At 65.9% G+C, this 56,467-nt stretch carries 56 protein-coding genes (1 of these 56 only partly in view); 44 read left to right on the top strand and 12 right to left on the bottom strand.

Annotated elements, in window-relative coordinates; translation table 11 throughout:
* Positions 1-587, bottom strand: the 5' portion of a protein-coding gene (locus VVD47_RS05720; RefSeq protein WP_327602434.1) for a succinylglutamate desuccinylase/aspartoacylase domain-containing protein. Its footprint begins 439 nt before the window's first position; 587 of the gene's 1,026 nt are visible here — the first part of the coding sequence; the start codon lies at positions 585-587; the stop codon falls past the left edge of the window.
* 473 nt (positions 588-1,060) lie between these two features.
* Between VVD47_RS05720 and VVD47_RS05725 the strand changes: the two genes are divergently transcribed.
* The 15 genes from VVD47_RS05725 to VVD47_RS05795 all read left to right on the top strand — a co-directional run bounded on the left by VVD47_RS05725 (position 1,061) and on the right by VVD47_RS05795 (position 14,755).
* Positions 1,061-2,314 carry an ROK family transcriptional regulator gene (locus VVD47_RS05725; RefSeq protein ID WP_327602435.1) on the top strand — a complete coding sequence of 418 codons (1,254 nt, stop codon included), beginning with the start codon at positions 1,061-1,063 and terminating at the stop codon, positions 2,312-2,314.
* Positions 2,311-3,795 carry a sugar ABC transporter ATP-binding protein gene (locus VVD47_RS05730; RefSeq protein WP_327602436.1) on the top strand — a complete coding sequence of 495 codons (1,485 nt, stop codon included), beginning with the start codon at positions 2,311-2,313 and terminating at the stop codon, positions 3,793-3,795. Before VVD47_RS05725 ends, VVD47_RS05730 begins: the two co-directional genes overlap by 4 nt.
* 7 nt (positions 3,796-3,802) lie before the next feature.
* The gene (locus VVD47_RS05735) at positions 3,803-4,822 is read left to right on the top strand and encodes an ABC transporter permease (RefSeq protein WP_327602437.1); all 1,020 of its coding nucleotides are present in this window, start codon (positions 3,803-3,805) and stop codon (positions 4,820-4,822) included.
* Positions 4,823-4,955: 133 nt separating this feature from the next.
* Positions 4,956-5,933, top strand: a complete 978-nt coding sequence (locus VVD47_RS05740) for a substrate-binding domain-containing protein (RefSeq protein ID WP_327602438.1) — start codon at positions 4,956-4,958, stop codon at positions 5,931-5,933.
* A gap of 104 nt (positions 5,934-6,037) precedes the next feature.
* The gene (locus tag VVD47_RS05745; protein WP_327602439.1) at positions 6,038-7,039 is read left to right on the top strand and encodes a sugar phosphate isomerase/epimerase family protein; all 1,002 of its coding nucleotides are present in this window, start codon (positions 6,038-6,040) and stop codon (positions 7,037-7,039) included.
* Between the two features lie 29 nt (positions 7,040-7,068).
* On the top strand, positions 7,069-8,220 hold the full coding sequence (locus VVD47_RS05750; RefSeq protein WP_327602440.1) for a Gfo/Idh/MocA family protein: 1,152 nt from the start codon (positions 7,069-7,071) through the stop codon (positions 8,218-8,220).
* A gap of 68 nt (positions 8,221-8,288) precedes the next feature.
* Complete coding sequence (locus VVD47_RS05755) at positions 8,289-8,582, top strand: toxin (protein WP_327602441.1); 294 nt, start codon at positions 8,289-8,291, stop codon at positions 8,580-8,582.
* Entirely contained in the window at positions 8,569-8,877 is a 309-nt protein-coding gene (locus VVD47_RS05760; RefSeq protein WP_327602442.1) for a hypothetical protein, read from the top strand. The genes VVD47_RS05755 and VVD47_RS05760 overlap by 14 nt, the downstream gene beginning before the upstream one ends.
* Positions 8,878-8,955: 78 nt before the next feature.
* Positions 8,956-9,513 (top strand): shikimate kinase, encoded by a 558-nt coding sequence (locus tag VVD47_RS05765; RefSeq protein ID WP_327603193.1) that lies wholly within the window; start codon positions 8,956-8,958, stop codon positions 9,511-9,513.
* Entirely contained in the window at positions 9,510-9,920 is a 411-nt protein-coding gene (locus tag VVD47_RS05770; RefSeq protein ID WP_327602443.1) for a VOC family protein, read from the top strand. Before VVD47_RS05765 ends, VVD47_RS05770 begins: the two co-directional genes overlap by 4 nt.
* A gap of 221 nt (positions 9,921-10,141) precedes the next feature.
* The gene (locus tag VVD47_RS05775) at positions 10,142-11,140 is read left to right on the top strand and encodes an NAD(P)-dependent alcohol dehydrogenase (protein ID WP_327602444.1); all 999 of its coding nucleotides are present in this window, start codon (positions 10,142-10,144) and stop codon (positions 11,138-11,140) included.
* A 92-nt stretch (positions 11,141-11,232) separates the two neighbouring features.
* Positions 11,233-11,727 (top strand): DUF2127 domain-containing protein, encoded by a 495-nt coding sequence (locus tag VVD47_RS05780; RefSeq protein WP_327602445.1) that lies wholly within the window; start codon positions 11,233-11,235, stop codon positions 11,725-11,727.
* Positions 11,728-12,104: 377 nt separating this feature from the next.
* Positions 12,105-12,482: a hypothetical protein gene (locus VVD47_RS05785; RefSeq protein WP_327602446.1), complete on the top strand. Its 378-nt coding sequence runs from the start codon at positions 12,105-12,107 to the stop codon at positions 12,480-12,482.
* 264 nt (positions 12,483-12,746) lie between these two features.
* Positions 12,747-14,405, top strand: a complete 1,659-nt coding sequence (locus VVD47_RS05790) for an FAD-binding protein (protein WP_327602447.1) — start codon at positions 12,747-12,749, stop codon at positions 14,403-14,405.
* An 11-nt stretch (positions 14,406-14,416) separates the two neighbouring features.
* On the top strand, positions 14,417-14,755 hold the full coding sequence (locus tag VVD47_RS05795) for a ferredoxin family protein (RefSeq protein WP_327602448.1): 339 nt from the start codon (positions 14,417-14,419) through the stop codon (positions 14,753-14,755).
* Between the two features lie 40 nt (positions 14,756-14,795).
* On the opposite strand, the gene VVD47_RS05800 is transcribed toward VVD47_RS05795, so the two are convergent.
* Positions 14,796-15,329, bottom strand: coding sequence for a phospholipase D family nuclease (locus VVD47_RS05800; RefSeq protein WP_327602449.1), 534 nt, complete (start codon positions 15,327-15,329; stop codon positions 14,796-14,798).
* Between the two features lie 337 nt (positions 15,330-15,666).
* Here VVD47_RS05800 and VVD47_RS05805 point away from each other — a divergent pair, with 337 nt between their 5' ends.
* From VVD47_RS05805 to VVD47_RS05865, 13 genes are all read left to right on the top strand, one after another.
* Positions 15,667-16,644 carry an aliphatic sulfonate ABC transporter substrate-binding protein gene (locus tag VVD47_RS05805; RefSeq protein ID WP_327602450.1) on the top strand — a complete coding sequence of 326 codons (978 nt, stop codon included), beginning with the start codon at positions 15,667-15,669 and terminating at the stop codon, positions 16,642-16,644.
* A gap of 14 nt (positions 16,645-16,658) precedes the next feature.
* Positions 16,659-17,489 (top strand): ABC transporter permease, encoded by an 831-nt coding sequence (locus VVD47_RS05810; RefSeq protein ID WP_327602451.1) that lies wholly within the window; start codon positions 16,659-16,661, stop codon positions 17,487-17,489.
* Between the two features lie 10 nt (positions 17,490-17,499).
* The gene (locus tag VVD47_RS05815; protein WP_327602452.1) at positions 17,500-18,264 is read left to right on the top strand and encodes an ABC transporter ATP-binding protein; all 765 of its coding nucleotides are present in this window, start codon (positions 17,500-17,502) and stop codon (positions 18,262-18,264) included.
* Between the two features lie 69 nt (positions 18,265-18,333).
* Positions 18,334-19,434: an ABC transporter substrate-binding protein gene (locus tag VVD47_RS05820; protein ID WP_327602453.1), complete on the top strand. Its 1,101-nt coding sequence runs from the start codon at positions 18,334-18,336 to the stop codon at positions 19,432-19,434.
* 406 nt (positions 19,435-19,840) lie between these two features.
* Positions 19,841-20,929: an ABC transporter substrate-binding protein gene (locus tag VVD47_RS05825; protein ID WP_327602454.1), complete on the top strand. Its 1,089-nt coding sequence runs from the start codon at positions 19,841-19,843 to the stop codon at positions 20,927-20,929.
* A 229-nt stretch (positions 20,930-21,158) separates the two neighbouring features.
* Positions 21,159-22,190, top strand: coding sequence for a selenide, water dikinase SelD (gene selD / locus VVD47_RS05830; RefSeq protein WP_327602455.1), 1,032 nt, complete (start codon positions 21,159-21,161; stop codon positions 22,188-22,190).
* Entirely contained in the window at positions 22,181-23,086 is a 906-nt protein-coding gene (locus VVD47_RS05835; RefSeq protein ID WP_327602456.1) for a DNA adenine methylase, read from the top strand. Before selD ends, VVD47_RS05835 begins: the two co-directional genes overlap by 10 nt.
* Positions 23,079-23,993 carry an HTH domain-containing protein gene (locus tag VVD47_RS05840; RefSeq protein WP_327602457.1) on the top strand — a complete coding sequence of 305 codons (915 nt, stop codon included), beginning with the start codon at positions 23,079-23,081 and terminating at the stop codon, positions 23,991-23,993. The genes VVD47_RS05835 and VVD47_RS05840 overlap by 8 nt, the downstream gene beginning before the upstream one ends.
* A 162-nt stretch (positions 23,994-24,155) precedes the next feature.
* Positions 24,156-24,785, top strand: a complete 630-nt coding sequence (locus tag VVD47_RS05845; protein ID WP_327602458.1) for a hypothetical protein — start codon at positions 24,156-24,158, stop codon at positions 24,783-24,785.
* A complete protein-coding gene (locus tag VVD47_RS05850) occupies positions 24,778-25,356 on the top strand; it encodes a hypothetical protein (RefSeq protein WP_327602459.1) in 579 nt (192 codons plus the stop codon). The genes VVD47_RS05845 and VVD47_RS05850 overlap by 8 nt, the downstream gene beginning before the upstream one ends.
* A gap of 195 nt (positions 25,357-25,551) precedes the next feature.
* The gene (locus VVD47_RS05855; RefSeq protein ID WP_327602460.1) at positions 25,552-26,961 is read left to right on the top strand and encodes a DUF2130 domain-containing protein; all 1,410 of its coding nucleotides are present in this window, start codon (positions 25,552-25,554) and stop codon (positions 26,959-26,961) included.
* Between the two features lie 283 nt (positions 26,962-27,244).
* Positions 27,245-28,498: a DNA topoisomerase IB gene (locus VVD47_RS05860; RefSeq protein WP_327602461.1), complete on the top strand. Its 1,254-nt coding sequence runs from the start codon at positions 27,245-27,247 to the stop codon at positions 28,496-28,498.
* A gap of 102 nt (positions 28,499-28,600) precedes the next feature.
* Complete coding sequence (locus VVD47_RS05865) at positions 28,601-29,407, top strand: 2-keto-4-pentenoate hydratase (protein ID WP_327602462.1); 807 nt, start codon at positions 28,601-28,603, stop codon at positions 29,405-29,407.
* Positions 29,408-29,645: 238 nt separating this feature from the next.
* Here the strand turns inward: VVD47_RS05865 and VVD47_RS05870 are convergent, their stop codons facing one another.
* Complete coding sequence (locus VVD47_RS05870; protein WP_327602463.1) at positions 29,646-30,617, bottom strand: LysR family transcriptional regulator; 972 nt, start codon at positions 30,615-30,617, stop codon at positions 29,646-29,648.
* A gap of 144 nt (positions 30,618-30,761) precedes the next feature.
* Between VVD47_RS05870 and VVD47_RS05875 the strand changes: the two genes are divergently transcribed.
* The 4 genes from VVD47_RS05875 to VVD47_RS05890 all read left to right on the top strand — a co-directional run bounded on the left by VVD47_RS05875 (position 30,762) and on the right by VVD47_RS05890 (position 35,324).
* Positions 30,762-31,910 carry an iron-containing alcohol dehydrogenase gene (locus VVD47_RS05875; RefSeq protein ID WP_327602464.1) on the top strand — a complete coding sequence of 383 codons (1,149 nt, stop codon included), beginning with the start codon at positions 30,762-30,764 and terminating at the stop codon, positions 31,908-31,910.
* Between the two features lie 254 nt (positions 31,911-32,164).
* Positions 32,165-33,616 (top strand): MFS transporter, encoded by a 1,452-nt coding sequence (locus VVD47_RS05880; protein WP_327602465.1) that lies wholly within the window; start codon positions 32,165-32,167, stop codon positions 33,614-33,616.
* Positions 33,613-34,704, top strand: a complete 1,092-nt coding sequence (locus tag VVD47_RS05885; RefSeq protein WP_327602466.1) for an alpha/beta hydrolase — start codon at positions 33,613-33,615, stop codon at positions 34,702-34,704. The genes VVD47_RS05880 and VVD47_RS05885 overlap by 4 nt, the downstream gene beginning before the upstream one ends.
* Positions 34,705-34,727: 23 nt before the next feature.
* A complete protein-coding gene (locus tag VVD47_RS05890) occupies positions 34,728-35,324 on the top strand; it encodes a flavodoxin (RefSeq protein WP_327602467.1) in 597 nt (198 codons plus the stop codon).
* Between the two features lie 67 nt (positions 35,325-35,391).
* On the opposite strand, the gene VVD47_RS05895 is transcribed toward VVD47_RS05890, so the two are convergent.
* From VVD47_RS05895 to VVD47_RS05915, 5 genes are all read right to left on the bottom strand, one after another.
* Positions 35,392-37,410, bottom strand: coding sequence for a family 2A encapsulin nanocompartment cargo protein cysteine desulfurase (locus VVD47_RS05895; protein ID WP_327602468.1), 2,019 nt, complete (start codon positions 37,408-37,410; stop codon positions 35,392-35,394).
* A complete protein-coding gene (locus tag VVD47_RS05900) occupies positions 37,343-38,275 on the bottom strand; it encodes a family 2A encapsulin nanocompartment shell protein (RefSeq protein ID WP_327602469.1) in 933 nt (310 codons plus the stop codon). Before VVD47_RS05900 ends, VVD47_RS05895 begins: the two co-directional genes overlap by 68 nt.
* Before the next feature lie 154 nt (positions 38,276-38,429).
* Positions 38,430-38,660, bottom strand: a complete 231-nt coding sequence (locus tag VVD47_RS05905) for a helix-turn-helix domain-containing protein (protein WP_327602470.1) — start codon at positions 38,658-38,660, stop codon at positions 38,430-38,432.
* Positions 38,661-38,673: 13 nt separating this feature from the next.
* Positions 38,674-39,627: a serine O-acetyltransferase EpsC gene (gene epsC, locus VVD47_RS05910; RefSeq protein ID WP_327602471.1), complete on the bottom strand. Its 954-nt coding sequence runs from the start codon at positions 39,625-39,627 to the stop codon at positions 38,674-38,676.
* Positions 39,628-39,804: 177 nt separating this feature from the next.
* Positions 39,805-40,323, bottom strand: coding sequence for a rhodanese-like domain-containing protein (locus VVD47_RS05915; RefSeq protein WP_327602472.1), 519 nt, complete (start codon positions 40,321-40,323; stop codon positions 39,805-39,807).
* A 331-nt stretch (positions 40,324-40,654) separates the two neighbouring features.
* On the opposite strand from VVD47_RS05915, the gene VVD47_RS05920 reads away from it, so the two are divergent.
* From VVD47_RS05920 to VVD47_RS05950, 7 genes are all read left to right on the top strand, one after another.
* Complete coding sequence (locus VVD47_RS05920; protein WP_327602473.1) at positions 40,655-41,413, top strand: SDR family NAD(P)-dependent oxidoreductase; 759 nt, start codon at positions 40,655-40,657, stop codon at positions 41,411-41,413.
* A 44-nt stretch (positions 41,414-41,457) separates the two neighbouring features.
* On the top strand, positions 41,458-41,982 hold the full coding sequence (locus VVD47_RS05925; protein ID WP_327602474.1) for a glutathione peroxidase: 525 nt from the start codon (positions 41,458-41,460) through the stop codon (positions 41,980-41,982).
* An 84-nt stretch (positions 41,983-42,066) separates the two neighbouring features.
* Positions 42,067-43,065 carry an aldo/keto reductase gene (locus VVD47_RS05930; protein ID WP_327602475.1) on the top strand — a complete coding sequence of 333 codons (999 nt, stop codon included), beginning with the start codon at positions 42,067-42,069 and terminating at the stop codon, positions 43,063-43,065.
* A gap of 318 nt (positions 43,066-43,383) precedes the next feature.
* Complete coding sequence (gene tam / locus VVD47_RS05935; RefSeq protein WP_327602476.1) at positions 43,384-44,160, top strand: trans-aconitate 2-methyltransferase; 777 nt, start codon at positions 43,384-43,386, stop codon at positions 44,158-44,160.
* Positions 44,161-44,411: 251 nt separating this feature from the next.
* Entirely contained in the window at positions 44,412-45,539 is a 1,128-nt protein-coding gene (locus VVD47_RS05940; RefSeq protein ID WP_327602477.1) for a methionine ABC transporter ATP-binding protein, read from the top strand.
* Positions 45,529-46,182: a methionine ABC transporter permease gene (locus VVD47_RS05945; RefSeq protein ID WP_443080944.1), complete on the top strand. Its 654-nt coding sequence runs from the start codon at positions 45,529-45,531 to the stop codon at positions 46,180-46,182. Before VVD47_RS05940 ends, VVD47_RS05945 begins: the two co-directional genes overlap by 11 nt.
* A gap of 38 nt (positions 46,183-46,220) precedes the next feature.
* The gene (locus VVD47_RS05950) at positions 46,221-47,012 is read left to right on the top strand and encodes a MetQ/NlpA family ABC transporter substrate-binding protein (RefSeq protein WP_327602478.1); all 792 of its coding nucleotides are present in this window, start codon (positions 46,221-46,223) and stop codon (positions 47,010-47,012) included.
* A gap of 74 nt (positions 47,013-47,086) precedes the next feature.
* On the opposite strand, the gene VVD47_RS05955 is transcribed toward VVD47_RS05950, so the two are convergent.
* On the bottom strand, positions 47,087-48,010 hold the full coding sequence (locus VVD47_RS05955; RefSeq protein WP_327602479.1) for a DMT family transporter: 924 nt from the start codon (positions 48,008-48,010) through the stop codon (positions 47,087-47,089).
* Positions 48,011-48,093: 83 nt separating this feature from the next.
* Positions 48,094-48,816 (bottom strand): Crp/Fnr family transcriptional regulator, encoded by a 723-nt coding sequence (locus VVD47_RS05960; RefSeq protein ID WP_327602480.1) that lies wholly within the window; start codon positions 48,814-48,816, stop codon positions 48,094-48,096.
* A 131-nt stretch (positions 48,817-48,947) separates the two neighbouring features.
* Between VVD47_RS05960 and VVD47_RS05965 the strand changes: the two genes are divergently transcribed.
* Positions 48,948-49,748, top strand: a complete 801-nt coding sequence (locus tag VVD47_RS05965) for a MipA/OmpV family protein (protein WP_327602481.1) — start codon at positions 48,948-48,950, stop codon at positions 49,746-49,748.
* 7 nt (positions 49,749-49,755) lie between these two features.
* Positions 49,756-50,577, top strand: a complete 822-nt coding sequence (locus VVD47_RS05970) for a CPBP family intramembrane glutamic endopeptidase (RefSeq protein WP_327602482.1) — start codon at positions 49,756-49,758, stop codon at positions 50,575-50,577.
* On the opposite strand, the gene VVD47_RS05975 is transcribed toward VVD47_RS05970, so the two are convergent.
* On the bottom strand, positions 50,562-52,052 hold the full coding sequence (locus VVD47_RS05975) for an adenylate/guanylate cyclase domain-containing protein (RefSeq protein ID WP_327602483.1): 1,491 nt from the start codon (positions 52,050-52,052) through the stop codon (positions 50,562-50,564). The two genes, VVD47_RS05970 and VVD47_RS05975, sit on opposite strands and share 16 nt — an antisense overlap.
* Positions 52,053-52,338: 286 nt before the next feature.
* Here VVD47_RS05975 and VVD47_RS05980 point away from each other — a divergent pair, with 286 nt between their 5' ends.
* Genes VVD47_RS05980 through VVD47_RS05990 form a run of 3 tightly spaced genes read left to right on the top strand, consistent with a single transcriptional unit; the run spans position 52,339 to position 55,311 of the window.
* Positions 52,339-53,715, top strand: a complete 1,377-nt coding sequence (locus VVD47_RS05980; protein ID WP_327602484.1) for an LLM class flavin-dependent oxidoreductase — start codon at positions 52,339-52,341, stop codon at positions 53,713-53,715.
* Between the two features lie 15 nt (positions 53,716-53,730).
* Positions 53,731-54,396, top strand: coding sequence for an alpha/beta fold hydrolase (locus tag VVD47_RS05985; protein ID WP_327602485.1), 666 nt, complete (start codon positions 53,731-53,733; stop codon positions 54,394-54,396).
* 27 nt (positions 54,397-54,423) lie between these two features.
* Positions 54,424-55,311, top strand: coding sequence for an NAD(P)-dependent oxidoreductase (locus tag VVD47_RS05990; protein WP_327602486.1), 888 nt, complete (start codon positions 54,424-54,426; stop codon positions 55,309-55,311).
* Between the two features lie 412 nt (positions 55,312-55,723).
* On the opposite strand, the gene VVD47_RS05995 is transcribed toward VVD47_RS05990, so the two are convergent.
* A complete protein-coding gene (locus tag VVD47_RS05995) occupies positions 55,724-56,143 on the bottom strand; it encodes a hypothetical protein (RefSeq protein ID WP_327602487.1) in 420 nt (139 codons plus the stop codon).
* Positions 56,144-56,467: the final 324 nt, after the last annotated feature.

The following is a 56,467-nucleotide window of genomic DNA, read 5'->3' on the forward strand; positions in this document are numbered from 1 at the left end:
GCGGGGTTGTCTGCACTCGCGTTGTCGGCACCTGAGCCGGCGGCGTGGGTTTGAGCTTCGGCACGGGCGACGCGATGAGCGACGCCACGTGCGTAGGTGTCGAGCCAGCCTTCGACGATGCGGCGCACGCCGAGGCGCAGTGCGAAGGCTTCTTCCTGCGTGGCGCGGGCGAAGGGTTCCAGCGGGCCGTCGTTGTCCTGCGGGCCGAGCATGGCGAAGGCTTCGCCGGGCGTGTGGAAGGAGTGCAGGTCGAGCAGCACGTCGTGCGCGTCGAGCAAGGGGCATAGCCGGTTGGCGATGTGGTCCTCGAAGTCCTGCGGCGTGGCGGTGACGCGCAGGTTGCGGTTGAGGTTGCGGTCGCCGGCGCGGTGGCCGCTTGCGTAGGCGAGCGGATTGGTGACGGGCACGAAGCTGACGCTGCCGCGCACGATGGCCAGCTCGCCAGCGTCGATCTCGCGGGTGATGCGTTCGATGGCGCGGGTGCCGCAGGTTTCGTTGCCGTGCACGGCGCCGAGCACGATGAGTCGCACGCCGGGCTGCAGGCCGGCGTACTGCAGGACCTTGAGTTGCGAGGTTGGGTATTGCACGTCTTGGTCGTGGGCAGGTGCGTTCATGCTGGCAGGCGCGCCGTGGGGCGGCGGCGCAATGTAGCGGGACAAGAAGGGGATGCTGCAACAGCTGACCGGACTAGGCAATCGGCGGGCACGCCATCATGACGCTATGACATGCGGGCAGGCATACGAAGCGATGTCGACCGGTGTGCTGCGTCACCCTCCTCTGCACCCGTGGCCGGTGCACTGAAAACCGCCGCGCGAATGCACCGGGGGACGCGCCCAAAAACACACCGAACGCCCGCCAGGAACACGCCCAAAGCAGCGCGCCGGCACCACGGCACCTGCGCTGTCCAGTACAGGAATCTACCAACCCCTTCCGCCGGAACATGGCCGAAGTTCTGCCTTGTCTAACCAAAGTCGGCTTGCCTAGGATGAATCCATAACTCGTACGCCGACTTCGGCAGGCAATCCGTCACGCGGTTTGAAACGTTCTCGTTGCGCTACGCGTGACGAAGCTCGTAGCGAAACCCGCGACACATAGCGAGGGGACAAGACAGGTGGAGCGCTGGGACCATGTGTCACCGGCAGAGCTGGCCATCCTGGAGACCATCTTCTGGTCCGCCGGGGTGTCCCGCGCCGAGCTGGCACAGCACACGGAGTTTTCGCGCAGCAAGGCCAACAACGCGGTGGCCAGTTTGCTGGAGCGCGGCATGCTCGACGAGACGGGGCCGCAGGCGTCGTCCGGCGGGCGGCGGGCGGAGACGCTGTTGCTGTCGCGCAGCCTGGGCTATGTGGCGGCCATCGACCTGGGCGCGACCAGCCTGGACGTGGCGCTGATGACGCCTGACCTGACCGTGCTGGCCCACCATGCGGAGCCGGCCGACGTGGGCGCCGGGCCAGGTGTGATCCTGTCCCGCGTGCGGGAAATCCTGCGTGAGTTGCGCGAGCGCTGCAAGGTGCGGCGCGAGCAGATTTTTGCCATCGGCATGGGCGCACCGGGGCCGGTGGAGTTCGGCAGCGGCCTGCTGTTTGCGCCGCCGATCATGCCGGGCTGGGAGGGCTTCTCGATCCGCGAGTACCTGGGCGACGAGTACCGCGCGCCGGCCTACATCGACAACGACGTGAACGTGATGGCGATGGGCGAGCTGTGGCGCACGCACCGCCGCGTGCCGAACCTGATCGTGGTGAAAATCGGCACCGGCATCGGCTGCGGCATCGTGTGCAACGGCATGATCTACCGCGGCGCGGACGGATCGGCCGGCGACGTGGGGCACATCTGCGTGGACCCGAACGGCCTGCGCTGCCATTGCGGCAACCAGGGTTGCGTGGAGGTGATGGCCGCCGCGCCGGCCATTGCGCGCATGGGCACGGAGGCGGCGCGCGACGGGCAGAGCGCGATGCTGGCCGAGGTGCTGGCCAGCAAGGGCGTGATTACCCCGGAAGACGTGGGCAACGCCAGCCGTTCCGGCGACACGACGGCAAATGCCATCGTCAAGCTGGCCGGCACGCTGATCGGCCAGATGCTGGCCTCCGCGGTGAACTTCTTCAACCCGTCGCAGGTGTTGATATCCGGCGGTGTGTCGCGCATCGGCCCGCTGTTCCTCGCGGCGATCCGCCAGAGCATCTATCACCGCTCGCTGGCGCTCAGCACGCGTCACCTGGAAATCCAGTACGCGCCGCTGGGCGAGCGCGCGGGCATCATCGGCGCCGGCGCGCTGGCCCTGCACGAGACGTTGCGCCGGCGCGGGAGGATGCCATGAGCCTGGCCGTCGCCTTCCAGAAGCTGAGCAAGAACTTCGGCCCGGTGCGCGTGCTGCACGAGGTGAGCTTCGAGCTGGCGCCGGGGCGCGTCACCGGCCTGCTGGGCGAGAACGGCGCCGGCAAGTCGACGCTGATGAAGATCCTGTCCGGCTACGAGACGGCCACCGAGGGCGGCTTCGCCATCGACGGCCGGCCGCAACGCTTCACCAGCTCACGCGAGGCGGAGCGCGAAGGCGTGGTGCTGATCCACCAGGAGTTCAACCTGGCGGACGACCTGAGCATCGCGCAGAACATCTTCCTGGGGCACGAGCGGCGCAAGGGCTGGCTGCTGGACGACCGCGCGATGAACTGCGCCGCGCAGGACGTGCTGCGCCAGGTGGGCCTGGACGCGGCGCCGACCACCCGCGTGCGCGAGCTGATCGTCGCCGAGAAGCAGCTGGTGGAGATTGCCAAGGCGCTGTCGCGCAAGGCGCGCCTGCTGGTGATGGACGAGCCCACCGCGACGCTGACGCCGACCGAGACGGAGCGCCTGTTCGCGCTGATCGCGCAACTGCGCGCGCAGGGCGTGAGCATCATCTACATCTCGCACAAACTGGACGAGGTGGCGCGCATCACCGACGAGGTGGTGGTGATGCGCGACGGCCGCTTCATCACGCGCCGGCCGACCGCCGAGCTGAGCCGCCACGACATGGCCAACCTGATGGTGGGCCGCGAGCTGTCCGACCTCTTTCCGCCCAAGGCGCCGGCACCGGCCGCGCCGCCGCTACTGCAGGTGCGCGGCTTCACGGTGCCAGGCTGGGCGCAGGACGTGAGCTTCGAGGTGCGGCCCGGCGAGATCCTCGGCTTCGCGGGGCTGGTGGGCGCGGGCCGCACCGAACTGTTCGAGGGCCTGCTGGGCCTGCGCCCCGCGAGCGGTGGCGAGGTGGCGGTGGCCGGCCGCACGCTGCGCCTGCGCAACCCGCGCGACGCGGCGGACGAAGGCATCACCTACCTGAGCGAGGACCGCAAGGGCAAGGGGCTGCACGTGAACTTCGGCCTGCGGCAGAACCTGACGCTGATGAACCTGAAGCAGTACGCGCGGCCGGTGCTGTCGCCGACGCGCGAGCACGCCGCGCTGGTGCAGGCCGTGGAGGACTTCGGCATCCGCACCGGCAACCTGCAGCAGAAGGCCTCTGCCCTGTCCGGCGGCAACCAGCAGAAGCTGGCGCTGGCCCGGGTGCTGCAACCGCAGCCGCGCGTAGTGGTGCTGGACGAACCCACGCGCGGCGTGGACGTGGGCGCCAAGCGCGACATCTATTTCCTGATCCAGCGGCTGGTGCAGACCGGCCAGGCTGTGATCGTCATCTCGTCCGAGCTGGTGGAACTGATCGGCCTGTGTCACCGCGTGGCGGTGATGCGTGCCGGGCAGCTGACCGCCACGCTGGAGGACGACATGCTCACTGAAGAGAACCTCATCGCCCATGCCACAGGAACCCGTTGATACGTCCGTGCGCAGCGCTGCGGACCACGCCCCTGCCCCGCCCGCGAGTGGGAGCGCCAACCGTGCGGCGCAACTGTGGGGCAGGCTGCACGGCCTCGGTCCGGTGCTGGGCCTGGTGCTGCTGTGCGTGGCCGGCACGTTGCTGAACCCGGACTTCGCGACGCTGGACAACACGCTGAACGTACTTCAGCGCACGGCCTTCATCGGCATCATCGCGGTGGGCATGTGCTTCGTGATCATCAGCGGTGGCATCGACCTGTCGGTGGGATCGATGGCGGCGCTGATCGCGGGCTGCGTCATCATGGTGATGAACGCGGCCGGCGCGAGCATGGGCGCCGGCCCCGCCGTCGTGGCGCTGGGCATGCTGGTGGCGTTGCTGCTGGGCGCGCTGTTCGGGCTGGCGCACGGCCTGCTGATCACCAAGGGGCGCATCGAGCCCTTCATCGTCACGCTGGGCACGCTGGGCATCTTCCGCGCCTACCTGACCTACTTCGCCGATGGCGGCGCGCTGACGCTGGACAACGCGCTGGCCGACCTCTACAGCCCGGTGTACTACGGCAGCCTGCTGGGCATTCCCTTCCCGGTGTGGGTGCTGGCGGCGGTGGCGGTCGCCGGCGGCTTCATCCTCAACCGCACGGCCTACGGCCGCTACGTGCAGGCCATCGGCTCCAACGAGCAGGTGGCGCGCTACGCGGCGGTGGATGTGGACCGCGTGAAGATCACCACCTACATGCTGTTGGGATTGTGCGTGGGCATCGCCACGCTGCTCTACGTGCCGCGCCTGGGCTCTGCATCGCCCACCACCGGCCTGCTGTGGGAGCTGGAGGCGATTGCATCCGTGATCGTCGGCGGCACCGCGCTGAAGGGCGGCGCGGGCAGCATCTCCGGCACCGTGGTCGGCGCCATCCTGCTGTCGGTCATCAGCAACATCCTGAACCTCACCAGCATCATCAGCGTGTACCTGAACGCGGCGGTGCAGGGCTTCGTGATCATCATCGTCGCCTTCCTGCAGCGCGGGCGACGCTGAGCATTCACGCGAACGACTCAACTACGCATTCAGCACCCCTTTTATTCCCGCATTCATCCCTTCACCCACCGCGACCGCGAGGCCGCAACGCTGCCGGAAGGCCGCGACTTTTTCCAACGCCAAGGAGACGAAGATGATCACATTCAACCGCAGGCGGGCGCTGGGCGCCCTGTCATTGGCGGCCACGCTGGGCATGACATTCATGGCCGCGCCCGCATCGGCGCAGAAGAAGGAAGTGGTGGGCGTCGCCATCCCTGCCGCCACCCACAGCTTCACCGCCGGCATCGTGTTCTGGGCCAACGAGGCCAAGAAGGAACTGGAGAAGGCCAACCCGAATGTGCAGGTCATCGTGAAGACGGCGGCCAACGCGTCGGAGCAGGCCAACCAGTTGCAGGACCTGGTGACGGTGAACAAGATCACCACGCTGGTGGTGTTCCCCTTCGAATCCGCCGCGCTGACCAAGCCGGTGGCACAGGTGAAGGCCAAGGGCATCTACGTGACGGTGGTGGACCGCGGCCTGACCGACACCGCCGCGCAGGACGCCTACGTGTCCGGTGACAACACGGCCTTCGGGAAAATCCCGGCGGAATACATCGCCAAGACGCTGAACGGCAAGGGCAACATCGTGGCGCTGCGCGGCATTCCCACCACGCTGGACAACGAGCGCATGGACGCCTTCAACGCCGTGCTGAAGAACCATCCGGACATCAAGCTGCTGGACGCCAAGCACGCCAACTGGAACCGCGACGACGCCTTCAAGGTGACGCAGGACTTCCTGACCCGCTTCAAGCAGATCGACGCCATCTGGGCCGCCGACGACGACATGGCGGTGGGCGTGCTGAAGGCCATCGAGCAGGCCAAGCGCAAGGACATCAAGCTGGTGTTCGGCGGTGCCGGCGCCAAGGGTGCGATCAAGACCCTGATGGATGGCAGCGACCCGCTGATCCAGGCCAACGTGTCCTACTCGCCGAAGTTCATGTACGACGCGATCAAGCTGACCACCGAGGCACGCCTGAAGGGCCAGAAGCTGCCGGCGACGACGATCATCCCGTCGGTGCTGATCACGAAGCAGAACGCCAAGGAGTTCTACTTCCCGAACTCGCCGTTCTGACGGTAGCGCAGGGTGAGGGGAGCACGCGCGGCGCCCTCAACCCGACCCTCTCCCCAGCCCTCTCCCGCCTGCGGGAGAGGGAGTAACTACCCACAGGAGCCACCATGCCACGTCCCGTCACCCTCTTCACCGGCCAGTGGGCCGACCTGCCCCTGCGCGAGCTGGCACCGCTGGCGAAGCGCATGGGTTACGACGGGCTGGAACTGGCCTGCTGGGGCGACCACTTCAACGTGCAGGAGGCGCTCGCCAGCGACGCCTACTGCCGCGACAAGTGGGCCCTGCTCAAGCAGCACGGGCTCACCTCGCTGGCGATCGGCAATCACCTCGTGGGGCAAGCGGTGTGCGACCTGATCGACGCACGCCACAAGTCGATACTGCCCGCGCACGTATGGGGCGACGGCGAGCCGGAAGGCGTGCGCCAGCGCGCCGCGAAGGAGCTGGCGGACACCGCGCGCGCCGCGGCGAAGTTCGGCGTGAAGACGGTGACCGGCTTCACCGGCTCGTCCATCTGGCACGCGACCTACGCCTTCCCGCCCACCACGCAGGAATACTGGGACGCGGGCTTCGCGGATTTCGGCAAGCGCTTCACGCCCATCCTCGACACCTTCGAACAGCACAACATCAACTTCGCGCTGGAGGTGCACCCGACCGAGATCGCCTTCGACATCGCCTCCACGCAACGCGCCATCGATGCGGTGAAAGGCCACAGGCGCTTCGGCTTCAACTTCGACCCCAGCCACCTCGCCTACCAGGGCGTGGACTACGTGAAGTTCATCCGCACGTTTCCCGACCGCATCTACAACGCGCACATGAAGGACGTGTGGTGGGGCAAGGGCGACGGCACGGTGGGCGTGTTCGGCGGCCACACCAGCTTCGGCGACGCGCGCCGCTACTGGGACTTCCGCAGCGTCGGCCGCGGCATGGTGGACTTCGAATCCATCATCGTGGCGCTGAACGACATCCGCTACGCCGGCCCGCTGTCGGTGGAATGGGAAGACAGCCGCATGGACCGCGTGCACGGCGCCACCGAGAGCGCGGCCTTCTGCCGGCGCCTGGACTTCGAGCCCTCGGCACGCGCCTTCGACGCGTCCTTCGAAGAACGCTGAGCACTTAATCAAACACTGAGGAGAGCACCTTGCGCAAACTGCGATACGCCATGGTCGGCGGCGGCCGCGACGCGTTCATCGGCGTCGTGCATCGCCGCGCGATGGCGCTGGACGGCCAGATGGAACTGGTGGCCGGCGCGCTGTCATCCAACCCGGACAAGGCGCGCGCCTCCGGCCGCGACCTCGGCCTTGCCGACGCGCGCAACCACGGCGACTGGCAGACCCTGCTCGACGAAGAGCTGAAGCGCCCGGCCGAGGAGCGCATCGACTTCGTCAGCATCGTGACGCCCAACCATCTGCACTACCCGGTGGCGCTGGCCTTCGCGCAGGCCGGCATCAACGTGGTGTGCGACAAGCCGCTGGTGCACACCAGCGCGCAGGCCGACAAGCTCGCCCACGCCGTGAAGCAGAGCGGCGCGGTGTTCGCCGTCACCTACAACTACACTGGCTATCCGATGGTGCGGCAGGCGCGCCACATGGTGCGCAACGGCCAGCTCGGCGAGATCCGCAAGGTGCTGGTGGAGTACAACCAGGGCTGGCTCGCCACGCAGCTGGAAGGCAGCGCCAACAAACAGGCCGACTGGCGCACCGACCCCAGCCGCAGCGGCATCGCCGGCGCCATGGGTGACATCGGCTCCCACGCCGAAAACCTCATCGCCACCATCACCGGCCTGCAGATCGACGCCCTCTGCGCCGACCTCACCAGCTTCGTCCCCGGCCGCCGCCTCGACGACGACGGCAGCCTGCTGCTGCGCTTCACCAACGGCGCACGCGGCGTCCTCACCGCCAGCCAGATCGTCGCCGGCGTGGAGAACGACCTGCGCGTGCGCATCGTCGGCACACAAGGCACGATCACCTGGCACCAGGAAGACCCCAACCGCCTGATCCACACCTCGCTGGACGACGCCCCGCGCATCCTCACCCGCGGCTCCACCGGCCTCTGCCCCGCCTCCCTCAAAGCCACCCGCCTCCCCTCCGGCCACCCCGAGGGCTTCCACGAAGCCTTCGCCAACGTCTACCTCGGCGCCGCCGAAGCCATGCGCGCCCGCAGCGAGGGGCGCGCACTCGGCGAGCTGGAAGGCGACTACCCGACGCTGGCCGATGGCGCGCGCGGGGTGAGGTTCATCGAGCTGACGGTGGAGTCGGCGAAAAGTGAGGTGAAGTGGACGCGGTGGAGTTGAGCCGGACCACCTGAGCGACCGTCACTGCTTGTGGTGACAAAAGGCACACACACCGCTAGCATTCAGGGATGAAACCGTTCCGGTGGAATCCCGAGAAGAACGAGAGCCTGAACGCCGAGCGAGGCGTGTCCTTCGAGCAGATGGTCGTCGCCATCGAATCGGACGGGCTGCTCGACATCCTGGCGCATCCGAACCAGGCTCGATACCCGAGGCAGCGTGTGTTTGTCGTCTGTGCCGACCACTACGCCTACCTCGTCCCCTTTGTGGAAGAGGACGACTATTTTTTCCTCAAGACCATCATCCCGAGCCGCAAGGCCACGAGAGACTATTTGAACGCAGGTGAGCCCGATGCCGAAGATTGATGACTACGAGCAGGAGATTCTTGGCGCCTATGAAAAGGGAGCGCTAAAGTCCGTGGCGACAAAGGCCGAGCTCGCGAAGTTCAAGGCCGTCGCACGAGCGACTGCGATCAAGGACAAGCGGGTCAATATCCGTCTTTCTTCCGGTGACCTGAGCGATATACAGGTGCGTGCGCTCAAGGAAGGCATTCCCTACCAGACGCTGATCGCCAGCGTGCTGCACAAGTACGTGACCGGGCAACTGGCAGAGCAGACGCCGCCTCCCGCCAAGCAACGCGGCAAGGGGCGGACGCCGTAGTCCGTTCACGCAAAGTCGTGTCTCTTTGCCACATGGCGCGATGAACGGGGACATCAAATCACCGCGGAAAAACTGATCATCCATCTCGTCGGCCCCGGCGGGGCAGGCAAGACAACGATCGGGCCCCTGTTGGCTTCACGTGTCGGAGCCAGGTTCATGGACCTCGATGCGGCGTTTCCATGCGGTGCTGGCGCTATTCCGGGATTCATCGCCAGAAATGGTTACATGGCGTACGCGCGGAAGAATATCGAGCGCTACGGGTCACTCGTTTCGGGTATCGACCAACCGACCGTTTTCGCCTTGTCCTCGGGTTTCATGACCTACCCTGAAGACACGACTCCAGATTATTCAGCCATCCGCGCTCGTATCGCTGATGACGCACTCAGCATCCTGCTGTTGCCCTCGCTGGATGAAGAGGAGTGCGCACGGATCATCGTGGCGCGTCAGCTTCAGCGTACATACCTGGAAGCTGATGCCGCGCGCGAGGAGGCACGGTTACGCGAACGCTTTCCGCTTTTCATGGCGTTGCGATGCAAGCGCATCCTGAGCAAAGACGACCCTCGCCTGGTGGCCAGCCGGATAGTCCAGGCGCTAGGGTCGGCCTTCCACGCGCATCGCCGACAGCCGGAAACATGACCATGCTCCACCACATTTCCCTCGGCGTCCGCGATATCGAAGTCGCGGCGCGTTTCTACGACGCGGCACTCGCTGCGCTTGGCTATGTGCGCGTCTGGTCCGACATCCGTCCGGGCGAGCAGAACCAGGCTGTCGGCTACGGTGCGCCCGGTTCGGGAGACAAGCTGGCGATCAAGCAACGCGACGATGCGGTGCCGCCGGGGCCGGGTTTCCATCTGGCCTTCGCTGCACCCTCACGCGAGGCCGTCCATGCCTTCCACGAAGCGGCCCTGCGCAACGGCGGCCACGACAACGGCGCGCCGGGTCCGCGGCCGCACTATGGCAAGCACTACTACGCGGCCTTCGTGATCGACCCGGAGGGTCACCATTTGGAAGCCGTCATCAACGGTCCGCTAACCCCGGGCTGACCCCGGCTGACTTCGGACATCCCTACGTGTCCCGCCTTACTTAAATCCCGGTCTGCCCGGTAGTTTGCAGCCCGAGCGAGTAAGCTGGGCCAATGGTCGGCGTCTTCTTGCCGGCCCCTGCAGCGAATCTGATTCCTTGCCCTCGCGGCCAGCAGACATGAAGGTCTGCGCGCTGACGTGCGTACAGATTCTCTCCCCTGGGCAGGACGGAAGGAGGCTGCATGAAAGCAGTCGTTTTCAAGGCATACGGTTCGCTGGATGCCCTGGAATTCAAGGAAGTCGACAAACCGCGGGCGGGTGACGACGACGTGCTCGTGCGCATCCGCGCGGCAGGCATCAATCCGTCAGACTGGCAGGTGATGCGTGACGTCACGCCGGTGACGCGACGGATCTTCGGCTTGATCGGGCCGAAGATGAATGGCCTGGGTTCGGACCTGGCCGGCACGGTGGAGGCCGTTGGCAAGAACGTGACCCGCTTCCGCCCGGGCGACGAGGTTTTCGGGCAGGTCAGTGACGATGCCCCGGGCGACCCATACATGGAGCTCTCGCCCTTCGCCGAGTACGCGTGCGTCCCGCAGGACTTCCTCGAGGCCAAGCCTGTCAACCTGAGCTTCGAGCAGGCCGCAGCGGTGCCGATGGCTGGCTTCACCGCCCTGCAGGGCTTGCGGGACGCGGGCAGGATTGCAAGCGGGCAGAAGGTTTTGATCAACGGGGCGTCGGGTGGCGTCGGTACGTTTGCGGTGCAGATCGCAAAGACGTACGGAGCGGACGTGACGGCGGTGTGCAGCACGAGGAACGTGGAGATCGTGCGCGCGCTGGGTGCGGACCGCGTCATTGACTACACGCGGGAGGACTTCACGCGTACCGGCCAGCGCCACGACCTCATCCTCGACAACGTGGGCAACCGCTCTTTCCGGGAGTGCAGGCGGGCCCTCACCCGCAAAGGCATCTACGTTCCTTCCGGTGGCTCCGGGGGAAACTGGTCGGGGCCATTCCTGCATCTGCTCGCATCCTTCGTGAGCTCGTGGTTCGTCACGCAGAAAGTCAGGCCCCTGCTCGCGAAGCGGAGCCGGACCGACCTGGCCTTCCTGAAGGAGTTGCTGGAGTCCGGCAGGATCGCCCCGGTCATAGACAGGTTGTACCCGCTGACCGGAGTGCCCGATGCCATCCGGTATCTCGCGACCGGCCACGCCCAAGGGAAGGTCATCATCACCATCTGATCCGGCTGGTGGGGGTGATCTGCAGGGCCCTCCGGTCGCCGGCGGCGGCCACGACAACGGGCGCCGGGTGGCTTCCGGTAAAGTCCGGTCTCATGCGACATCGCCATACCCGCCGCACGCTCCGTGTCATCGCCGCCTTCGAGGCCGCGAAAGGCTCGCTGGCTTTGCTCGCCGCTTCCGGGCTGCTGTTGTTCGTGCACCATGACATGCATGCGCTGGCACACCAGCTGGCCGGTCATCTGCACCTGAATCCGGCAGTGCATACGCCGCACCTGCTGGCGCGCATCGGACAGGACATCGGCGTGCTGGACCCACGCTGGCTGCTCGCGGGCGCGGCGGTGTACGCGGGCTTCCGCTTCGTCGAAGCCTACGGCTTGTGGCAGCAACGTGCCTGGGCGGAATGGCTGGCGGCGTTCAGCGGTGGCGTGTATGTGCCGTTCGAAGTCGCCGAGGTGATCCGCCATGCCGGCTGGCTGAGCGTGGCGGCACTGGTGTTGAACCTGCTGGTGGTGGGCTTCATGGTGCAGGCCCTGCGTGCGCGGCATCGGGCAGCCACTATGCTGGCGACACGGGGACAAGGAAGCTGATGCCGCATACCCGACTGGACGTCGTTCCTGCGAAGGCCCAGTGCCGTCCAGAAAGAGTTTCGTCATTCCCGCGAAAGCGGGAATCCAGCGACGTTTGCGGCCGTCGAACGACACAGGGTTCCCGCATTGCGAGCTTTCTGCATTCACCGAAATGCCTGCTTACCCCTCTACGCGGGAACGACGAAGCTCTGGAATCCTGTCCGGAAACACGTTCCGGACAGCGGTGCGAGGACAGGGACCCGGTGTCTTTCAACGTGGCCGGGCTCCTGTCCGGGCAGCGCCCGGTTCATCCTGAGCCTGCCAAAGGGCAGGAGCGACGGGAATCGAAGCATGTCGCTGACTGAAAGGACTTACCCGCGAGGAGGCTTGTTGTGATCGTGACGAAACCCCGCGCCCGTCTGCTTGGCGTCATCGCCATCCTGGGCGTCATTGCGCTGCAGGGCTTCAACAGCTTTTTCTGCTACCAGCACGACCTGGCTGGCTTCACCATGGCGCTCGCCTGGTTCATTGCCATTCCACTCGTTCCCGCGTTCGTGTCGCTGGCGACCGCCAACCCGCTGCGCGCCGTGGGCGCGTGCGTGCTGTTCGCGCCCTGGCTGCTGCTGGCCTACTACACGGACTGCGTGCAGCCCTACCAGGGCGGCGGTGCGTCGATGATCTACGTCGCGGTGCTGTTGTGGGGCAGCCTGTCGTCGCTGGCGGGTGCGTTGCTCACCGGGCCGCTGATGCGCTTGCTCGGTATCCGCGTCGCGTAGCTGCGCCACACAAATCGGCAGCCACCGCTCGCCAGCAGCGGTCTGCTTGTTTTGCAGCACCCCCTTCCGCGCACTGGTGATAAATCACCACCCCTTCGCGCGAGCTGCTTCGTGCTCAACACACACCATCCTGCTGCGCGCCTGATGCCACGGGCCGGTCCGGGCTCGCCGGGGGCACTTGCGCCGCCGTGGCATACGTCCTGCTAAACGTTCTTCCATTTCCATCATCCGCGTGCTGCCCGGCGCGCGTGAAGAACGTCGCTCATGCCCGTCATCCACGATGCACCTTCCACCACCTACGCCAATGAATCCGGCGGGCTGGTCCTGCACGCCGACGTACTGGTGATCGGCGGCGGCCCCGCCGCGACATGGGCCGCGCTGTCGGCTGCGCGCAGTGGCGCGAAGGTGGTGCTGGCGGACAAGGGTTATTGCGGCACGTCCGGTGCAACGGCGCCGTCGAACACCGGAGCGTGGTACCTGCCTGCGGGCGCCGCGCGCGATGCAGAGGTGAACAAGCGCCTGGAGAAGTCTGCCGGCCTGGCGGACCGGCGCTGGATCATCCGCACGATGGAAGAGGCGCTGCGTGGCCTCGACGAGCTGGGCGGGGACGGCTATCCCTTTCCCTTCGACGAAGACGGCCGGCCGTATCGCGCCAACCTGCGCGGGCCGGACTACATGCATCACCAGCGCCGCCGCGTGAAGCGCGCAGGCGTGACGATCCTGGATCACCACCCTGCCCTCGAGCTGCTCTGGGCCGATGGCGTGGTGGCGGGCGCGGCCGGCGTGGAGCTGCGCAGTGGCGAACGCTGGCAGGTGCGCGCCGGCGCGGTGGTGATCGCCGCTGGCGGCTGCACCTTCCTGTCGCGCGCACTGGGTTGCGATGGCAACACCGGTGACAGTTACCTGCTGGCGGCGGAAGCCGGCGCGCGCCTGTCCGGCATGGAGTTCAGCGCGCAGTACGGACTGTCGGCGGAACACGCGACGGTGACCAAGGGCCTGACCTTCACCTTCGCCAGCTTCTACCTGGAAGACGGTAGCCCCCTGCCCAGCGAAGGTGGCGACCGCAGCACACGCATCGCACGCGCAATGATCGCCGGCCACAAGGTGTACGCGCTGATGAACAAGGGCGAAGCGCACGAGCATGACTGGCTGGTGCGCGGCCAGCCCAACTGCTTCCTGCCCTTCGAGCGCATCGGCATCGACCCGTTCAAGGAGCGCTTCCCGGTGACGCTGCGTTCCGAAGGCACGGTGCGCGGCACCGGTGGGCTGGACGTGGTGAGCGATGACTGCGCGAGCAACGTGCCCGGCCTGTACGTCGCGGGCGACGCGGCTTCGCGCGAGAAGCTGGTCGGCGCGATTTCCGGCGGAGGCAGCCCGAATGCGTCCTGGGCGATTGCCAGCGGCGTGTGGAGCGGCCGTGGCGCGGCGCAGTTCGCGGCACGACAGGCTGGCGCGCTGGGCGACAGGCTGCATACACGCGATGTCCGCGCACTCGGTGGCGCCGGCATACGGCCTAACAAGCAGCCCGCCAGCATCAACTTCACACGAGAACTGATCGCCGCCGTGCAGGACGAGACGCTGCCGCTGGACGTGAACTTCTTCCGCACCGGTGAGCGCATCGCGCTGTCCCGCGCGCAGCTCGACGGCATCTGGGCCGCCGCGCGCGACCACCTCGGCGGCAGCGGCCGCGAGCTGGTGCGCGCCCGCGAGGCCGCATCGATGGCCGCGACCGCGCGGCTCATCTGGGCCAGCGCCGCCGCACGCGACGAAAGCCGCGGCCTGCACCGGCGCGTGGACCGCGACGGCAGCGATCCGGCGCAGACGCAGCACATCCACAGCCGTGGCGTGGACGACCTCCACGTCACCAACGCGCCGACACCGCACACCGCGCGCGATCTGCCCGAAGAAGCCCTGATCTCCTGAACACCCACACCATGATCGAACTCGTCAGTGCCGACCGCTGCATCGAATGCAACCTGTGCGTGAAGACCTGCCCGCGCGATGTCTTCGACGCAGTGCCGGATTCCATTCCGGTGATCGCCCGCAAGGAAGACTGCCAGACCTGCTTCATGTGCGAGCTGTACTGTCCGGTGGACGCGCTGTTCGTCGCACCGCATGCGGACCTGGACGTGAAAGTGGACGAGGAGCACCTGTCCGAATCCGAACTGCTCGGTAGCTACGTGCGCAACATGGGTTGGCGCAAGGGCAAGGCCGGTGGCACCGACAAAGACCCGACACGCCTGCTGCGCATCCGCAATGCGAACGCGGGCTGATCACGACCGCAGCCCACGGTCGAACCGTGGTAGCCGCGCGTCAGCGTGCGGACTTCGGCGGGTACGGCTTGCCCAGGTCCCAGCGCGACTGCCAGTGCGCGACGTACTGTCGCGCAATTTCCGGCATGCCACGGATGACCACCACGTTCTCGGAATTGAGCGTCTCGGCGGACGGCGCGAAGTTGAAGGAGCCGGTTTCCACCGTTTCGCCATCGACGATGATCGTCTTGTCGTGGTGGATGTGGAAATGGTCGTTGGTGCGCAAGGCCACGCCGTTGCGCGTCACGAAGTCCATGGCCTTCCTGCTCGTCTTGCCGCGGTTGCGCTTCTTGTCGACCACGATGCGCACCTCCACGCCGCGCTTCTGCGCATCGACGAGCGCCTGGGCGATGTCCGGCGCCTGGAAGGCGTAGGCCAGCACCTGGATGCTGCGCTGCGCGCCACTGATCGTATCCAGCACCAGCTTGCGCGCCGAGCCCTCCGGCGAGAAACCGACCTGCACATCAGGTGCGGCCCACGCCAGGGGAGACATGCCGAGCAGCGCCACCAGCGCCATGCATCGGATCGCTTTCACTCTCATCTTCATGTTGCGGACCCTCGTGTCCGTTGGCCGGAGCCGTCCTGTCCGAATCTACGCCACACGGGCGTCGCGCAGTACGACCGGCCGCAGGCGCTCGCGAATTTGACCAGCCTCAAATCCGGTGCTGCGCAGATCTACGCAGCACCAGCCGCACCACGCCACCGACCGCACGCCGAAGCCTCGGCAGGCACTGGCGTACAAGCCAGAACCCCACCTAACCCCGTATGCATATTCAGCCCTGCTGGATAACCAAATCTGAAATGCATTGTTCCGCGCCCATCGTCCCCTGCCTAGATTGATGGGCGCAATCACTCCCTCTTCAGGAATCATCATGTTGAACAGAATCACTGCCGCAGTCTTCAGCTCCGCACTCGCTCTCTCGCTCGGTCTCGCCGCCTTCTCGGCGAGTGCCCAGCAGGAGATCCGCCTGGGCTACTCCTCCATCAACCCGGAAACGCGCATCGCCAAGGACAAGGGCTGGATCGAAGAAGCCCTGAAGCCAAAAGGCGTGACGGTCAAATGGGTGGAATCGCTCGGCAGCAACAAGAGTCTGGAGTTCCTGCGTGGCAAGGCGGTGGACATCGCCTCCACCAGCTCGGCCTCCGCCTTCCTGGCGCGCGCCAACGGCACGCCCATCAAGTTCGTCTACTGGACCGGCCGCAACGCACACGGCGCGCCGATCCTCGTGCGTCATGACGCACCCTACAAGAGCATCAACGACCTGCGTGGCAAGAAGATCGCCGCCACGCCGGGCACCGGCCCGTACATCTCGCTGATCGCAGCGCTGCACAAGCACGGTCTGACCGACAAGGACGTGGACATCGTGAGCCTGCAACACGCGCAAGGCCGCCTGGCACTGGCCGCCGGCCGCGTCGAAGCCTGGGCCGCGCTGGAACCGGACTGGACGATTGCCGAAGTGCAGACCAAGGCCCGTGTGCTGTTCGTGGACAAGAGCCTGGCCGGCGGTGGTGGCCTGAACGTGCGCGAGGAATACCTGAAGGCCAACCCGGAGATCGTGAAGATCGTGCTGGCGCAGTTCAACCGCGCACGCGTCTTCACCAAGCAGAACCCGGAACAGGCGATCAAGGATTTCGCCGAATCGTCCAAGATCGATATCGACGTGGCCCGCCGCGTCTTCGAGCGCCAGCTGCAGCAGGACGACAACCCCGAGATCGTCGCCAAGGACGCAGCCGACCTGGCCTACTGGGGCGAGCTGTACAAGAAGCTGGGCTCGGTGCCGGCCGACACGGACGTGAATGCCGTCGTCAAGGCCGTGCTGGAGCCGGGCTTCTACAAGTCGGCTGACTGAGGCCGGGGGCCGCCATGTCTGAACTCATCCTGAACCTGGTGCGCCCGCTGGGCGCGCCCAGCTGGGGGCGCGGTCTGGCGGACCGCAGTTCCTCGATCATTCGCCCACTGATCTTCCCTGCGTTGATCCTGCTGGTGTGGCAAAGCGTGGGCACCTTCCAGCTCGTCGACCCAGTGCTGCTGCCGACGCCGACGCGCGTGCTCGGCGCGCTGTGGGACATGCTCAGCAGCGGCTTCCTGAATCCGCACCTGGCCATCTCTTTCCAGCGCGTGCTGCTGGGCTTTGCCAGCGGCGTCACGGTGGCCATCGTCGTCGGTGCCATCACCGGGTACTCGCGCTTCTGGCGCTCCATCATCGACCCGACCATCCACGCGCTGCGCACGATTCCGGGCCTGGCCTGGATTCCGATGTTCATCCTGTGGCTGGGCATCGACGAAAGCTCCAAGGTCGTGCTGATCGCCAAGGCCGCGTTCTTCCCGACCTATCTGAACTTCATGTCGGGTATCGCGCGGGCCGACCGCAAGCTCATCGAGGTCGGCGAGGTGTACCGCCTGCGCGGTGCGCGTCTCGTCACCAAGGTGATGCTGCCCTACAGCCTGCCCTTCCTCTTCGTCGGCCTGCGCCAGTCGATGGGCGTGGCCTGGCTGGTGGTGGTGGCGGCGGAACTGATGGGCGCGTCCAGCGGAATCGGCTACGTGCTGCTCGACGGCGAGATGACCGGCCGCGCGCAGATCGTCATGGCCTGCATGATCGTCTTCGCGCTGTGCGGCAAGACCACCGACCTGATCATCGCAAAGATTTCCAACCGCGTGCTGCGCTGGCAGGACACGGTCGAGAAAGAGTGAGGCACCAACCATGATCGAGATACAACGACTGGTGAAGAAGTTCGGCGACTTCGCCGCGCTGGGGCCGCTGGGTTTCAACTTCGACCAGGAACGCATCCTCACCGTGATCGGTGCCAGCGGCTGCGGCAAGAGCACCCTGCTGCGCCTGCTGGCCGGGCTGGAGACGCCCACGCAAGGGCAGATCAAGCTCGACGGCGAACTCATCACCGGGCCGCACAAGCGCATCAGCGTGGCCTTCCAGGAACCGCGCCTGATGCCCTGGCTGAACGTCGCGGACAACGTCGAACTGGCGATCTGGGACTGGCCGGTGGAAGAACGCAAGGCCGCCGTGGAAGCCGCGCTGAAGAAGGTTTCGCTCACCGCGTTCGCCAAGGCGCTGCCCAAGCAGTTGTCCGGCGGCATGGCGCAACGCGTGGGCCTGGCCCGCGCACTGGTCGGCAGCCCTCGCCTGCTGCTGCTCGACGAACCCTTCAGCGCGCTGGACCCGCTGACGCGTGTGCGCATGCAGGACCACCTGCTGGAGATCGTTGGCAACGAAGGGCCGAACGTGCTGTTCATCACCCACGACATCGACGAGGCCATCGTGCTGTCCGACCGCGTCATCGTGCTGGACGGCCCGCCCGCGACGATCCGCCGCGACCTGCGCATCGACCTGCCGAAACCACGCAAGCGCTCGGCCGCCGACTTCCAGGAGATCAAGGAACTGCTGCTGGCCGATCTGCTGCCGGAGCGCATCGGCGCGTCGGATGCAGCGTCAGTGGCTGCGGCGGCTTGACGCCCGAACACTCGTCGTCCCCTGTTGAACGTTCTGAAGAACACTCACTGAAGCAAAGGACTCATCACCATGAGCAACGCACAGAGCACCGCATCGAACACCCCCGCACAGGAAGTGCTGTACACCATCTGCCCGGTTTTCGTGGCCACCAACGTCGCGCTGGAACTCGGCTTCATCGACGAGGAATTCCGTCGCGTCAATGCGAAGCCGCGCTACCTGCGCTCGCTGCCGGACAACGCTGGCTGGCTGCCGCACTTCACCCACTCGCTGCCCAAGCTGTTCCGTGACGGCGGCGCGATCCCCACCATCCAGGCGCGCGCCGACCTCACCGACACCACCCTGATCGCCACCACCGCCGCAGTCACCGGCGGCCAGATCCTGGTGCGCAGCGATTCCGGCATCCATCGCGTCGGCGATCTGAAAGGCCGTCGCATCGGCCTGACGCGCAGCCTCGCCACGGAGAAGATCGACTTCGTGCGCGGCACCGCCGAGCGCGGCATCGAACTGGCGCTGGCGGTCAACGGCCTCACCCGCAATGACGTGCAGATCGTCGACCTCGACGCACCGGAAGCAAAGCCCGCCGCACCCGCCGAGCGCCCGGCGCAGAACTGGACCTACCTGCACAACCACGTGCCGGAAGACCAACTCGCGCTGCAGGAAGGCCGCATCGAAGCCATCTACATCAGCCCGGCCCGCTCGATCCGCCTCGTCGCCACCGGTGAATTCAAGATCATCGAAGACCTGGACCGCTATTCCGACTGGACCCTGCGCGTCACCAACGGCCCGTACACCACCGCCGTGAACACCGCGTTCGCCAAGGCGCACCCGGAAGTCGTCGTCGCCTGGCTGCGCGCCGCCATCCGCGGCGGCCAGTGGGTGAACGCCAACCGCCGCGCCGCCGCCGACATCTTCGCGCGCACCACCACGTATCGCGACGCCGAGCAGATCGCCACGCTGATCCAGCACCAGGACTTCGTGCCCAGCCTGTCCCCGCAGAACCTCGCCGGCGTCACGATCCAGAAAGACTTCCTGGTCAGCCACGGCTACCAGAAGAACGACTTCCGCATCGAAGACTGGGCGGACGCGAGCTATCTGGAAGAGGCGCATGCGTCGCTGCGTGCAGAGGCCGGACACGCTGGTTCAACAAGCGGCCTGCGCAAGGCGGCCTGAGGTCACGCATCGCACCCAACTCCGTCATTCCCGCGGAAGCGGGAATCCAGTGACTTTGAGCAACGCTGCGTGAACGACGCTGGATTCCCGCTTCTGCAGGAATGACGACCACTCTCCTCGCTCACTTGCGAGAGAGGGGCTGGGGGAGAGGGCAGCGGCGGAAATCAGACGACCTGCGCAAGACGGCACAAGCAACGCACAACCACTTACCTCGTCATTCCCGCCCTTCGACAAGCTCAGGGCACGCGAGCCTGCGGCCGGACGGGAATCCAGCGTTGTTGCACTTCCAGCAACCAGACAAAGTCACTGGATTCCCGCACGGCCCCCAAGCTTCGGTCCCTGAGCTTGTCGAAGGGGCCGACGGATCGAGGCACACAGGAATGACCGATCAATCAAGGAGCATCACATGGGAATCATCAACGAAGCCGGCCTCACCACCGCCGCCTCGGACGCCACCACCACCGACACCCGCGTCGCCGCGCGCTACACCATCTGCCCGGTGCTGGTCGCCTCCGGCGTCGCCAACGAACTCGGCTGGCTGGCGGAAGAACTCAACCGCGTCGGTGGCAAGCTGGACTACCTGCGCGCCCGCCCGGACGAGCACGGCTGGCTGGAGCACTACAACCACAAGTCGCCCAACCTCTTCCGCGACGGCGGCAACAGCCCGGCGATCTGGGCCAAGGCCGACATCCGCGACACGGTGCTGATCGGCCTGACGCAGGCACAACCCGCCGGCAAGATCATCGCGCGCAGCGACGCGCCGATCTACAGCGTGGCGCAACTGCGCGGCAAGCGCATCGGCCTGTACCGCAGCCACATCGCGGAGAAGATCGACTTCCGTCGCGCCACCAGCGAGCGCGGCATCCATGTCGCACTCGCACTGCATGGCCTGAGCGAAGCCGACGTGCAGATCATCGACATCGACGCACCCGACGTGCACGTCGACACGCCCTCGCAAGGCCCGTCGGAAACCTGGGGCCGCCTGCGCGACAAGGCCGCACGCGGCGTCGAGCTGCAGGCACTGTCACGTGGCGAGATCGACGCCTACTACGAGTACGGCCTGGGCCTGTCCGACACGCTGGAACAGAGCGGCGAGTTCAAGGTGCTGGACGACCTGGACCGCTACCCGGACTGGACGCTGGGCATCGCCAACGCACCGCGCACGCTGACCGTCAGCGCCGAGTTCGCCCGCGACCACCGCGACGTCGTAGTCGCCTGGCTGCGTGCCTCCATCCGCGCCGGCCGCTGGATCAACGCCCACCCGCAAGCCGCCGCCGCCGTCTTCCACCGCACCACGCTCTACCCGGAAGCCGCCACCGCCCGCCTGCTGCCGCGCTACGACCTGGTGCCCAACCTGTTACCGCAGAACCTCATCGGCCTGCGCATCGCCAAGGACTTCCTGCGCGAGCGTGGCTATGTGAAGAACGACTTCGACGTGAACGACTGGGCCGACAGTAGCTACCTGGAAGAAGCGCTGGCCAGCTTGCAGCGCTGAACCTTACCGCCGCTAACTAAAACGCCCACGACTGCGATGCAGTCGTGGGCGTTTTTGCGCTGGGTTTTCTCCGTTTGCCGCTTGGCAAACTCGGCGGCTCACAGCCGAACCGCCGGCGCAATCCTCTCAGATACTACAGAGACGTTGTGCCTCCCTCTCTGCAAAACCCCTTGGTATATGATCGCGACGCACCCGGCAGCGAAAACATGAACGGTGGGCAACGTACAGAATGACAAAAAGATTCTTGGACTGGGCGTCACACGGGGGTTGCTCGAACAAGGCCTGCGTAAGCGACCTTCGACAGCTGCTTACCATCATGGGAAACCACGGCAATGACTACCTAAGGCAGGACTCGTCGAGAATGCGCGATGCCGCATCGTTCTCGTTGCCGTCTAACAACGTGGTTGCGACTATCGATGTGGTGCTTCCTTACGTTCCGAGTGTTGTTCACTTCGCGCGTATTGCCGTAAACCACATTCTGAATGACATATACGCAACTCACGGAGTGCCAGCGTTCGCATTGGCCCTGCTTGGAATTCCGAAAGGAATGGATGGCAACAATCCTATCGTTGCGGAGCTCATGCTCTCAGCACAAGAGGCATTGAGAGACGAAGGCGCCCTGCTTGTTGGCGGTCACACCATGGCACACCAAGAGGATCTGTATCTAGGACTCTCGGTTGTAGGGACTGCCGCCTCTATGCCTAATACGGCCCCCCTTTCCCAAGGGGACATACTGATTTTAACGAAGAGATTAGGCACCAGCGTCGCGAGCGTCCTCTGGAGAACAGAACCAATGCTGGAGAACGACTTCGAAGACGTAATACACGGAATGCTCAGATCAAATCGAATAACTTCATCCATTCTAAGGAATTTCGGTATCCAAGAATGCACTGATGTTTCGGGATTTGGGCTAGCTCGCGCAGCCCATAGCTTGACAAACAGACTGCGCTGCTCCGCAAAAATTTATGTGGAGAAGCTTCCAATTTACGCGTCTATTGAGCAGCATCTGAAGGAAGAACTCACCACGCGCCAGTATCTTTACAATTGCGAAGATGCTGCAGGCTTCTCCATAAACATGGAGAGAGTGGACGACGCCAAGAAGTGCATTCTTTTTGACTCTCAAATGTCAGGCGGAATGCTGTTCGCGTGCCCCCGCCATCTGGCAGACAAGCTAGTTACGCAGATTCTCGAAGATGGGGATGAAGCCACTGCAATCGGCGAGATTTACTTCGAATCAGTAGGGGCCATCAAATGGCTATAGACACGTTTGATCGCGACCGCCACGTCGAACTAGAAACCAAGAGCGAATCTCTTGCCCACTATGACAGCCCCACACATAACTCCCTACACCACACAGAGCACAAGGAGACACTGCCCTTGAAGTGGGCAGGCGGCAAGCGACACATACTGCCTCACTTAACCAAATTCTTTCTGCAAGGGCATTTGAGGTATTTCGAGCCATTCTTGGGCGGTGGCGCCGCGTACTTTGCTTTTTGCCCTCACAAGCCGTTTATCTCTGACTCAAATGCGGAACTCGTTAACACCTACGAAGCCATAAGAAGCGACCCAGCCGGGGTTCATCGTTTGTATCAACGCCATCGCCGGCAACACAGCAAAGAGTACTACTACTCGGTTCGCGCATCACAACCGCGAAGCTCTCACGGCACAGCAGCTCGTATGATTTATCTAAACCAAGCTTGCTTCAACGGCTTGTATCGGGTTAACCAACGAGGTGAATTCAACGTACCGATTGGCTCCAAGCGCCCGACAGACTTTAGTCTGCATCAGTTCACATCATGGGCCCATAAACTGCGAGGAGCGCAGATAAGGCCTCTCGACTTCGAAGAGAGCATCTCACGCTCCAAGCCCGGGGACTTCATATTTGCCGACCCTCCGTACGCGTTATCAAGCGCAAACGGTAGCTTTCTTAGATACAACGAAAAAATATTCTCATGGGACGACCAGCTTCGTTTATTCAACTGCTTGAAGAAAGCAGTTCATCGAGGTGTTCGTGTGGTAGCGACCAACGCCAGCGAGCCAGCCATTATTGAGCTTTACGCGCAGATTTTTGACGTTCGTGAAGTTAGAACGAAGAGCTACATTGCCGCAGACTCCAGACACAGAGGAATGGGAAAGGAGATATTAATTCATGGATGATGTCTCGCAAGACCAAAAAGGGGCGTCCTATCTAGATTTAGCGGAGCATTACCTGAAACGTGAAAATCGAGCAATGTCAGCGCGCGAAATAGTAGCCTTAGCACTACAAGAGGGCTTGCTTAATTCGGATGGGAAAACGCCTTGGCAAACCATGAAGTCAAAGCTCTCCACAGACATCCTTAGGAACGGGGATACATCGCGCTTCAAGAGAGTTTTTCAAGGCCAGTTTGCGATTAGATCGGCCCAAGAAGAAGAATATCTTGCTCAGCGATTTGTGAAGAGCAAAATGGACGAAGAAATTGCCGTAATCAAGAGGGATGATTTAAGAAGGCTTATCCCATCTACGGGTCTTTTCTTACAGTCGATAGACCGCGGCCTTCTGACAAGCCTAGCATTTCCGATGCAGCGGCGAATTGCGGAAGAAGACTTTGACGTGATCCAACTCGTCTCTGTATTTGTGGTGGAATGCCAAGGAAGGTACCTCACTCACATGCGCACCGGGCGCCTTCCCGAGACCCGTCTACGCGGGGAGTACTCGCTGATGCTTGGGGGCCATCTAGCCGTTTCCGATTTTAGCCAGCTTACGTTAGATCTATTTAGCGGAGACGATGATTTAGCCGATTGTTCGTACATTCTTCGAGAGCTTAGTGAAGAGCTCGTGCTCACTACGGAGCCTGCCATTCTCTCTAAAGGATATTTGTACGACGACAGTCGAGAGGTAAGCACTCAGCACTTGGGGCTGCTTTATCTAGTCAAAATCGACGAACCTAAATTTCGGATCGGCGAACGTGGATTCCTTGTTCATGCAAAGTTTGAATCGAAGGTTGAAATACAGAACCGTCGTTCGGATTTCGAAAATTGGTCATGGATATTGCTGGATCACTTCCTAGACACGCCTGAGGCATAAATGGATAACTTCCTCGTAAAGTTGGCGATTAGGGTGGTTCTGTGGCTAGCGGTTCGGCACAGAGCGCTGGGAATTCGGGACTGGGTGGCCGGTCTGGGGTCAATATCGATCCTGGCATCGCCTTGGATATACGACTCCTTAAGCACCCTACTTGATCCGTCAATGCCGAAGAGCCTAGCGACAATAAAGTTCGCAATTGGAACATTGATTTGGTGGTGTGCGGCTAGCTATATCTTACGCTTGCGTCGCAATGGAATTACTGACGCCGACACGACGGTGCGAGGAGGAATTGACTACAAAATCGCCCTGAGAGATGCCGGCAAAGGCTTTTGCTTTATTGGAGTTGGCGCAGCCAAGCTCACTTCAGAGCAACCCGAATTTCTTTCTGCCGTGCAACGGGCACGACAACAAGGTTCGTTATTGAAGTTTATTTTGGTGGACCCTGACAACTCTCCCGCCATGGAGAATCTTCAAAAGTTTGACGGAGCAACGCACTACAAGGCGCTCGTCGAGAATTCTCGGAATTTCATTGAATCTGCCGGGGGTGATGCAGCTGAGGTGCGAAATTACACAGTCGCAGCCGACGGAGACTTTGAGCCATACCGCCTATTCCTTACTGACGATGCATGCTTGGTAAGCCCCTTTATCCCAAGCACTGGCGTCGATGACCAAGGCAGAGGATTGCCACAACTTAGAATCTCTTCTCACGGTTTTCCGAAGGGGGATTCACCCACTCTTTACCGAGCCTTTAAACGCTACTTCGACAAAAAATGGGAGGCTCTTGGTGAGTGAGGCAGAAAACCATTCCCGAGTGGAGATTGGATGCGTACACGGAAGATTCCAACCTCTTCATCTCGACCATTTGGAGTACATACTCGCCGCCTTTGACAAAGCCAATCGTTTGATTATAGGCATAACTCAACCGGACGTTGGCAACCTTAAAGAGTGCGTACAAGATCCGCATCGCAGCATACGTGCAGAGAACCCTCTTACTTATGAGGAGCGCTGCGAAGCTATCGCCGAGGCGATCGTGGGTTCAGGAGTAAATCGCAATCGATTTGAATTCACAGCATTTCCAATTGACCAGCCTAATTTGCTTTCCAGCCTGGTCCCGCTGTCAGTGGTTTGCTTTACCACAATCCGCGACTCGTGGAACAGGGAAAAAATTAATAGGCTTCTAGATACCGGCTATAAGGTTGAAGTTCTATGGGATAGGAGCGGTCAGACCGGCATCGCGGGAACAAATATTCGGGAAATGATTCGGTCTGGAAATGAGCAATGGCAACAGCTTGTGCCGGCAACCGTCAGCGCCTATCTCACTAGAAATAGGATTCTTGATCGCATTCGGAATCAAACGTCTTAATAAACCTTGACCGGTTTCACCACCAATTCGGTTTGACGCGAAGTATGCGCCGAGCTCGGCCGTTCGGGCAGAACGCGGATTCGCACCTGTCGTTTAGGTATTCCGCTTGCAGCCCGTTGCCGTGACTTGCAATCATGCATACAGCTTTAGCGGGTAGCATGCACCCTCCCTGCCACGGCCAAGCACACACCAGCGATGCACGAAATCATCTGCCCCCACTGCGACAAGGCCTTCAAGATTGACGAGGCCGGGTACGCGGAAATCCTGAAGCAGGTGCGCGACGGGGATTTCGAGAAGCAGTTGCATGAGCGGCTGGAGCTTGCCGAGCAGGACAAGCGCAACGCGGTTGAACTGGCGCAGGCCAGGGCCAGCAGCGAGTTGCAGAAGGCGGCGGCGGCCAAGGATGCGGAGATCCAGGCGTTGAAGGCCAGGCTGGATGCGGAGGACGTGGCGCGCAGGCTGGCGGTGACGGAGGCGCTGGGCGCGGTGGAGAAGGAGCGCGACGCGCTCGCCAGCGAGTTGGCGCAGGCCCGGCGGGACAGGCAGGCCGCGACCGAGCAGGCCGAGGCGAAGCTGATCCACGAATTGCAGAAGACCGCGGCCAGCAAGGATGCGGAGATCCAGGCGCTGAAGGCGAGGCTGGACGCGGGTGAGGTGTCGCGGCAGCTGGCCATCACCCAGGCGGTCACGGTGGTGGAGAAGGAGCGCGACGACCTGCGCAACAACCTGAGCCAGGTTGCGCTGGAGAAGCAGCTGTCGGAGCGCTCGCTGAAGGACAAGTACGAGACCCAGATCCGCGATCGCGACGACGCCATCGAGCGCCTGCGCGACATGAAGGCAAAGCTGTCGACCAAGATGGTCGGCGAGACGCTGGAACAGCATTGCGAGGTCGAGTTCAACCGGATTCGCGCGACGGCCTTTCCGCGCGCCTACTTCGAGAAGGACAACGACGCGCGCAGCGGCAGCAAGGGCGACTTCATCTTCCGCGACGCGGACGAGTCGGGGACGGAGATCGTCTCGATCATGTTCGAGATGAAGAACGAGAACGACCGCACCGCGACGAAGAACCGCAACGAAGATTTCCTGAGGGAACTCGACAAGGACCGGACCGAGAAGGGTTGCGAGTACGCGGTGCTGGTGTCGCTGCTGGAGCCGGAGAGCGAGCTGTACAACACCGGCATCGTGGATGTTTTCCACCGCTACCCGAAGATGTACGTGGTGCGCCCGCAGTTCTTCCTGCCGATCATCACGCTGCTGCGCAACGCGGCGATGAACTCGCTGCAGTACAAGTCGGAGCTGGCGCTGGTGAAGGCGCAGAACGTGGACATCACGAATTTCGAGACTCAGCTCGACGACTTCAAGTCGGCATTCGGCCGCAACTGGCGGCTGGCCTCCGATGGATTCGAAGAGGCGGTGAAGCGCATCGACGAGGCGATCAAGGACCTGGAGAAGACGAAGGAAGCGCTTCACAAGTCGGCGAACAACCTGCGCCTGGCCAACGACAAGGCGGAAGACCTGACGGTCAAGCGACTGACGCGCGGCAACCCGACGATGGCCGCCAAGTTCGCCGAGTTGAAGAACGACGGGCCGGTAGGCGAGGAGTAGGTTGCCCCGCGACTCGCCGCAGGCGCATCGATGAAGGGCTCATGAAGGACTGACGAAGGACTGGTTGGCGGCAGTGACGCCAGCCTGTGCGACGGCGCTGCGCCGCCGATGCGTGGGTTGCTGCCGACAGCGCGACAGCTCCGCCACCTACACGGGCCCTTGCAGGCTGCGAGGTATAAGGAAGTCACTGGCCGGAAGCCACCGGCCCTCTTCCTCTACGCCCATGCCGCAGCCACAGCCGATCCGCAACGACGCCAGCGTGCCACCGCCGCCACGTGGCCGCATGCCGCCTCGCCGGAACAGGAAGGCACGCGCCCGCGCCGATACGCCGAAAGCTGCGTCGGCGCCAGCAGCACCCGCGGCACTCCGCTACGTCAGCGACGACATGCCGGGCATCCGCCGCGAGCGACGAGGCAAGGGCTTCTGCTATCGCCTGCCGGATGAGAAGGTGCTGCGCGACAAGGCGGTCATCGCACGCATCCGCAAGCTGGCGATTCCGCCGGCCTATACCGATGTGTGGATCTGCCTCCGCGCCGACGGCCACCTGCAGGCGACCGGGCGTGATGCGCGTGGCCGCAAGCAGTACCGCTACCACGCGGACTGGACGGCGCAGCGCTCGGCCGACAAGTTCGCCCACCTCGCGGAGTTCGGCGACGTGCTGCCGCGCATCCGCCAGCGCGTATCCAGCGACCTGGCGAAGTCGGCGGCGGTGCTGAGCCGCGAACTGATCCTCGCCACCCTCGTGCGCCTGCTCGACACCACCTTCGTACGCGTGGGCAACGAGGAATATGCCCGCCAGAACGATTCCTATGGCCTCACCACTCTGCGCAACCGGCATGTCGTGGGCGCACATGCCGGCGTGTTGCGGCTGCGCTTCCGCGGCAAGCATGGCGTGCAGCACGAGGTGAGCCTGAACGATGCACGGGTGACCCGCGTGGTGCGCCGTTGCAAGCAGCTGCCGGGACAGGCGCTCTTCCAGTACGAGGAAGAAGACGGCAGCGTGCGCGGCATCGGCTCGGACGACGTCAACGACTACATATCCGAGGCGGCGGGCGGGCGCTTCACGGCCAAGGAGTTCCGCTCGTGGCACGGCACGGTGGCTGCGCTGGAGCTGATCTGCGCGGCGCCCGATGAACTCCCGCGCAGTGCGGAGATCGTGCGGGAAGTGGCGCGGCGCCTGGGCAATACCGAGGCGGTGTGCCGCAAGGCCTACATCCACCCGCAGGTGCTGGCGCTCTGCCAGGACGCGTGTGGCGAACGGCCGCAGGCGGTCAGGTCCGGTACTGGAAAAGGCCGCAAGGCGGACGATCCGGACGGCCTGTGCGAGGAAGAGCAGCGCTTGCTCGCGCTGTTGCGCCTGAGCGTGGCCTCAGGCGGCTCAGGTTTCAGCTCACGGGCTGGCACAGCATGGCCCACGTCGCGGTTTACGCATCGGCCCGAACATCGGCCCTCGGCAGCAGAAAAACCACGGCCACTGCCACGGCTTCCAGCACGCCACGCGCGCAGCAAGCCTCGCCCGCACAAGGCTTTTCTTTGACCTGCCCTCAATCCTGGACTCACGGATTCCCCTTGGCCCGGCGTTCGCGGTAAATTCCGCCCTCCCGGTGTCACAACGCCAGCTTTCGCAAAGGATGAGATCTTGACCGCCAACCAGACCACCACCCCGCCAAACGACATTGCAGAGAAGTTCACCGCCGCACGTGCCGCCGGCCGCGCAATCGACCAGTTCCCGGGCGCGGTGCCTGCGAATCTGGATGCGGCCTACGCCGTGCAGCTGGCAGCCATCGCGCGCTGGCCCGATCCCATCAAGGGCTGGAAGGTCGCCCGCGTGAACCCGGCCTTCGCCGCGCAGTTTCCCGCAGAGCGCCTGATCGGCCCGGCCTTCGCCCCCAACGTGCATCACGTCGAACAGGGCGGCACGCCGGAGTGCCCGGTGTTCGAAGGCGGCTTCGCAGCCGTCGAGGCGGAAGTCGTGATCGTCGTCGCCGCGGATTCGCCGGCCGGCAAGCGCGACTGGACGGCGGACACCGTCGCCCCGCTGGTGAAGTCCATGCACATCGGCGTCGAGGTGGCGAGCAGCCCGCTCGCCACGCTGAACGACCTGGGCCCCGGCGCCGTCATTTCCGACTTCGGCAACAACTGGGGCGTCGTCGTGGGCAAGGAGATCGCCAACTGGCGCGAGCTGGAAACGATCGACGTGGAAACCTTCATCGACGGCAAGTCGGTCGGCACCGGCAAGGTCAGCATCAAGCCCGGCCCGCTGGGTGCACTGGCCTTCACGCTGAACAAGCGCGCCGAGCAAGGCGAGATCCTGCGCGCGGGTGACGTCATCTCGACCGGCATGATCACCGGCGTGCATGACATCGTCGCCGGCCAGCAGTCGCGCCACGTCTTCGCCGGCGTCGGCGAAGTGCAGGTGCAGATCACGCGCGCCACCGGCGCCTGATGAGCGTTCAGTAGACGTAGCGTCCATGTAATGCGCGAGGCCCGACTGCGGCGCCCCTCAAGGGACAAGCCGCCGTCGGGTCAAGCCGGCCGGGGCCACGCGCCCCGCTCCCCATCTGTGCCGGCACCTCCTCCGCCGCCGGCAAAGCCGCCAGTGCAGCCGCGCCATCCTGCAGCGCACCCGGCAAACAGCCCCACCCTTCACGCTTGCCTGATCCCCGACGGCAGCGACATCTCCCTCAGCCTTCCTTGCCCCCCGCACCGAGTTCCCGTCGCTGGGCATCGAGCAGTTCCGCCTTTTCCAACACGAAGTCGGCATTGCCGGGCAGGCGTTCGATGACGAGATCGATGAACCTGCGCACGCGCGCCGGCTGGGCGCTGCGGCTGCCGTAGTAGATGAACAGGCTGTACATCTCCGTCATGTGCTCGACCAGCACGGGCACCAGGCGGCCGGCGCGGATGTGCGGCGCGGCGGTGGGCGCGGCCAGCTGGCCGATCACCTCGCCGGCCAGCACGGCGCGTAACTCCAGCGTCTCGTCATTGGTGGAGAAAGCCGGCGACACCGGGTGATCCTGCACGCTGTCGCCCGCATTCACATGCCAGGGAATGAGGCGGCCACTGCCACCGTGGCGGAACACGCTGCAGCGGTGCGCGCCCAGCTCGTGCAACGCCTGTGGCACGCCGTACTTGCGCAGGTAGCTCGGCGAGGCGCAGATGATCAGTTGCAGCGGGAACAGGCGGCGCGCGATCAGCCCTTCCTGCGGCGAGGCACCGATGCGGAAGCCGACATCGACGCGGTCTTCCACCCAGTTGCCGATGCGGTCGTCCAGCTGGATGTCGGGCTGCACTTCCGGATACAGCCGGCAGTACTCCTCCAGCACCGGGCTGATGACCGGCTGCAGCACCGAGCGCGGCCCGACGATGCGCAGCGGGCCGGCAATGTCCTCGCGCGTCTGGCGCGCGCCCAGCAAGGCCTGCTGCAGCCCCAGCAGGGAGGGCTGGGCGGCCTCCAGGAAGCGCTGGCCTTCCTCGGTCAGCGACATGCTGCGCGTGGTGCGATGGAACAGGCGCACGCCCAGGTAGGTTTCCAGCTGGGCCAGGGCCTTGCTCGCCGCCTGGGGCGAGATCTGCTGCGCCTCGGCGGCACGGCTGAGGCTGCCCAGCTCGACGGTGCGGACGAAGGTGGTGATGGAACGGAGTTCGTTGAGCATGACCGGCTTCCGGGGCGATTTACATCATCCAGTTGTAAATCATTCAACAGACTTCGCATAGATGGATGTTTATCCGGCCCCTACAGTTCAGTCCATCGATGCGCACCCGTCGCGCACCGGCCACCCATAAAAGGACGCTTCGCCATGGACAACTTCAGCTTCTACAACCCGACCACCATCGAATTCGGCAAGGACAAGGAACAGCTCATCGGCCAGATCCTGGCCAGCCACGGCATCAAGAAGGTGCTGCTCACCTATGGCAGCGAGCGCATCAAGCGCGACGGCCTGTTCGCAACGGTCAGCAAGAGCCTGGACAAGCACGGCATCAGCTTCGTGGAGAGTGGCGGCATCGTCAGCAACCCGGTGCTGTCGAAAGTGCGCGAGGCGATTGCGACGGCGCGCGAGCACAAGGTCGACGCGGTGCTGAGCGTCGGCGGCGGTTCGGTGCTGGACAGCTCCAAGGCCATCGCGGCCGGCACGCTGTACGCGGGTGACGTGTGGGACCTGTTCCTGCGCACCGCGTCCATCGACGCCGCGCTGCCGGTGTTCGCCATCCTCACCCTGGCCGCCACCGGCAGCGAGATGAACAACGGCGCGGTTGTCACCAACGAGGCGACGAAGGAGAAGTTCGCCATCGGCTCGGTGCACACCTTCCCGAAGGTTTCCATCGTCAATCCGGCGCTGATGCAGACGGTGTCGCGCGACTACCTGGTGTATTCCGCCGCCGACATCATCGCCCACTCCATCGAGGGTTACTTCACGGCGAAGGTGCAGCCGAAGATCCAGTCGCGCCTGGTCGAATCCGTGATCAGCACGGTGATCGAAACCACCGAGGCGCTGCTGGCCGACCCGCACGACTACGACGCCCGCGCCGAATTCGCCTGGGCCTCCACGCTGGCGCTCAACGGCATCACCTACGCCGGTACCTCGGGCTTCGGATACCCCAACCACATGATCGAGCACTCGCTGTCCGCCCTGTTCAACGTGCCGCACGGTGCCGGCCTGTCGGTGGTCATCCCGGCCTGGATGAAGTGGTACCACGGCCGCAACCCTGCGCAGTTCGAGCGCTTCGCGCAGCAGGTGTTCGGCCTGAAGACGGCGGAAGAAGGCATCGCCGCGCTGGAGAAGTGGTTCGACAAGGTCGGCACGCCCACGCGACTGTCGCAACTGGGCATCACCGAAGCGCAACTGCCGGCGACCATCGACAACGTGCTCGGCAACGCGCAATGGTTCGGGCTGGCCGAGCTCTACACGCGTGACGCGGTGACCGACATCCTCAAGCGGGCGCTGTGATTTGCAGGGTGGGCACGGTGTGCCCATGTGGGGCCGTCGTATCGGCCTGACACGCGTGGGCTCGCCGAGCCCACCCTACGTAACCATGTAGAACACCGTCATCCCCGCGAAAGCGGGGATCCAGTGACTTTGCATGGTTCTGACTTTGCATGGCGGTAACGACGCTGGATTCCCGTCTGCGCGGGAATGACGGTTCAACCGCCGCACCCCTGCTTGCATGAACCGACAGGAATCTCGCAACAAACCCGCAACGCATGAACGTGACCACCTCCCCGACCCACCGCGGCATGGTCCTCGCCATCATCATGGCCAGCTACCTGATGATCGTGATCGACATCTCCATCGTGCTGACCGGCCTGCCGAGAATCCAGACGGCGCTGGGCTTCACGCCGGCCGGACTGTCGTGGATCCAGAATGCCTACACGCTCGCCTTCGGCGGCTTCCTGCTGCTCGGCGCGCGGGCCGGCGACCTCCTCGGCCGGCGGCGCATGTTCATGCTGGGGCTGGCCATCTTCACGCTGGCTTCGCTGGCCATCGGCGCGGCGCAGTCGCCCGCCTGGATGATCGCCTTCCGCGCCGTACAGGGCTTCGGCGCCGCGGTGCTGGCGCCGTCCACCCTGGCCCTGATCGCCACCCATTTCGAGGAAGGCCATGAGCGCACCCGCGCGCTGGCGCTGTACGCAGCGGCGGCCGGCATCGGTGCCACCGTGGGCCTGGTGCTCGGCGGCCTGTTGGCGGACCTCATCTCCTGGCGCGCCGGCTTCTTCATCAACCTGCCCATCGGCGCCGCACTCATCGCCGGCAGCTTGCGCTACATCCGCGAGACGCCAGGCCATGCCGGCCGCTTTGATGTGGCGGGCGCGTTCACCTCCACACTGGGCATGTGTGCCCTGGTGTTCGGCATCGTGGAAGCAGCCGAGGTCGGCTGGGCCTCGCCGCTCACCTGGGCCAGCATCGCCGCCGGGCTGGCATTGCTGGCAGCCTTCCTGTGGATAGAGCGGCACGCGAGCCAGCCCCTGCTGCCACTCCGACTGCTCACCAACCCACGGCGCAACGGCGCCTATGCCGCGCGCCTGCTGTTCCTGTGCGGCATGGCGGGCTTCTGGTTCTTCACCGCGCAGTACCTGCAGGGTGCGCTGGGCTTCTCGCCGATGCTGGCCGGCCTGGCCTTCGTGCCGGTGACGATTCCGCAACTGATCACTTCACTGTCCGTGCCCGCTGTCGCGCGGCGCCTCGGCCAGCGCCGCATGCTGCTGGCGGGCCTGGCGATGTGCACGACCGGTGTGCTGTGGCTGGGACTTTCCGCCACACAGGCGTCCTACCTGGGCGGCGTGGTGCTGCCGATGCTGCTGATCGGCTTCGGCCAGGGCTGGGTGCTCGCGCCGCTGACGGTGGCGGGCGTTGCCGGCGTGGCGGGCAACGAGGCCGGTGCGGCCTCCGGCGTCCTGAATGTCGCCCACCAGCTCGGCGCCTCGCTGGGGCTCGCCGTCCTCGTGGTGGTGTATGCCGGTGGCAACGCGCCGGTGCATGACGCTGCCGGCATGGCGCAGCACACAGGGATCACCCTGCAGGTCGTCGCGCTGTTCCTGTTCGCAGCGCTCGTGGTGTCCGCCCGCTACGTACGCTTCGACGCAACGCGCATTGATTCGCCGGCGCGAGCCGGAACATCGCAATCCCTACCGACTGACGGAAAGGAAGCAGCATGATCAGATTCTTCCCTGGCCAACGCATCGCGATGCTCGTCGCCCTCGCCCTGTCCTGCGCAACGGTGTCGCACGCAGGCGCCGCGACCGCGCAGGAACCGCTGGTCATCGCCGCGCAAGGCAGCTTTGCAGTGGGCGGCACGTCGAAGACCGAGCCGGGCACCTTCAACCCGCAGAAACCAGTGGAGCCCGCAGGCCAGACCTACCGTGGCGACCACGCCACCGTGCGCTACCAGATCCCCGTAGACGCGAAGAAGCTGCCGCTGGTCATGTGGCATGGCGCCGGCCAGTCTGCGCGGACCTGGGAGAGCACGCCGGACGGCCGCGAAGGCTTCCAGAACATTTTCCTGCGCCGCGGTTTCGCGACCTACCTCGTCGACCAGCCGCGCCGTGGCGTGTCCGGCCGCAGCATGGTGGAGACCACGCTCAAGCCGACGGCCGATGAACAACTGTGGTTCAACCAGTTCCGCGTCGGCCACTGGCCCGACCACTTCGCCGGCGTGCAGTTTCCGCGCGACGCTGCATCGCTGGACCAGTACTTCAGGCAGATGACGCCGAACACCGGTCCCTACGATCCGGCCGTGATCTCGGATGCGGTATCCGCCCTGTTCGACAGGACCGGCGACGGCGTGCTCGTCACCCACTCGCAGAGTGGCGGGCCGGGCTGGCTGACCGTGATCAAGAACCCCAGGGTGAAGGCCGTCGTCGCGTTCGAGCCCGGCAGCGGCTTCGTCTTTCCGGAAGGCGAGGTGCCGGCGCCCATGCCCAGCGCCTTCGACACGTTGCAGGGACAGGCCATCCCGATGAAGGACTTCATGGCGCTGACGAAGATTCCCATCGTCATCTACTACGGCGACAACATCCCCGCCACGCCTTCCGCCATGCCCGGCCAGGACAGCTGGCGGGTACGGCTGGCGATGGCGCGCGCCTGGCGTGACGCGGTCAACCGGCACGGCGGGAACGTGAGCGTGGTGCATCTGCCGGAGATCGGCATCAAGGGGAACTCGCACTTCCCGTTCTCCGATCTCAACAACCTGCAGATTGCGGACCTGGTGTCGGGCTTCCTGCGCGACAAGCGGCTCGACCGCTGACCAGACACGCAACGGGAGGCGCCATGCAGCCGGACCACGACGCGCAACGCAGGCTGCTGATGACAGCCCTGGCCGCGCTGCCACTGGGCGCCACGCGTGCGGCCAGCGCAACGGAACGCCAGGCCGATGTCGCGCAGGGCTCACGCATGCTGGTCGCCTTCTTCTCACGCTCCGGCAACACCCGCGTCATCGCAGGCTTCCTGCAACGTACGCTCGGCACGGACCTGCACGAGATCGTGCCGGCCACGGCGTACCCAGCGGACTACGAGACGACCGTCGCGCAGGCCACGCGGGAGCGCAACAGCGGCTACGCGCCGGCACTCGCCGGGCGCGCGGCGCGGATGGCGGACTACGACACGGTCTTCCTCGGCTTTCCGGTGTGGGGCATGTCGTTGCCGCCAGTGATCCGCAGCTTCCTGCGCACGCACGACCTGGCCCGCAAGAACCTGGTGCCGGTCATCACGCATGGCGGCTACGGCAGCGGCGACAGCCTGGACCTGCTCGCCAGGCAGGCTCCGCAGGCACGCATGGGCAAGCCCTTCATCCTGCAGTGCGACCAGGAGCGCAGCACCAACGAACGCATCGATCAATGGCTCAAGGACACGGGCATGCGTCGTTGACCATCTCGCACGCAATGGAAAACGGCCGCTTACGCGGCCGTTCTCTTCAGGCGCTGGACGCTCCTGCTCAGCGTCTGGCCGTCGCCAGTTGATACACCACCGCCACCATGCGATCGACTTCCTCGCAGGTGTTGTAGAAGGCCAGCGAGGGCCGCACCGTGGTCTCGACACCGAAGCGGCGCAGGATGGGCTGCGCGCAGTGGTGGCCAGTACGCACGGCGATGCCTTCGCGGTTCAGTGCCTTGCCGACTTCTTCCGTCGTGTAGCCCTTCAGCACGAAGGATGCCACGCTGGCCTTGTCGGCGGCGGTGCCGATGAGGCGGATGCCGGGGATGGTCAGCAGTCCCTGCGTCGCGTACGCCAGCAGGTCGTGCTCGTAGCGGCCGATATTCTCGATGCCGATGCGGTCCACGTAGTCCAGCGCTGCGCCCAGGCCCACCGCGTCCGCGATGTTGCCGGTGCCGGCTTCGAAGCGGTTGGGCGGCGGCTGGTAGACGGTGCGCTCGAAGGTGACGTCCGCGATCATGTTGCCGCCACCCTGCCAGGGCGGCATGTCTTCGAGGATGTCGCGCTTGCCGTACACCACGCCGATACCCGTCGGGCCGAAGATCTTGTGCCCGGAGAAGACGAAGAAGTCGGCGTCGATGTCCTGCACGTTCACCCGCATGTGCGACACCGATTGCGCGCCATCGACCAGCGCCTTCGCGCCGACGCTGTGCGCCATCGCGACGATCTCCTTCACCGGCGTGACGGTGCCGAGCGCGTTGGAGACCTGTGTCACCGACACGATCTTCACCTTGTCGGTGATGAGCTTGCGCGCTTCGTCGAGCAGGATCTGGCCGCTGTCGTCCACCGGGATCACGCGCAGCTTCGCGCCCTTGGCGGCGGCGAGCTGCTGCCAGGGCACGATGTTGGCGTGGTGCTCCAGGTGCGACACGACGATCTCGTCGCCCTCGCCCACGTTCTGCGCGCCCCAGGTCTTGGCGACCAGGTTGATCGCCTCGGTGGTGCCGCGCACGAAGATGATCTCTTCGCTTGAGCCGGCACCGATGAAGCGACGCACCTTGTCACGCGCCGACTCGTAGGCATCCGTCGCACGTGCCGCCAGCTCATGCGCGGCGCGGTGGATGTTGGAGTTCTCGTGCGCGTAGAAGTACGCGATGCGGTCGATGACGGCCTGCGGCTTGTGCGTGGTGGCGGCGTTGTCGAACCACACCAGCTGCTTGCCGTTCACCCGCTCCTGCAGGATCGGGAAATCCCGACGCACGGCGTTCACGTCGAAGGGGGGGTGACCGCTGGCCTGTGCAGCCGGCGCGCGTCCGTGCTCCGCCTTCTGGTGGCCACGCGTGAGGTCGGTGAAGTAGAACCACTGGTCCTTCTTCGCCGGCTCGGCGCTCGGTGTCGAATGCGGAATGCCACTCGCCGTGCCACGCAGGTCATCCTCGCCCGGCAGACCGAATGAACGCGCGCTGACGCGGTCTTCACGCGGCAGCTCGACGTCCGCTGCAGGGCGCGGGTAGGCGCTCTGCTCACCGAGGAAGTAGAACGGCGAGGACGGCACAGACGCCGGCGGATTCGAAGGCAGATGAGCCGGCGCAGGCGCGCCGACACTCGGCAAGGAAGCCGCATAACCTTCCGGCACGCCTTGCGCATGACCACCGCGCGAACCACCTCCGGGCGCACTCTGGGCCAGCTTGTCCGGCAGGCCGTTCTGCGTCTGCGCGACCGGCGCCAGCGACGGGCCACGACCACCCAGTGCCAGGACAGGCTCGGGCGGCTGCGGCGGTGTCGCCAGTTGCGAGGGACCGCCGATATGGCTGAGCCCCAACGGCAGGCCGTTGCTGACGCCCTGCGGGGCGGCAGTGGTTGCGGCGCCACCCGGCAAGGCCGAGAAGAACTCGCCCGCCAGCTTCGCCAGGCTTGCCACATCAGGCAAGTGAGCGGGCAAACCCGCAGGCGGCGTCAGCCCGCTCACTCCACCAAGGCCACCACCTCCCAGCTCACCCGCGCTCGCGGGATTACTTGTAGGTGTCGGGGTAGTCATGGAACTTGCCGATCTCCACGTCGTCGAGGACAGCCAGCGCATCGTCGGTCAGGACGGCCAGCGAGCAGTACAGCGAAATCAGGTAGGACGCGATGGCGTTGCGGTTGATGCCCATGAAACGCACCGACAGGCCGGGGCTCTGTTCGCCGGCGAGGCCGGGCTGGAACAGGCCGACCACGCCCTGGCGCTTGTCGCCCACGCGCAGCAGGATGATCTTGGTCTTGCCGTCCGCCACCGGCACTTTGTCCGACGGGATCAGCGGGATGCCGCGCCAGGTCAGGAACTGCGAACCGAACAGCGACACGGTGGGCGGCGGCACGCCACGGCGGGTGCACTCACGGCCGAAGGCGGCGATCGCCAGCGGATGGGTCAGGAAGAATGCGGGCTCCTTCCACACCTTGGTCAGCAGCTCGTCCAGGTCGTCCGGCGTCGGTGCGCCGGTCAGCGGGTAGATGATCTGGTCCGGATGCACGCTGGCCAGCAGGCCGTAGTCCGGGTTGTTGATCAGCTCGGACTCCTGGCGCTCCTTCACCGTCTCGATGGTGAGGCGAAGCTGTTCCTTGATCTGGTCGTGCGGGCTGCTGTACAGGTCCGACACGCGGGTATGCACATCGAGTACGGTACTGACGGCGTTCAGGAAGTACTCGCGCGGCTGCTCTTCGTAGTCCACGAAGGTGTTGGGCAGTTCGCCCGACTCGTCGCGCTGGGTGCAGGCGACCTGCACGTCCTGCGGGTTGCGCACCTTGTTGAGGCGGTAGATACCGGCCTCGACCGGCTGCCACTGCAGCAGGTGCGTGAGCCAGCGCGGCGTGATGATGGACAGCTGCGGAACGGTCTTCGTCGCGTTCGCAAGCTGGCGCGCTGCGTTGTCACCCAGCGCGAGCTGGGCACCCTGATTCTCGGCCATGAAGCACTCCCTTATATTGAAAAGCTGATTTGCTTATACGGAAAACGAACGGTCGAGAGCTTCGGGCAGCGGCCGGGTGCGCTCAACATGCTATAGCCATCATTGAGTGACGACGGGCTCTCTGGCGCGGGGCACATCGCCGGTGCGACGCGGCTCAGGCGCTCGTGAGCTGTTCGTAGCGGGCCATCAGCGCGGACAGCGTGACGCCCAGGGCGGTGGCCAGCTTGGCGATGGTGGCGAGCGAGGGCATGGCGTCGCCGCGCTCGATCTCGCCGATGTAGGACCGGTTCAGGTCGGCGCGCTCGGCCAGCTGCTCCTGCGACCAGCCATTGGCTTCGCGCGACTGGCGGACGACGCGTCCGAAACGATGGCAAAGGCCACTCATGGCACCTCTCCTGCTACTGCCCGGTGCCGGCCTGCTGGTGCAGGCTGGCCTGGGTGACGTTGCTCTGCGGGGGAACGCTGCGCGTGAGCCACACGTTGCCGCCGATGACCGAACCGGCACCGATGGTGATGCGGCCGAGGATGGTGGCGCCGGCATAGATGACGACGTCGTCTTCCACCACCGGGTGGCGCGGCAGGCCCTTCTGCAGGCTGCCGTCCTCGCCCGCCGGGAAGCGCTTGGCGCCCAGCGTGACCGCCTGGTAGACGCGCACCCGCGTGCCGATCACCGCCGTCTCGCCGATGACGACGCCGGTGCCGTGGTCGATGAAGAAGCCCGGCCCGATCTGCGCACCGGGGTGGATGTCGATGCCCGTCGCCGAATGCGCGATCTCCGCCACGATGCGCGCCAGCAGCGGCACATCGAGGCCATACAGCACGTGGGCGAGACGGTGATGGATGATCGCGATGATGCCGGGGTAGCACAGCAGCACTTCGTCCACCGAGCGCGCCGCCGGGTCGCCCTGGTAGGCGGCCAGCACGTCGGTGTCCAGCAGCTCGCGCACCTTCGGCAAGGCGGAGGCGAAGTCGCGCACGATGCTCACCGCGCGCAGCTCGATCTCCGCCGGGCCGGTCTGCTCGTGACGGGCCACGTAGAACAGCTCCAGCCGCACCTGCACCAGCAGCGCGTTGAGCGCCGCGTCCAGCGTGTGGCCGACGTAGAAGTCCTCGCTCTCCTGACGGAGGTCCGGCGGGCCCAGGCGCATCGGGAACAGCGCACCGCACAGGCCTTCGATGATCTCCGTCAGCGCCGCGCGTGACGGAAACTCGCGGCCGCCGAACTCGCGTTTGCGTCGCTGGCTCTCGCGCCAGCGTGCCCGCGCATTGCGCAGGCCTTCCACCACACGGTCCAACTCCCAGTTGGGCACGGCTGCCAGCAGGTGGCGGGCGTCACTCTCTCCCGCGCTCATGCAGCGTCCTCCGCTGCGTACGCGGCGCAACGCCCGTCGATGCCACGACGTTCCCTGATGACTCCCACCTGCATACCGCCTCCCTCATGTCTTTTCCCGCGCGTCTTTCCTGCGCGTCTTTCCTGCGCATCTTTTCCCGCGCCCGTCACACCCGGCCCCACCGGGCGTGCCGGCGGGTCAGTCCTGTATCCAGGGCAGGTTCCAGTGGCGCCAGCCACCCAGATCGCCCCGCTGTTGCTGCTCGTTCAATTCCCCTTCGAAGCCTTCCAGCACGTTGAAGGCGCCGGTGAAGCCGGCCTTGGCCGCGGCCTCCGCCGCCAGCGCGGAACGCTTGCCGCTGCGGCACAGGAACAGCACCGCACGGTCCTTGCCGACCTTGGCCTCCAGCTCGCGCACGAAGCGCGGGTTGCGCGTCAGCGCGGTGCCGGTGGCCCAGGCCACGTGCAGGCTGTCCGGCACATGGCCGACGAACTTGCGTTCCTCGCCGGAGCGCACGTCCACCAGCACGGCGTCACCACCGTTCACCAGTGCCCAGGCGTCCGTCGGCGACACGCCGCCGGCATAGGGCAAACCTTCCGCCTGCGCCTTGTCGCGCGCGGCATCCAGGATGCGTTCGGCATCGCCATCGGTGGCGGGAGCCAGGTTGAAATGCTCGCCGGCCGGCTGTGCGGCGGCGTTGGTAGCCAATGAAGTCATGTCGGGCCTCGCGCTCGGAGTTGCGTCTGGCCGGCAACCGTGCCGACCTGTCTTTGTTGTGGGGACCAGCATAGGCGCGCGGCTTAACGCAAAAAACGAATGAATTCGTCGTTGCAATTGCGGGTCTTGATATAAGCGCCACGAGTGGGGCTGCTGGATCCGGCGCAGCCTCGGCCACGGGTGCTGGCATGGCAGCATGGGACGCGCCCGGTCCCCAGGCAGTGCAAGGCTTTCCGCGTGGCATGGAGCTTGCGAACGTCCCGGACCTGAACTTCACCACCGCGGCGGTCTCCAATCCGGACGACCGTCCGACCAGCAAGGACCTGGAAACATGAACCTGCATCTGCAAGGCAAACGCGCCATCGTCACCGGTGGCAGTCGCGGCATCGGCAAGGCCATCGCGCTGGCACTGGCCAGTGAAGGCGTGGATGTCGTCATCGCCGCGCGCGGCCGCGAGCAACTGGAAGGCGCGGCCCGCGACATCGCCAGCGCCAGCGGGCGCCGCGCGGTGCCGGTGGTCTTCGAGGCGACCAGCAAGGACTCGGCCGACGCACTGGTGGCGCATGCGGTGGAGGCACTGGGTGGCATCGACATCCTGGTGAACGCCGCCGCCCTGCCCGGCGGTCTGTCGACCGCCACACGGCTGGCGGACATCGACGACGACAAGGCCTTGCAGGACATCGACATCAAGGTGGTGGGCTACGTGCGCACGGCGCGCGCCGCGGCACCGCATTTCGTGAAGCAGGGCTGGGGCCGCATCATCAACATCGGTGGCCTGGCCATCCACAAGACCGGCCGGCCGGTCGCGACGCTGCGCAACGTGGGCGTGGCGGCCATCACCAAGAACCTTGCGGACGAACTGGGGCCGCAGGGCGTCAACGTGGTGGCGGTGCATCCGGGCTCGACGCGTACCGAACGCACGGATGCCGAGGCGGCGCGCGTCGCCGCGGCCGGCAACACCATCGGCCGCATCGTCACGGCGGAGGAAATCGCCGCGCTGGTGGCCTTTCTCGCCTCGCCGTTGAGTGCCGCCATCAATGGTGATGCCATCCCCGCCGGCGGCGGTACGCCGGGCAGCATCTACTATTAGAGGGTCCGGGGCGCGTCCTGCGCCCCGTCAAACCCGGAGGTTCCATGAGCGTCAGCCCTTCCCCCCAAGCTGCCCCGCACGCACTGCCCCCGTCACAACTGCCCGACCTGCCCCTGCAAAGGCTGGACGGCACGCCGCTCAAGCTGCGCGACTACGCCGGCGAGGTGCTGCTGATCGTCAACACCGCCAGCGCCTGCGGCCTGACCCCGCAATACGAAGCGCTGGAAAAACTGCAACGCGACTACTTCAAGCGCGGCTTCTCGGTACTGGGCTTCCCCTGCAACCAGTTCGGCGCGCAGGAGCCCGGCAGCGCGGAACAGATCGAGAGCTTCTGCAGCACCAACTACGAGATCAGTTTTCCGTTGTTCACCAAGGCCGACGTCAATGGCCCGCAGACGCAACCGCTGTACATCTGGCTGAAGCAATCCGCCCCGGGGGCCGAAGGCGGTGCCGACATCGGCTGGAATTTCGCCAAGTTCCTGGTCGGTCGCGACGGCAGGGTGATCGCCCGCTACGCCCCGAGCACCACACCCGACGAGCTGCGCAGCGCCATCGAATCCGCGCTGTAGCCCGGCCCATCCACTCCCACTTCCGCGCACGCCCGCGCGTCCCTCCAACCAGCATCACCAACAGATCGCGAACAGGACTGTCCCATGAGCATCGCCCGCACCCGCCTCGGCAACACCGGCTTGTCCGTCACCCGCCTGGCCCTCGGCACCATGACCTTCGGCCTGCAGACGGCAGAGGAAACCTCGCGCCTGATCCTCGACAAGGCGGCGGATGCCGGCATCAACTTCCTGGACACGGCGGACGTCTATCCGCTGGGCGGCACGCTGGAAACCGTGGGCCGCACCGAGGAGATCGTCGGCCGCTGGCTGCAGGGACGGCGCGGTGACTTCGTGGTCGCCACCAAGGCGGTCGGCAAGGTCGGCCCCAACGACTGGGACCAGGGCGCCTCGCGCAAGCACCTGCTGGATGCCATCGACAAGTCGCTCGCGCGTCTCGGCACCGACTACGTGGACCTGTACCAGCTGCACAGCGACGACCCGCTGACACCGCTGGACGAAACGCTGGAAGCGCTGGACACCATCGTGCGCAGCGGCCGCGCGCGCTACGTCGGCGTGTCCAACTTCCTCGCTTACCGGCTGGCCCGCGCGCTGGGTCGTGCGGACGTGTTGCGCGTCGCGCGGCCCGTCTCCGTGCAGCCACGCTACAGCCTGCTGTTCCGCGAGATCGAGCGCGAACTGCTGCCGCTGGCGCAGGAGGAAGGCGTGGGCGTCATTCCCTACAACCCGCTGGCCGGCGGCCTGCTGACCGGCAAGCACAAGGCCGGCAGCGCACCCACCGCGGGCACCCGCTTCACGCTGGGCAGCACCGCGGAGCGCTACCAGGAGCGCTACTGGCACGACCGCGAGTTCGCCAGCGTCGAACGCCTGCAGGCCATCGCCAACGAGGCCGGCGTGCCGCTGGCCACGCTGTCGGTCGCCTGGGTGCTGGCCAATCCGGCCATCAGCTCGGTGCTGCTGGGCGCCAGCAAGCCGGAGCAACTGGACGCCACGCTGGCAGCGGCCAGCTACACGCTGAGCACGGAACTGAAGGCGAAGCTGGACGAAGCCAGCGCGGAGTACCGGCTGGGGGATGCGGCACGCTGAGCGTGGCGGGTCGAGACGGGGGGCCTGATAGGCGAGTGAGATGTCGGGCTTCGCGTTGCTCAACCCAACCTACGACCTCATCGTGAAGCCACGCAGCAGTGGCAGGCTGGGTTGAGCGCAGCCACTTGTGTTGAGCTCGCCGAAGCAAGCCCGACACCCCCGCCGCCTTTCTCGATCCATGCGCCATGCCATGCGATGGACGCAGGCGCGGTCAAACGCAGCGATGCCCTGAGCTTGTCGAAGGGCGGCCCGACACGCCTCCCCGTCATCCCACGGCCACCGACGCGTTAAACCGGGGCCACCGCAAAGGAAAACGCCATGCCCACCTGGGACGAAGCGCAATACCTGAAATTCGCCGACCAGCGCACGCGGCCCTCGCATGAGCTGCTGGCGCGCGTGCCGCTGCCGGATGCGCCAGGTTCGCCGCGCTTCGTCGTCGACCTCGGCTGCGGTCCGGGCAACTCCACGGCGCTGTTGCAACAACGCTGGCCGGACGCACGTGTGCTGGGCGTCGACAACTCGCCGGAGATGCTGGCCCGCGCCCGCCGTGACTACCCGGACATCGAGTGGGAAGAAGCGGACATCGGCCACTGGCGCGCGGCGCAGACGCCGGAGCTGATCTTCGCCAACGCCGCCTTGCAATGGCTGCCGGACCACGAACGCCTGTTCCCCGCCCTGTTCTCGCAACTCGATGCCGGTGGCGTGATGGCGGTGCAGATGCCGCACAGCTTTGACCAGCCCAGCCACCGCGCCATGCGCGAGATCGAAGGGCCGTGGTCTTCGCTGATCACCAGCACGCGCAGCTTCTCGCCGGTGTCCCCGGCCGCGTTCTACTACGACCTGCTCGCCCCACAGGCCGCGCACGTCGACCTGTGGCAGACCACCTACGAGCACGTCATGCCGGACGCACAGGCCATCGTGGAGTGGGTGAAGGGCACCGGCTTGCGGCCCTACCTGAAGGCACTGCCGGATACGCTCCGCAAGGACTACCTCGCCGCCTATCTTGCGGCCATCGACCACGCCTACCCGCCGCGCAGCGACGGCAGGCGGCTGTTCTCCTTCCCGCGCCTGTTCCTCGTCGCCGTCCGCCGCTGAGGCCCTTGCCGGCCGCGCCGGCCCGCTTGACGGAACGCACGGCTAGTGCGGACAGGATGGCCATGTCTTGTCATCAGTCAATCACGGTGCAGATAGCCAACGAAGCAGTTGGCATTTGCAATGCATGATTGATTGGTTTGGCAAGCCCGTCGGGCGCCGTATATTCTCAAGGCATCCCCGCCACCCAAGGAGCCCCTTGGAAACGACTCCGTGCCCAGGCTCCGCCGGCCGGAGCGGATGCCCGCCACGTCATGATCGAACTCACCAACGTCTCCCAACACTACATCGACGGCCAGGGCAGCCTGACCCACGCCGTGCGCGACGTCTCGCTGCAGATTTCCGCCGGCGAGATCTTCGGCATCATCGGCCGCAGCGGCGCCGGCAAGAGCACCCTGGTGCGCAGCCTCAACCTGCTGCACCGGCCCAGCAGCGGCACCGTGCGCGTGGCCGGTCGCGAACTCACCGCGCTGTCGCCCGAGGCACTGCGTGAAGCGCGGCACGAGATCGGCATGATCTTCCAGCACTTCAACCTGCTGTCCTCGCGCACGGTGTACGGCAACGTCGCCCTGCCGCTGGAACTGGCCGGGCAGAGCCGCACGCAGATCCGCGAAGCGGTGGAGCCGCTGCTGGAACTCGTCGGCCTGGCCGCGCAGCGCGACCGTTACCCTTCGCAACTCAGCGGCGGCCAGAAGCAGCGCGTCGGCATCGCCCGCGCACTGGCCAGCCGACCCAAGGTGCTGCTGTCGGACGAGGCCACCTCGGCGCTGGACCCGGAAACCACCCGCGCCATCCTCGACCTGCTGCGCAAGATCAACCGCGAGCTGGGCCTCACCATCGTGCTCATCACCCACCAGATGCAGGTGGTGAAGCAGATCTGCGACCGCGTGGCCGTCATGGATGCCGGCCGCATCGTCGAACTGGGCAGCGTGCTGGACGTGTTCCGCCAGCCGCAGCAGGACGTCACCCGCGCGCTGATCGGCGACGTGATCGCCCACGAACTGCCCAGCGGCATCCTGGAGCGTCTGCGCAGGCAGGACGTAGGCGCCGCGCGCCTGCTGCGCCTGGCCTTCGTCGGCGACGAAGTGGATCGTCCCCTGCTGTCGGAAGCGGTGCGCCGCTTCGACCTGGACTTCAGCATCCTGCACGGCCAGGTGGACGAGGTGCAGGGCCAGCCCTTCGGCAGCCTCACCATCCTCACCCGCGCATCGCAGGCCACGATTGCGGAAGCCAGCGCCTTCCTGGCGGAACATGGCGTCACCACCGAGGACCTCACGGCGCAACTGCTGCCCGCTGCGTCCACCACCGGCAGTCCCCATCTGACCCTGCTGCGCGGCGACGCCGTGCCGCTCGCCACGGAGGCCCTGAACCGTGTCGCCTGAACTGCTCGCCCTCTTCTGGGACTCCTTCCTCGAAACGCTCGCCATGGTCGGCACCGCCGGCATCGTCGGCGCGCTGGTCGGCATTCCGCTCGGCGTCGCGCTGCACGTCACCGACGCGCAGGGCATCCTGCCGCACCCCTGGCTGAGCCGCACGCTGGGCATCGTCATCAACGCGGTGCGCTCCACGCCTTTCATCATCCTGCTGGTGGCCGTCATTCCGCTCACCCGCGTGCTGGCCGGCTCCTCCATCGGCACGGCGGCGGCCATCGTGCCGCTGACCATCGCCGCCGCGCCCTTCATCGCACGACTCGTCGAAACCGCGCTGCGTGAGGTCGACCGCGGCCTGGTGGAAGCCGCGCAGGCCATGGGCGCCACCAACCTGCAGATCGTCAGCAAGATCCTGCTGCCCGAGGCCCTGCCCGGCATCGTCGCGGCCTTCACCGTCACCCTGGTCAGCTTGGTCGGCTACTCCGCAATGGCCGGTGCCATCGGCGGCGGCGGTCTCGGCGACCTGGGCATCCGCTACGGCTACCAACGCTTCCTGCCGGAAGTGATGCTGCTGGTCGTGCTGGTGCTGATCGCCTTCGTGCAGATCGTGCAGAGCGCCGGCGACAGGCTGGTGCGCAAGCTCTCGCACCGCTGAACGGATACCCCCGGAACAACTCCCCTGAAAGGCAAGACATGAACACCCGCCGCCACCTCCTACTGGCCCTGCTCGCCACCGCCGCCTGGAACCTGCCCGCACAGGCGCAGGACAAGCCGATCAAGATCGGCGTCACCGCCGGCCCGCACGCCCAGATCCTGGAGGCCGCCGCCAAGGTCGCCGCGCGCGACGGGCTGAAGATCCAGATCGTGGAGTTCTCCGACTACGTGCAGCCGAATGCCGCGCTCGCCGCCGGCGATCTCGACGCCAACAGCTACCAGCACAAGCCCTACCTCGACCAGCAGGTCAAGGACCGCGGCTACCGCTTCGTGTCCGTCGCCCAGACCATCACCTTCCCGATGGGCGTGTACTCCAAGAAAGTGAAGTCGCTGGACGCGCTGAAGGAAGGCGCTCGCGTCGGCGTGCCGAACGACCCCACCAACGGCGGCCGCGGCCTGCTGCTGCTGGAAGCCAAGGGCCTGATCAAGCTGAAGCCCAACGTCGGCCTGAAGGCCACGCCGCTGGACATCGCGCAGAACCCGAAGAAGGTGAAGATCATCGAACTCGATGCCGCGCAACTGCCGCGCTCGCTGGACGACCTGGACGCCGCTGCCGTGAACGGCAACTACGCCGAGAGCGCCGGCCTGGACCCGATCCGCGATGGCATCGCCGTCGAAGGCCCCACCGGCCCCTACGCCAACATCATCGCCGTGCGCGAGGCGGACAAGGACAAGCCTTGGGTGAAGAAGCTGGTCGCCGCCTACCACTCCGCCGAGGTCAAGCAGTTCGTCCGCACGACCTTCAAGGACTCGGTCATTCCCGCCTGGTAAGCAGCAGGGCCTGGCTGGAGAGAAGTCGAGTCCAGGGAGGACTGGAACGGCCGGCTGATGCGCCGGCCGTTCCTTTACTGCCAGGCCAGCGCCACCACGCCGGCCGCGATGCAGGCCGCGCCGCACAGGCGCGCAGTGCGATCACGTTCCCCCAGCAGCAAGCCTCCCATCAGCGCCGCGAAGAGCATCGACACCTCGCGCGCCGGGGCGACGCGCGACAGCGGTGCGATCTGCACCGCGTACAACACCAGCACGTAGGACACCGGTGCCACCGCGCCGATCAGCAGCGCCGGCTTCCACACCTGCTTCAGGTAGGCGCGGTCCGGCAGTGCCGCCACGCCACCGGCGAACAGCAGGAGCAGCAACACCATGGGCAGGCGCACCAGGGTGCCGAAGTAGTCCACCGCCACCGGCGACATGCCACCGTACTTCACGGCGTAGCCGTCGATGACGCTGTAGGCCGCGATGAACAACCCCGTCAGCAGGCCGTAGCCGACACCGGCGCGCAGGCGGTCGCGCTGCGCACGCGCGGCCTCGCCGGTACGTTCGTCTGCCGCGGCAAACAGGCTGCGCAACATCGCCGGGCCACCGGCGATCAGCACGATGCCGACGACGATCCCCGCCAGCCCGGCCCAGCCACCGACGCCAAGCGCCTCGCCGAGGAACAAGGTGGCGCACATCGCCGTCACCAGCGGCCCGGAGCCGCGCGCCAGCGGATACACCACGGTCAGGTCGCCGTGGCGGTAGCCGCGCAGCAGGGTCACGAAGTACAGGGTGTGCAGTAGCGCGCTGGCGAGGATCAGCAGCCACTGAGTGCTGCCGTAGCCACCCAGCTCCTGCCAGCCGAACCAGGCCCCCGCCGGTGCCCACACGATGGCGTTGGCCAGCCCGGTGATCAGCGCGAAGCGCGTGTCGCCACCGCTCCTTTTGGCGACGAGATTCCAGCTGGCGTGAATGAGTGCGGCGACGAGGACGAGGCTGAGTGCGAAGGCAGACATGCGCGATTATCGCGTCGGCGCTCGTCGCGCGCTCCTGCGTAGTCGGCATGGGCACATGCCAAGTGGGCAGGTCCGCCTGCGGTTCAGACCCGCACCTCGATGCGGCTGCCGCCCAGTTGCGCTTCGATCAGCGCCAGCAGCGGCATCGCATCCAGCACCGTCACGCGGGAGCGCGCCAGCGCCACCCAGCCCTTGCGCTGCCAGGCGTTGAGGTGCTTGTTCGCGGTGACGCGCGACACGCCGACGCTCTGCGCCAGCGCCTCCTGCGACAGCACGACCACCGCCTTGCGAGGGTCCGCCTCACTTTCTTCGCCATCGCGCGCGCTCTCCAGCAGGCGCTGCGCCAGCCCCGCCTGGACGTCGAGGAAACCGGCGTCGGCCACGCGCTCGCTGACGCGCCGCAGTTCACCGCACAGCCGCCTGATGAGGCCTTCCGCCAATGCGGGATCGCCGCGCACCCCGTGCAGGAAATCTTCCCGCCGCAACACGGCCAGGCTGCAATCGCTCAGCGCGATCGCCGACGCGGAGCGGATGCCGCCATCCAGCACCGCGATTTCTCCCAGCAGGCTGCCCGCCGTCACCAGGTTCAGCGCGAGCTGGCGGCCATCCAGCGTCTGCAGGCAGATTGACAGCTTGCCGGCGAGCACGAGGTAGATCGATTCCGCCCGGTCGCCATGCTGGAACAATATCTGCCGCGCATGCAGGCGACGCGGAATGGCCAGCTCGGCCAGGCGCGCGCGCGTGGCGGCGCCGGCCTCGCGCAGCACGATGTTCTCGCTCATGAACTTCTGCAGCAGTGCAGACATGCCGGCCTCCTTGTGCCTCGCCCCGAGTCTTATCGCAGAGGCAGCCAGCCTGTGTAAACAGCTTTACACAACAACACCGCGCGCCCTTCTATAAAGCGCTCCAGTCCTTGGCAAACAACTGGAGACACACCATGCACGCCACCTCACTCTGCCCTCGTCCCGCGCTGCATCGCGCCGCGTTGCCGACACGGCCCACGCTGTCAGTGCTGCTCCTGCTGGTGTGCGCGTCCGGCAGTGTCGCCGCCGCGGACGACGTGCCGGCATCCGCCTGGTCGGTGGGCCTGGGCGTCGGCGCCTTCTCGTCGCCCTTCAAGGGCGCGAAGACCGAGGTGATTCCCCTGCCCTACCTGGCCTATGAGCGCGATGGCCTCAGCGTCGGCCTGTACGACGTCGACTGGCGCCTGGCGCGGCTGGGGCCGGTGGCACTGTCCGCCGTGGTGGTACCGCGCTTCCAGATCACCGAGCCGCGCGACTCCGCTTTCCTCGACGGCATGGACAGCCGCCAGTCCACCCTGGAGGCGGGCCTGCGCCTCGCGCTGGAATCCGACCTTGGCAGCCTGCAGCTGGAGGCCCGCAAGGACGTGCTGAACAAGCACCAGGGCAGCCAGATCTACGCCGGCTACGTGCTGGAATTCCAGGCCGGCCCCGGGACCATCCTGCCCGGCATCGGCGTCACCTGGCAGAGCAGCAAGCTGGCGGACTACTACTACGGCGTGCGCGCTGCCGAGGCGACGCCACAACGGCCGGCCTACACGGTGGGCAACGTGTTCATCCCCGGTGCGAGCCTGGAGTTCCGCTACATGCTGGGCAGCAACACCATGCTGATGGCCCGTTTCTCGATGGAGGTGCTGCCGCAGGATGTCGGCGACAGCCCCATCGTGGACGAGCGCAGGATCTCGCAAGGCATCGCCGGCCTGATCTACCGCTTCTGAGGCCGCGATGCCGACCCCCAGCCCGGCGAGCGGGACAGCGCGGCACGCACACGTCGCGGATGCCCAGTACAGCCTCGCCACCATCGCCGCCGTGTGGTTCATCGTTACCCTGCCGATGGCGACCCTGGCGTGGATCGTCGTGCCCTGGCTGGTCCCTCACGTCGCGCTGCCGGCGGGCATCGTGTTCTGGCTGGCGATGATCGCCGGCATGGCCTGGCAATTCGTGGTCGCAGTAGTGCTGCTGCGCCGCGAACGCCGGCACTGGAACTGGCCCGCGCTGAAGGAAAGGCTGTGGCTGCAACCACCCGCGCTGCCCGGCTCCGGACGACGCAGCCACCGGCCCTGGCTGTGGGTGCTGCCCGGCATCCTCTTCGTCGCACTCAGCTCGGACCTGCTCGGCGACACGCTGGACACGCCGCTGCACTGGCTGGGCGCGCGCCTGCCCGGCCTCATGCCGCCGGCCTACACCGACATCCACGCGCTGGTGTCGCCGGCGTTCGCCGGCCGGTGGTACCTGCTGGGCATCGCGCTGTGCTCCAACCTGTTCAACTACCTGCTCGGCGAAACCCTGCTGTTCCACGGCGTACTGCTGCCGAAGATGGAAGGTGTCTTCGGTCGTCGCGCCTGGCTGGCGAACGCGGTGATCTTCGGCCTGTACCACCTGCACAAACCGCTGCATCTCGTCTCCGGCATCATCAGCAACATGGCCTACAGCCTGCCGGCGCAACGCTACCGCTGCCTGTGGCTAGCGGTGCTGATCCACGGCTTCGAAGGGCTGGTGGTCCTCGGCTTCACGCTGTGGGTGGTGCTCGGTCAGCCCGCGCCGTGATCCGCCGCGCCGTCGTCCATTGACGAGCGCGCCAGCAGCCACACCGTCTGGTCCGGCAGGTGACGCAGGCTGGCGGTGCGCTGTCGCAGTTGCAGCCCGGCCTGCGCGGCGAGCGCCCGCACCGCCGGCTCCCCCACCGCCTCGAAGAAGGACTGGCTCATGATGATGTCGGCATTCATCTCGCGGGTGAGTCCCTGCAGCCGGCTCGCGCGGTTCACCGTGGCGCCGACCACGGCGTAGGACATGTTGCGCTCGCGGCCTACGACTCCACCAATCACACCGCCTACCACCGCGCCGTAGTCCAGCCCGATGCCGACCGCCACCGGCGGTTCGCCCTGGGCCGCACGCTCGCGGTTCCATTCATCGATGCGGCTGAGCATGGCCTGCGCGCAGTCCAGTGCGCGCCGTGCATCGTCGGCGTGACGCAAGGGTGCGCCGAACACCGCCAGCACCGCGTCGCCGATGTACTTCTCCAGCGTGCCGTCGCGCGCGAACACCTCGGCCTCCATCAGCGCATGGAAGGCCTGCAGATGCACCAGCACTTCCGCCGGCGCGCGGTCCAGCGCGAACGTCGTATAGCCGCGGATGTCGATGAACAGCACGGCCGCATCGGTCTGCACCGGGGCCGGCACGGTCTGCGCGTCGGCCAGCTTGTCCACCAGGTTCGGCGAGAAGTAGCGCGCCAGCGCACTGCGCCGCTGTTCCGACGCGAAGAAGCGTGCCACCAGGCGACGATTGTTGGCCGCCACGTAGGTGAAGCCCAGCGTCAGGAAGAAGGTCACCAGGATGTTGTCGGCGGTGATGCCGACATCGACGAAGCCCGCCTGGCTGGCGATGCCGCCCTGCGCCGGATGGCCCAGCGCCGCGGCGAGGTCCGGCTGCATCACGGTGCCCGGCAGCGCGGACAGCCACAGCAGCTGCAGCAACCAGGCCAGCACCACGAACACGCCAAAGGCCCGCACGTAGGCTGCCGAGAAGCCGAAGGACACCCACACGAAGAACAGCCACAGCCACTTCAAGCTTTGGTGGCTGTGCGCGCTGACGGCCTCGGTCACGAAGGCCGGGCCGGCCCAGGCCAGCTCCCAGGGATTGGGCACCACCTGGTAGAAGCCCAGCCAGGCCACGTCGGCAGCCAGCAGCACGTACTTCATCCACGGCCGGTAGCGGCCGGACGACGCCAGCCACCACTGCACGATGCCCACCGGCAGGAAGCCCAGCTTCACCACGAAGGCATACAGGTCCGCCGGCCAGCGGAACGGTGCCTGGAACAGGTAAGGCAGCGCCTCCAGCCCCACCAGGATGGCGACGAACACGAAGCGCACCCAGGCCACGCTGCGCAGGGCCCGCACTTCGTCGGCAACCAGGAACTGGTCGAAGCGCCGCTCGCCGTCGGCGGAGGGCGACGGGCTGGACGCCAGCGGCGCGGCGTTGGCGGAGGCAGAGGACGTCGGGATGGATGCGTGATCGGGCGGCACGGAACCCCTGGCAGCAAGGAAGGCCGCCGAAGCTTACCGCGACAGCAGCCCGGCATCCCGCCCGGCCACATGACGGCGGCAAGGCGTCGTGCGCCACACGGCCTGCTGCGTTGTCAGCACGGCTGTGACCTGCGGTGCTTCATGTGCAGCATGCCTGCGATGAACGCCTTGCACGGCAAGGCTTTGTGGCCCGGCACAGGCTTTGCTGATGGGTAGCCACCTGCGCACGATCGCAGCATCACGCGACCTGTCGTGCAGCACTTCATGCACCCGCGGAGCCCTCCCCATGAGCACACGACAACTGAAACTCGGCGCCTTCATCCAGGCCACCGGCCACCACATCGCCGCCTGGCGCCACCCCGGCTCACAGGCCGACTCGGGCATCAACATCGACCACTACCAGCAAGTCGCGCAGACCGCAGAGCGCGGCAAGTTCGACATGGTGTTCCTGGCCGACAGCCCCGGCATCAACGAGGACCTGGAAGGCCTTGCCTCCGGCCGCTACGGCCGCATCGCGATCTTCGAGCCGGTCACCCTGTTCGCCTCGCTGTCGGCGGTGACGAAGCACATCGGCTTCGTGTCGACCGCCTCCACCACCTACGAGCAACCCTTCACGCTGGCGCGCAAGTTCGCGTCGCTGGACCACCTGTCCAAGGGCCGCGCGGCGTGGAACGTCGTCACCACCGGCAACGAGAATGCCGCTGGCAACTTCGGCCTGGAGAAGCACCCGGACCACGCCGACCGCTACGAGCGTGCCGAGGAATTCGTCGAGGTGGTGAAGGGCCTGTGGGACAGCTTCGAGGACGACGCCTTTCCGCGCGACAAGGACAGCGGCGTGTACTTCCACCCGGACAAGCTGCATACCCTCAACCACAAGGGCAAGCACTTCTCGGTGAGCGGCCCGCTGAACATCGCGCGTCCGCCGCAGGGCCACCCGGTCATCGTGCAGGCCGGCGCGTCGGAGCCGGGCCGCGACCTCGCCGCGCGCACTGCGGAAGTCATCTTCACCGCCTGGCAGCGCCTGGAAGATGCACAAGCCTTCTACCGCGACGTGAAGGGCCGGCTGGCGAAGTACGGCCGTCACCCGGATTCGCTGAAGATCATGCCCGGCATCTCGCCGGTGATCGGGCGCACGCAGGAAGAAGCCGAGGCCAAGTTGCGCGAGCTGGAAGACCTGATCCACCCCAGCGTCGGCCAGGCCATCCTGCAACGCTACTTCCCGAACGTGGACATCTCGCAGTACGACCTGGACGGCCCGCCGCCGCCCTTCGCCGAAACCACTAACGGCAACAAGAGCCGCCTCGCGCTGGTGGCCGAGCTGGCGCAACGCGAGGGGCTTACGCTGCGCCAGCTCTACAAGCGCCTCGCCGGGGCGCGCGGCCACTGGGTCGTCGTCGGCACGCCGCAGAGCATCGCCGACCAGATCCAGGAATGGTTCGAGAACGAGGCCGCCGACGGCTTCAACGTTATGCCGCCGATCCTGCCGGAATCGCTGGACACCTTCGTCGAGCTGGTGATCCCCGAACTGCAGCGCCGCGGCCTGTTCCGCACCGAGTACGAAGGCAAGACGTTGCGCGAGAACCTCGGCCTGGAGCGGCCTGCCAACACCAACCTGCAACGCAGCGAGCACACGTCCGACGCCTCCGGCGCGGCGGCTGCCTGAACGAGGAGAGCCATCATGAGCATCGACCGTCACATCCTGCAGACGCCGCGCGGCGAGCTGCCCTACCTGCTGGCGAAGTCCACCGCCAGCGGCCACACCCCGCTGGTGGTCTTCCTGCACGGCGCCAAGGACCGGGGCAGCGATCCGACGAAACTGACCACCTGGGGCCTGCCGAAGTACGTCAGCGAAGCCACGACGCTGCCCTACCACTTCCTCGCCCTGCAGATCCCGGAAGACACCACCTGGCCGGACTGGCGCCAGGAACTGCTGGGCCTGATCGACAACGTGGTGGCTCACAACGCCATCGACCCACAGCGCGTCATCCTGTCCGGCTTCAGTCTCGGCACCGCCGGCACCTGGCAGATCGCCAGCCAGCACCCCGAGCGCTTCGCCGGCGTGGTGGCCGTGTCCGGCCGCGTGCCGGAGCCGGTGGCCAACGGCGGCCTCAATGCGCTGCGCGACACGCCGCTGTGGGTCTTCCACGGCGAGAAGGACGACCGCGCGCCGCTGTCGAGTGCCGAGGACGCAGTGAACGCCTTGCGCGCACTGAATGCACCGGTTAATTTCAGCGTCATTCCCGGCGCGGACCACTTCATCGCCGATGCGGTGTATCCCGACCCCGACCTGCAAAGCTGGCTCGCCAACATCCCGGCGCTGCCGGCAGTCCGGCAGGCCGCCTGAACCGGAGTCCTGAAGAAAGGCCACGCGATGAGCACACCCGACGCCTCTTCCATCCGCCGCATCGCCCTGTTGCATCCCGGCGAGATGGGTTCGGCCGTCGGTGGCGTGCTGCAACGTCGCGGCCTCGAGGTGCGCTGGGTTGGCAACGGCCGCAGCGCCGCGAGCCGCCAACGCGCGCAAGCCGCCGGCCTCACCGAAGTGGCCGACCTGCGCAGCGCGCTCTCCGATGCCGACGTGGTGCTGTCCATCGTGCCCCCGCACGCCGCGCTGGAAGTCGCACAGTCCGTCGCCGCGTTGCACTTCACCGGCCTCTACATCGACGCCAACGCCGTAGCGCCGGACACCGCGCGGCAGATCGAGACCATCGTCCGCGAAGGCGGCGCGCGATTCGTGGATGGCGGCATCATCGGCCTGGCGCCACCATCGACCGGCTCCGGCACGCGGCTCTACCTGTCCGGCGACGCCGACGTGCTGCCGGCACTGGTCGCAGCCCTGCACGGTGACGAGCTGGGCGTACACGCGTTGCCCGGCGGCGGCGGCGCGGCCTCCGCGCTCAAGCTCGCCTACGCCGCCTGGACCAAGGGCAGCATCGCACTGCTCGCAGCGATCCAGGCCTTCGCCGAAGCCGAGGGCGTCAGTGCCGCCCTGAAGGATGAATGGGACCTTTCACAACCCGGCCTGTCGTCACGCGCACAGTCGGTGACCGGCAGTGCGCGCAAGGCCTGGCGCTGGGTCGGCGAGATGGAGGAAATCGCCGCCGCCTTCCAGGCACAGGCGCTGCCAGGAGGCTTCCACGAAGCCGCGGCGGACATCTTCTGGCGGGAGCATGGGTTCAAGGATGCGGCGGTGCCGCCTTCGCTTTCGCAGTTGATAGCTGCGTTACAGATCAAGCGCGCGGACGATAGGTCGGTCTGAACACGCTGGGCACTGAGCTTTCGCGTGTGCAAAGTCTGTGCTTGATCGCAGGCCGAGCCGGGAATTCGCCCCGGCGGGCGAGGTACTTTCTTTGTGCGAACAAAGAAAGTACCCAAAGAAAATCGCCCCGCTTCCGCCGCCGTGCTTCGCACGGGTCCCTGCGCTGCGCGCCATGACGAGCGGCTGCCGGGTTTGGTAACTGAGTCGCCCTCGCTACGCTCGGTGCTCAGACAGTCCTCGCCGTCGCGCTGCGCGCGATCCCTCGTCACGGCTGTGCTGCTCGGCGGCTACAGAGGGGGGATTGGGCCGTGCAGATTTGTGATGCCGTGACTCCGTAGAGGCAACATCCGGCGCAATGCCCTTCGGTTATTGCGCCCTACGGGCTACGACTTCAAGACGCCCAACGGTTCGGCTAGGCATCACTGCGGCCGCGGCGCAGTGCGAGTGCCAGGCCCATGAGGAGGAACAGCGGACCGCCGACCACGAACATGAGATTCAGCAAGCGGTCAAAGCCATCGGCGGATTGCCCCCAATGCCGAACGCCGAGAATAAACAGCCACGCCCCCCAACAACCAATCCCGATGCCTGCCACCCGTCGCAGCCAGCCGCCAGCGCGTACCAGCCTGGAGCCATCGGGGATGGGCGCGGTCTTATCGCCAGGCGCGCCGCGAAGCAGCCCCCAGCACCCTGCCGCGCAAAGGGCAAGCATGAGTCTCATGGCACCTGACTGGGTCCATACCGACTTGCCATAGCCCAACTCTGGGTACGGACCAAATAGGTGAATGACCAAGCCCACCGCGGCGATTCCGACAAACAAGCCCAGCCCCTCCATCCACATCCCCGAAGAGGCCGGGCGCTTCCGTCGCTCCTGCGCCGACCGCAGTCCAGGCGCGGAGGACCTTGCCCAAAGGAACCAGGCGAACGCGGTGCTGGGCAAGAGCCAACAAAGATAGAACGCCAGGTTGCCAGAGTTCCGAGGCGGACTAATCAGAACCGCAAGATGCATCACCGCGCCGAGGGCAAAGATCACTGCGAATGCGATTCTTGGGCGCATGAGGAATGTAAGTGACGTCTAACGTAGAGCTAACCGGCGCTGCGCGGCTCTATCGCGCAGCGTCCAGCGACCGAAGGGAGCGAGGTTGAGCGATGTTAGATT

This window comes from Uliginosibacterium sp. H1 (assembly GCF_036017065.1).
Lineage (GTDB): Bacteria > Pseudomonadota > Gammaproteobacteria > Burkholderiales > Rhodocyclaceae > Uliginosibacterium.

What these genes read in the sequence shown, in the direction of transcription:
- VVD47_RS05730 (WP_327602436.1), top strand. Translation starts at nt 2,311, where the DNA reads ATGAGCCTGGCCGTCGCCTTCCAGAAGCTGAGCAAGAACTTCGGCCCG.
- VVD47_RS05740 (WP_327602438.1), top strand. Translation starts at nt 4,956, where the DNA reads ATGATCACATTCAACCGCAGGCGGGCGCTGGGCGCCCTGTCATTGGCG.
- VVD47_RS05745 (WP_327602439.1), top strand. Translation starts at nt 6,038, where the DNA reads ATGCCACGTCCCGTCACCCTCTTCACCGGCCAGTGGGCCGACCTGCCC.
- VVD47_RS05755 (WP_327602441.1), top strand. Translation starts at nt 8,289, where the DNA reads ATGAAACCGTTCCGGTGGAATCCCGAGAAGAACGAGAGCCTGAACGCC.
- VVD47_RS05760 (WP_327602442.1), top strand. Translation starts at nt 8,569, where the DNA reads ATGCCGAAGATTGATGACTACGAGCAGGAGATTCTTGGCGCCTATGAA.
- VVD47_RS05770 (WP_327602443.1), top strand. Translation starts at nt 9,510, where the DNA reads ATGACCATGCTCCACCACATTTCCCTCGGCGTCCGCGATATCGAAGTC.
- VVD47_RS05775 (WP_327602444.1), top strand. Translation starts at nt 10,142, where the DNA reads ATGAAAGCAGTCGTTTTCAAGGCATACGGTTCGCTGGATGCCCTGGAA.
- VVD47_RS05780 (WP_327602445.1), top strand. Translation starts at nt 11,233, where the DNA reads ATGCGACATCGCCATACCCGCCGCACGCTCCGTGTCATCGCCGCCTTC.
- VVD47_RS05790 (WP_327602447.1), top strand. Translation starts at nt 12,747, where the DNA reads ATGCCCGTCATCCACGATGCACCTTCCACCACCTACGCCAATGAATCC.
- VVD47_RS05795 (WP_327602448.1), top strand. Translation starts at nt 14,417, where the DNA reads ATGATCGAACTCGTCAGTGCCGACCGCTGCATCGAATGCAACCTGTGC.
- VVD47_RS05805 (WP_327602450.1), top strand. Translation starts at nt 15,667, where the DNA reads ATGTTGAACAGAATCACTGCCGCAGTCTTCAGCTCCGCACTCGCTCTC.
- VVD47_RS05810 (WP_327602451.1), top strand. Translation starts at nt 16,659, where the DNA reads ATGTCTGAACTCATCCTGAACCTGGTGCGCCCGCTGGGCGCGCCCAGC.
- VVD47_RS05815 (WP_327602452.1), top strand. Translation starts at nt 17,500, where the DNA reads ATGATCGAGATACAACGACTGGTGAAGAAGTTCGGCGACTTCGCCGCG.
- VVD47_RS05820 (WP_327602453.1), top strand. Translation starts at nt 18,334, where the DNA reads ATGAGCAACGCACAGAGCACCGCATCGAACACCCCCGCACAGGAAGTG.
- VVD47_RS05825 (WP_327602454.1), top strand. Translation starts at nt 19,841, where the DNA reads ATGGGAATCATCAACGAAGCCGGCCTCACCACCGCCGCCTCGGACGCC.
- selD (WP_327602455.1), top strand. Translation starts at nt 21,159, where the DNA reads ATGACAAAAAGATTCTTGGACTGGGCGTCACACGGGGGTTGCTCGAAC.
- VVD47_RS05835 (WP_327602456.1), top strand. Translation starts at nt 22,181, where the DNA reads ATGGCTATAGACACGTTTGATCGCGACCGCCACGTCGAACTAGAAACC.
- VVD47_RS05840 (WP_327602457.1), top strand. Translation starts at nt 23,079, where the DNA reads ATGGATGATGTCTCGCAAGACCAAAAAGGGGCGTCCTATCTAGATTTA.
- VVD47_RS05845 (WP_327602458.1), top strand. Translation starts at nt 24,156, where the DNA reads ATGCCGAAGAGCCTAGCGACAATAAAGTTCGCAATTGGAACATTGATT.
- VVD47_RS05855 (WP_327602460.1), top strand. Translation starts at nt 25,552, where the DNA reads ATGCACGAAATCATCTGCCCCCACTGCGACAAGGCCTTCAAGATTGAC.
- VVD47_RS05860 (WP_327602461.1), top strand. Translation starts at nt 27,245, where the DNA reads ATGCCGCCTCGCCGGAACAGGAAGGCACGCGCCCGCGCCGATACGCCG.
- VVD47_RS05870 (WP_327602463.1), bottom strand. Translation starts at nt 30,617, where the DNA reads ATGCTCAACGAACTCCGTTCCATCACCACCTTCGTCCGCACCGTCGAG.
- VVD47_RS05875 (WP_327602464.1), top strand. Translation starts at nt 30,762, where the DNA reads ATGGACAACTTCAGCTTCTACAACCCGACCACCATCGAATTCGGCAAG.
- VVD47_RS05880 (WP_327602465.1), top strand. Translation starts at nt 32,165, where the DNA reads ATGAACGTGACCACCTCCCCGACCCACCGCGGCATGGTCCTCGCCATC.
- VVD47_RS05885 (WP_327602466.1), top strand. Translation starts at nt 33,613, where the DNA reads ATGATCAGATTCTTCCCTGGCCAACGCATCGCGATGCTCGTCGCCCTC.
- VVD47_RS05890 (WP_327602467.1), top strand. Translation starts at nt 34,728, where the DNA reads ATGCAGCCGGACCACGACGCGCAACGCAGGCTGCTGATGACAGCCCTG.
- VVD47_RS05895 (WP_327602468.1), bottom strand. Translation starts at nt 37,410, where the DNA reads ATGCGCTGGCTGTCCTCGACGACGTGGAGATCGGCAAGTTCCATGACT.
- VVD47_RS05900 (WP_327602469.1), bottom strand. Translation starts at nt 38,275, where the DNA reads ATGGCCGAGAATCAGGGTGCCCAGCTCGCGCTGGGTGACAACGCAGCG.
- VVD47_RS05905 (WP_327602470.1), bottom strand. Translation starts at nt 38,660, where the DNA reads ATGAGTGGCCTTTGCCATCGTTTCGGACGCGTCGTCCGCCAGTCGCGC.
- epsC (WP_327602471.1), bottom strand. Translation starts at nt 39,627, where the DNA reads ATGAGCGCGGGAGAGAGTGACGCCCGCCACCTGCTGGCAGCCGTGCCC.
- VVD47_RS05915 (WP_327602472.1), bottom strand. Translation starts at nt 40,323, where the DNA reads ATGACTTCATTGGCTACCAACGCCGCCGCACAGCCGGCCGGCGAGCAT.
- VVD47_RS05920 (WP_327602473.1), top strand. Translation starts at nt 40,655, where the DNA reads ATGAACCTGCATCTGCAAGGCAAACGCGCCATCGTCACCGGTGGCAGT.
- VVD47_RS05925 (WP_327602474.1), top strand. Translation starts at nt 41,458, where the DNA reads ATGAGCGTCAGCCCTTCCCCCCAAGCTGCCCCGCACGCACTGCCCCCG.
- VVD47_RS05930 (WP_327602475.1), top strand. Translation starts at nt 42,067, where the DNA reads ATGAGCATCGCCCGCACCCGCCTCGGCAACACCGGCTTGTCCGTCACC.
- tam (WP_327602476.1), top strand. Translation starts at nt 43,384, where the DNA reads ATGCCCACCTGGGACGAAGCGCAATACCTGAAATTCGCCGACCAGCGC.
- VVD47_RS05940 (WP_327602477.1), top strand. Translation starts at nt 44,412, where the DNA reads ATGATCGAACTCACCAACGTCTCCCAACACTACATCGACGGCCAGGGC.
- VVD47_RS05950 (WP_327602478.1), top strand. Translation starts at nt 46,221, where the DNA reads ATGAACACCCGCCGCCACCTCCTACTGGCCCTGCTCGCCACCGCCGCC.
- VVD47_RS05955 (WP_327602479.1), bottom strand. Translation starts at nt 48,010, where the DNA reads ATGTCTGCCTTCGCACTCAGCCTCGTCCTCGTCGCCGCACTCATTCAC.
- VVD47_RS05960 (WP_327602480.1), bottom strand. Translation starts at nt 48,816, where the DNA reads ATGTCTGCACTGCTGCAGAAGTTCATGAGCGAGAACATCGTGCTGCGC.
- VVD47_RS05965 (WP_327602481.1), top strand. Translation starts at nt 48,948, where the DNA reads ATGCACGCCACCTCACTCTGCCCTCGTCCCGCGCTGCATCGCGCCGCG.
- VVD47_RS05970 (WP_327602482.1), top strand. Translation starts at nt 49,756, where the DNA reads ATGCCGACCCCCAGCCCGGCGAGCGGGACAGCGCGGCACGCACACGTC.
- VVD47_RS05980 (WP_327602484.1), top strand. Translation starts at nt 52,339, where the DNA reads ATGAGCACACGACAACTGAAACTCGGCGCCTTCATCCAGGCCACCGGC.
- VVD47_RS05985 (WP_327602485.1), top strand. Translation starts at nt 53,731, where the DNA reads ATGAGCATCGACCGTCACATCCTGCAGACGCCGCGCGGCGAGCTGCCC.
- VVD47_RS05990 (WP_327602486.1), top strand. Translation starts at nt 54,424, where the DNA reads ATGAGCACACCCGACGCCTCTTCCATCCGCCGCATCGCCCTGTTGCAT.
- VVD47_RS05995 (WP_327602487.1), bottom strand. Translation starts at nt 56,143, where the DNA reads ATGGAGGGGCTGGGCTTGTTTGTCGGAATCGCCGCGGTGGGCTTGGTC.